This window comes from Saccharothrix sp., from assembly GCF_031180885.1.
Lineage (GTDB): Bacteria > Actinomycetota > Actinomycetes > Mycobacteriales > Pseudonocardiaceae > Actinosynnema.
The window spans coordinates 1-57671 of record NZ_JAPSLK010000029.1; the positions used below are offsets into that span (position 1 = coordinate 1).

A 57671-nucleotide genomic window follows, 5' to 3' on the forward strand; every position below is an offset into this window, starting at 1 on the left:
CAGCACGGACTTGAGCGCGTGGTAGACCTCGGTGCCCCAGCGCAGCGCCTCGCGGAAGGAGTCGGCGCCGATCGGCGCGATCATGAACTCCTGGATGTCCACGTCGGTGTCGGCGTGCGCGCCGCCGTTGAGGATGTTCAGCATCGGCACCGGCAGCACGTGCGCGTTCGGGCCGCCCACGTAGCGGAACAGCTCCAGGCCGCTGGACGCCGCCGCCGCCTTCGCCACCGCGAGCGACACGCCGAGGATGGCGTTCGCGCCCAGGCGGGACTTGTCCGGCGTGCCGTCGAGGTCGACCAGCTTCTGGTCCACCACGCGCTGCTCGACGGCCTCGATGCCGACCAGCTCGGGGCCGATCTCGTCGAGGACCGCGGTGACCGCCTTCTCGACGCCCTTGCCCAGGTAGCGCTTGCTGTCGCCGTCCCTCAGCTCGACCGCCTCGTGCTCACCGGTCGAAGCCCCCGACGGCACCGCGGCGCGCTCCAGCGTGCCGTCGTCCAGCGCCACCTCTACCTCGACGGTGGGGTTGCCTCGCGAGTCCAGGATCTCGCGGGCGCCGACCTGCTCGATGACCGCCACGTGCGCTCCCTAGTCAGACCATGTCTTTACCGATGAGGAGCCTAGTTGGTGACCCACGGGTAGGCGTTTGACCCCGTTCTGGAAGTTCGACCGGAGCCGCGTGGGCTCCCCGGCGGCCTCCAGCACGCCCAGGGGGTCGAGCACGGCGCCGAAAAACGCACGTAGCTGCACGCGGGCCAGGTGCGCGCCGAGGCAGAAGTGGGGGCCGTGCCCGAACGACAAGTGGTCTATGTCACGACGCCTCACGTCGAACCGGTGGGGGTCTGTGAAGACCCCGCTCGTCCCGGTTGGCGGAGGCGAACCAGACCACGACCTTGTCCCCCTCCCCGATGGGCGTGCCGGACAGCTCGATGTCCCGGGTGGCGGTGCGGCGGAAGTGCATGACCGGCGTCCACCAGCGCAACATCTCCTCGACCGCGTTCGGCAGGAGCGTGCGCTCCTTCTTCAGGAGTTCGTACTGGTCGGGGTTGGCCATCAGGGCGATCATGCCGCCGGGGGTGCCGTTGCGGAGCGTCTCGTTGCCGGGTGGGGCACGCCGCGCGTGTAGGTGTCCGGGTCGACGATCACTGTGTTGGATTGCGCCGCCTCCGGCGTCGCGGCGAGGCCGCCTGGAAGTCGGCTTGTCGCGCCGTCTTCGCTCCGATCGAAAACGTGATCGGAGCGGAAGGCGACGCGACAAGCCGACGCGGCCTCGCGCCGTCACTGGCCATGGCACGATTCTCGCGTGATCCACGTGGAGCGCGGCGGTTCCGGACCTCTGCTGGTCCTCCTGCACGGGTTGGGCGCCACCGGTGAGGTGTGGCGCGGCGTGGTCGACCGGTGGAACGGGTCGTGGCTGGTGCCCGACCTGCCGGGGCACGGCCGGTCGGGGCCGCTGGAGCGGTACTCGTTCGGCTCGTTCGCGGCGGCCGTGGCGTCGGTGGTGCCCGCCGGGCCGGTCGCGGTGCTCGGGCACTCGTTGGGCGGTGTGGTGGCGTTGACCCTCGCCAGCGGGTGGTTCGGCGTGGACGTGTCGGCGGTGGCCGGCGTCGGCATCAAGCTGCGCTGGACCGCCGAGGAACTGGAGCGCGCCGCCGGCCTCGCGGCCCGGCCCCCGAAGGTCTTCGAGACGCGCGCCGAGGCGGTCGACCGGGCGTCGAAGCTCGCCGGTGTGCCGCTGGAGCACGGTGTCGTCCCGGACGGTCCCGGGTGGCGTCCCGTGCTCGACATGGCCGCCTTCGGTGTGGGCGCACCGGACGTCGCGGGACTGCTCTCGGCGTCGAAGGCGCCGATCACCCTGGCCGCCGGCGAGCACGACCGGATGTGCCCCGAGGTGGATCTCCACGCCGCCGCGCCGGGTGGAATGGTGCTGGCCGGCGTGGGTCACAACGCCCACGTGGAGCAGCCGGCGTCGCTCGACCCGGTCCTGGCGCGGTTGGGCGGGGCGTAGCACACGTCCTGTCATCCGGTCGGCTGTCGATGAACGGCCGACGCGCGGGTAGCGTTGATCGGACCATGACCGACAGCACCTTCGAGGCGTTCCGCCGAGCCGAGGCGCTGCTCGCGGACCGCCGCCCGTTGGAGGCGCTGCGCGAGCTGGCCGTCGTGCTCGAAGCCGCTCCGGACCAGCCGAGCGTGCAACTGCTGGCCGGTCGGGCGTACCTGGGGTCGGCGCAGCTCAAGCGCGCCGAGGCGGCGTTCCGGAAGGTCCTGGAACTCGACCCGAGCGACTACTACGCCAGGTTCGCGTTAGGGCGGACGTTGCAGCGGCAGAGCCGGTTGCCGGAGGCGTTGGCGCAGCTGCGGATGGCCGCGGCGATGAACCCGACCCCGGAGTACCAGGAAGCCCTGGGCGAGGTCAGCGCGCGGCTGGCCGTCGAACGCGACCGCTGACCCCTCGCGAGGCCGGAGGCGGCGCAATCCAACACGGTCAGCCCAGGCTGGCGCGGGCGTAGGCGTCGGCGCCGCTGAAGACCTTCTGGCCGTACTCCACCGACTGGTTGTAGGCCAGCACCGCCGTCCACCAGCCCTCCCCCGTCGCCAGGTCCCGCCCGCCCGAGCACAGGTACCGCGCCGCCGCCAGGGCCGCGTCGTCGATGTTCTGCGGGTCCGGCGGGTTGCCGTCGCCGTTGGCCCGGGCGGCGTACTTCGCCCACGTCGTCGGGATGAACTGCATCGGGCCGACCGCGCGGTCCCACGTGGTGTCGCCGTCGAGGGTGCCGCCGTCGCTGTCGTTGATCGCCTTCACGCCCGGCCGGCCGTCCAGCGCGATGCCGATGATCGGCTTGGACGGGCGGCCGTCCTCGCCGAGGCGGGCGCCGTTGATCGTGCCGTGGATGGACTCGACCCGGCCGATGCCGGCCAACGTCGCCCACGACACGCGGCAGGCCGGCTGTGCGGCCTGCATGATCAGGTCCGCCACGGCGTACGCGCGCAAAGCCCGGACCGGGATGTCGGTCTTCTGCGACACCGCCACCGCCCACGCGGTCAGCGGTTCCGCGGAGACCGTCTGCTGGCTCGGGGCGGCCTGCGGCGGCAGCTCGCCGGCCACGCCGGGGGCGGCGGACCCCGGTTCGACCTCCTGGAACGGCACCGGGAACGGCGGGTCGGCCAGGTCGTGGGGCTTCGGGCGGTTGAAGACGCTCAGCGCCCACGCGCCGCCCGCCACGAACACGAGCAGCAGGGCGACCAGGGCCAGCCGACCGACCAGGTTGCCTACGCCGCCGCGAGCCGGGGCTCGCGGCGTGGTTTTCTCGGGCGGCGGGACGACCACGCACCCCAGGCTACGTGCTCCGGCCGGCAGCCGGACACGGACGGGTGAAACCGCAGGTCAGGCCATGGTCGTTGGGGTCGTGGTGGTGGCCTGCGGGGTGGTTTCGGTGACCGATGGCGTGGTCGGCTGCAACGTCGGCGGAGTGCTCGTCGACGGGCTCTCGGTCGACGGCGGCGCCGAGGTCGGCGGCGGGGTCGTGGCGGACGACGTGGGCTGGGCGCTCGTCGTCGGGACCACCACCGACGACGACGGGGACGGCACCGTCGGCAACGGCACCTCCGGCACCCACGGCACCTCCGGCAGGCCCGGTGCCGGCGGCACGCCCGGCCCCGGCGGCACCTCCCCGGCCGGCGGCGCCCCCGGTGTGGACGCCTGGCTGCGCTGCACTGTTCGGCGTTCCGGCGGCTCGCCGATCAACGCGGCGGGATCGTCCGGCAGGGGCGCGGTGGTGCGCAGGCTGACCAGGGTCGGCCGGCCCGGCGCGTCCGTGCGCCGACCCTGCTCGACCGGCGGCTCCGACTCCGCCCCGAACGTCAACACCAACGCCAGCACCCCGCCCAGCGCCGCCACCGGCAGCAGGACGACAGCCGAAACACACCCGCGCCCGCTGCGCGGCAACTCACGATGACTCACGAACCGGAACCCCCGACCAGGATCTTGCGTGCTACTCATTGATCGGTTCGGGGGCACCGGTCGCAACCACCGCCGCACCACACGGTCGGGTGAACTCGATCAGGCGAGGGGCGGGAGCTGCGGCGGAACGGCCGCCGGCCGGGTCTCCAGCGCCTCCAGCGCCAGCCGCACCGCCGTGTCCAGCTGCGGGTCCCGCCCGGCCACCCGGTCCTGCGGCGTGATCACCACCTCCACGTCCGGGTCCACGCCGTGGTTCTCCACGCCCCACCCCGCGCCCTCGAACCAGCTCGCGTACCGGGGCTGCGTCACCACCGTGCCGTCCACCAGGTCGTAGCGCATGTCGATGCCGATCACCCCGCCCCACGTCCGGGTGCCGACCACCGGCCCGATGCCCAGCTGCTTGATCGCCACGTTCACGATGTCGCCGTCCGACCCGGCGAACTCGTCCGCGATCGCCACCACCGGCCCGCGCGGCGCGTCCGCCGGGTAGCTGTCCGCCGTGGTGTAGCCGCGCGCCACCGACCAGCCGATGACCTTGCGCGCCAGCTTCTCCACGACCAGCTGCGAGGTGTGGCCGCCGCCGTTCTCCCGCACGTCCAGCACGACCGCCTCGCGCATCAGCTCCACCCGCAGGTCGCGGTGCAGCTGCGCCCAGCCGGCGCCCATCATGTCCGGCACGTGCAGGTACCCGACCCGCCCGCCGGACAGCTCGTGCGTGCGGGCCCGCCGGTCGGCGACCCACGCGTGGTAGCGCAGCGGCTCGTCGTCCTCCAGCGGCACCACGACCACCCGGCGCGGCTCCCCGCCGCCACCCGGCCGCACGGTCAGCTCCACCGGCTTGCCCGCCGTGCCGACCAAGAGCGGCGCCGGACCGGTCAGCGGGTCGACCTGCCGGCCGTCCACGGCCACGATCGCGTCACCCGGCCGCACCGCCACGCCGGGCGCGGCCAGCGGCGACCGGGCCGCCGGGTCGGAGGTCTCGCCCGGGATCACCCGGACCACCCGCCACGCCCCGGACTCGTCGCGCTCCAGGTCCGCCCCGAGCAGCCCCACCGGCCGCCCGCTCGACCCGCCTGACGAGATCACGTACGCGTGCGAGGTGCCCAGTTCGCCCTGCACCTCCCACAGCAGGTCCACCAAGTCCGAGTAGCTGCCCAGCCGGTCCACCAGCGGCCGGTAGCGGTCCAGCACGCCCTGCCAGTCCACGCCGCCCATGTCGGTGCGCCAGAAGTGGTCGCGCATGAGCCGGCCCGCCTCCGCGTAGGCCTGGCGCCACTCGGCGGCCCGGTCCAGCACGACCCGCACCCGGGACAGGTCCACGTCCACCGAGTCCGGGTCGTCGGAGTCGACCTTCCGGTCCGACGGCACGACCCGCAGGTCGCCGCCGTCCAGCACGACCAGGCGCTGCCCGTCGCCGCTGACCGCGTACGAGTCGAGCCCGTCCACCAGCACGTCGGCGCGCGCCTTGGTCAGGTCGAACCGCTCCAGCACCTTGCGCGGCGGCCGGCTCGACGGCGTGGCCAGGTTGTCGCCCAGCACCCCGCGCAACGGGCTGCGCAGCCACAGCAGCCCGCCCTTCGCGGCGGTCAGCGACGAGTACCCGGCCGCCGCGACCGGCAGCGGCACCACCCGGTCGGCCAGGCCGTCCAGGTCGACCACGGTGATCGGGTTCTCGTCCTTGTGGTCCTTGTCCTTGTCGTCCTTGTCGTCGTCGCCGACCGGCCGGCCCAGCCGCAGCGGGTCGAACGGCGAGGGCGTCGTGGCGGCCAGCGGCAGCAGGTAGGGGCGGCAGCCGGTGGGGAAGGACAGGTCGAACACGTGCGCGTCGTACACCGGGTCGAAGCTGCGGATGGACAGGAACGCCAGGTAGCGGCCGTCCTCGGTGAACGCGGGCGAGAAGTCGGCGAACCGCAGCGGGGTCACGTCCACCACGGACAGGTCGGTGGTGTTGGTCATCCGGATGTGGTGCAGCGGGCGCGGACCGGGGTGCGACCAGGCCAGCCAGTTCGAGTCCGGCGAGAACGCCAGGTCGCTGACGTTGGGGTTGGCGTCCCGCAGCACCTCGCGGACCTCGCCGGACTCCACGTCGACCAGCAGCAGCCGCCCGTCGTGGGTGGCCACGGCGACCTTGCGCCCGTCCGGCGCGACCGCCAGCTCCAGCACCCGCCCGAGCCGGCCGACCGCGACCCGCCGCGGCGAGTTGCCCGGCTCGACCCCGCCGACCGGCGCGAACTCCAGCCCCTCCTCGCCGTCCGCGTCGGTCACCCAGACCACGGTGTCGCCCACGACCCGCGGCAACCGGTTGCGCGCCCCGGGCTGCTCGGCCAGCGCCCGCGCCGGCCCGTCCCGGTGGGTCACCCAGTGCACGGTGCCGCGCACCTCGACCACGCTGGCCCGCCCGGTCTTGTCCGGGTGCACGTCCTCCGGCCGGGGCGTGATGTGCCGGGGCCGGGTGGCCGTCCGGGGTCCGCCCAGCAGGATTTCCAGCTTGCGCGGCTGCGCGTCGAGGCTGTCGAGCACCCACAGGTCGCCCGCGCTCTGGTAGACGATCCGCTCGCCGTCGGTCGTCGCGGCCCGCGCGTAGAACTCCTGCTCGGTGTGCCGCCGCAGGTCCGAGCCGTCGGGCAGGCACGAGTACACGCTGCCCACCCCGTCGTGGTCGGACAGGAACGCCAACCGCCCGCCGACCCACATCGGCGCGCTCAGGGTCGAGGTCAGGTCGCTGAGGATGCGGGAGAACTCGCCGTCCCCCTTGAGGTCGACCCACAGCTTGCCCGCCGACCCGCCCCGGTACCGCTTCCACCAGGCCGGGTCGTGCCCGTAGTTGGACGTGATCGCGACGACCCCGTCCGGCCCGTACGCGACATCGCCGACCCAGCCGAACGGCAACCGCCGGGGCGGCCCGCCGTCGACCGGCACCGCGTACGCCCACTTGCGCACGGACGTCGCTTCCCCGGTGGAACTGACCGCCAGCACCTCGCCCTGGGGCGTCCACCCGCGCACCCCGGTGGTCCACGACCCCCAGTGCGTCAGCCGCTTCGCCTCGCCGCCGGTGACCAGCGCGAGGTGCACCTCGGGCGCACCGTCCCGCCGGCTGGACCAGGCGAGGTGCGTGCCGGTCGGGTCGAACCGCGGGTTGCCCACCGGCACCTGGTCCGCGGTCACCCGGAACGCCCGCCCGCCCGCGAGCGGGGCCAGCCAGACATCGTCCTCGGCCACGAAGGTCACGAGGTCGCCGTGCAGGTGGGGATGGCGGAGGTAGGCCTGTTCGCTCACCTGATCGACGTTAGCGCGCCCTCCTGACAACCGCGATCATGTTCGCCTGAACCGGTCCGCACACCACCACCCCCGCACGCAGCGCGCTCCCACGCACGCAGCGCGCTGCTCTTCGGCGCGCAGCGCCGTCGGGCAGTGCCGCCGGGGCACACACCCCAACCCGGGCTTCTTGCTTGTGTCATCCTTGGTGGCTCGCCCGCCGGCGAGGCGCTTTTAATCTTTAGACTCGCGCTTCCCCGCTCAACCCCACGCTTCGCGGGGCTGAACGCAACTCGCTCCCCGCTACTGGAGGAGGAACGCGCTTCGCGCTCTTGAACCGCGCTGACGCGCTCAAGCCGAACGCGCTTCGCGCTCTTGAACCACACTGACGCGCCCTCAAACCCAACGCGCTTCGCGCTCTCAAGATCAAAAGCGGCGCTCGCCGCGCGGCAGGCCCCCCGGGGGAGGCTGATAGCCCATAGGGCGCCTGCGGCGCAAAAGCGGCCGCTACGCGGCGAAAAGCAGCGTCTGCCCCTGTTCGCGTCGGATGTCAGGAAGGCCAGTGGGCGCGCCAGTCCTCGGCGGTCAGCTTCGTGATGCCGGCCGCCCGTGCCGACTTCTCGGCCGCCCGGACCCGCGCCTCGAACCGCCGGGCCACCGCCCGCAGCTCGGTCTCCGGGTCCTCGCCCGCCAGCTTCGCCAACGCCGCCACCGCGAACAACGTGCTGCCGACGTCGTCGCCCTCGGGCAGCAGGTCCACCGGCAACCCGGCCCGCGCGGTCCGCTGCGCCAGCTTGCCCGCCAGCGCCACCGCGGGCTGGCCGGTGGCGACCCCGTCCAGGCTGGACTCCCGCTGCTTCTCGACCTGCTTCAGCTCTTCCCACCGGTGCTGCTGGGTGTGCGCGTCCCGCACCGCCGGGTCGTGGCCCTCGAACACGTGCGGGTGCCGGCCCACCAGCTTGGCCACCAGGTCGCCGGCCACCTCGTCGATGCCGAACGGCTCGACGTCCTCCGCCGCGATCCGCGCGTGGAACAGGACCTGCAGCAGCACGTCGCCCAGTTCCTCGCGCAGCGCCGCCCGGTCGCCGTCCTCGATGGCCTCCAGCAGTTCATAGGTCTCCTCGACCAGGTACTGCCGCAACGACTTGTGGTCCTGCTCGGCGTCCCACGGGCAGCCGCCCGGCGACCGCAGCCGGTCCATGACCAGGGCCGCGTCCACCAGACCGGTGCCCACCGGGCCGCGCACGACGTCGGCGCCGGCGGCGATCAGGTCACGCGCGCGGGGGTCGTCCAACGACCCGGTCAGGTACACCACCGGGCCGGGGACGTCCGCCCACGCCGACACCCCCAGCTCCGCCCACACCTCGGCGTCGAGGTCGGGTGAAGCGAAGACCGCCGCCGCGCCCCGCAGAGCGGGCAGCGCGGCGGCGGGCAGGACGGTCTGGGAACCCAGCAGGACGACGGTGCTCACGACTTCGAACGTACCGCCGCCTGGAAACCGGCGAGCGTGTCCTCGCTCGCGGCGCACGTCATCGCCGACGGGTCCCACACGCCGAAGCGCGGGTTCACCCTGATCTCCGGGTCACCCGCGAGCCGCTGGGCCAGCCGCATCCCGATGGCCTCCAGGGCCCGCGGCGCCAACTGCTCGGTGGACACCTCGCCACGCGGGCGGACGTCGTCCTTGAAGTCCCTCACGTAGGCCACGAACCACTGCGCGTTGCCCTGCTCCGGGGCGAACGCCACGACCGTGCCCGGTCGCACCGCGAACAGGGGGGTCGCGGCGAACCTCGGCACCTCGGCGGAGTGCACCTTCTCGCCGCTCCCGGACAGCTGCTGCCCGTCCGGGCTCGTCGGAGCGGCCTTGACGAACTCGGCCATCTTGGCCGGGTCCTTCTCCACCTGCCTGGCCTTCTCCTTCGCCTCGGTGTCGTCCTTGGCGTAGAAGTAGTCGAACGTGACTTCCATCCGGTCGACGTGCTTGCGCCCCAGCTCGACCGCGAGGAGCTGGGTCTTCGCCCAGTCGCGGTACGTGGTGGCGTCCCAGACGGTCCGCTCGGAGGCGGTCTCCGCGCCGCCGGCGTCGTCCACGGCCTGGGTCACCGCCTCCTCGGACACGGTGACGCCCTCGCGTTCCGCGGCGCGCTTGACCAGCTCCTGCTGGACGTAGGCGCCCATGGCGATCCGCGCGACCTCGTCGAACTTGTGCTGTTCCTGGAGCTTCTGGACCTCCGGCTCCTTCTTCCGGAGCGCGTCCAGCCGCTGCTGGACCTGCTCTAGCGGGATCACGGAGTCGCCGATGATGGCCGCCGCGCCCACCTGGCTCGGGCCGGTGCCGCAGCCCGCCACCAGGAGTGCGACCGCCGCGCCGACCAGGGTGAAGCGCCTCTGCACTGTCCTCACGCCGGCTACCTTCTCACGAACCGGTGACGCCGCTCACCCCGCCCTCCTCGCTAGCGCTCGGAGGGCGGAGCGAGCGGAGCTGCTGTGTTGGATGGCGAGTTCGCAAGCTCACGCGCGCGAGTACCCGCCAACGACTCCAAAAAGTGAGCGCACCAGTCGATCAGTTCCTGGTCGCGGAGCAGGGGTGCGCCCATTCGGCCGCCTGCCGCCCCCTCGGTCGGCCTAGGCACGCTCACCGTGCCCGTAACCTGCTTGTACACCGCCTTCGGGAACAGCCGGCGCATCCGCACCAGCTGCGAGTCCTTCAGCTCCAGCGGGGCGAAGCGGATCGTGTTGCCCTGGGTGGCGACCTCGGTGACGCCGTGCCGGCGGCAGGTCTGCCGGAACCGGGCCACCGCGAGCAGCCGCTCGACCGGCAGCGGCGGGGTGCCGTAGCGGTCCTTCAGCTCGTCCCACACCGCCCGCAGCGCGTCCTCGTCGGCCGCCGCCGCGATCTTGCGGTAGGCCTCCAGCCGAAGCCGCTCGCCGGGGACGTAGTCGTGCGGGATGTGCGCGTCGACCGGCAGGTCCACCCGGACCTCGGCCAGCTCCTCCTCGCCGTCGACCTCCGCGCCCGCGTGCCGGCGGAACGCCTCCACGGCCTCGCCGACCAGCCGCACGTACAGGTCGAACCCGACGCCCGCGATGTGGCCGGACTGCTCGGCGCCCAGGATGTTGCCCGCGCCGCGGATCTCCAGGTCCTTCATGGCCACCGCCATGCCCGCGCCCAGCTCGGTGTTCTGCGCGATGGTCGCGAGCCGGTCGTGCGCGGTCTCGGTCAGCGGGGCCTCCGGCGGGTACAGGAAGTAGGCGTACCCGCGCTCGCGGCCCCGGCCGACCCGGCCGCGCAGCTGGTGCAGCTGGGACAGGCCGAGCATGTCGCCGCGCTCGACGATGAGCGTGTTGGCGTTGGAGATGTCCAGGCCGGTCTCGACGATCGTCGTGCACACCAGCACGTCGTACTCGCGCTCCCAGAACCCCTGGATGATCTTCTCCAGCTTGTCCTCGTTCATCTGGCCGTGCGCGGTGACCACGCGGGCCTCGGGGACCAGGTCGCGGATGCGGCGGGCGGCCTTCTCGATCGACGACACCCGGTTGTGCACGTAGAACACCTGGCCGTCGCGCAGCAGCTCGCGCCGGATCGCCGCGCCGACCTGCTTGTCGTCGTACGGGCCGACGTAGGTCAGGATCGGGTGCCGCTCCTCGGGCGGGGTGAGGATGGTGGACATCTCGCGGATGCCCGCCAGCGACATCTCCAGGGTGCGCGGGATCGGCGTGGCGGACATGGTGAGCACGTCGACGTGCGTGCGCAGCGCCTTGATGTGCTCCTTGTGCTCGACGCCGAACCGCTGCTCCTCGTCCACGATCACCAGACCGAGGTCCTTGTAGCGCAAGCCCTTCTGCAACAGCCGGTGGGTGCCGATGACGACGTCCACCTCGCCGTCGGCCAGTCCCGCGATGGTCAGCTCGGCCTCGGTCGGGTCGGTGAACCGGGACAGGCCCTTGACCTTCACCGGGAACGCCCGCATCCGCTCGGTGAACGTGTTGAGGTGCTGCTGGGCGAGCAGGGTGGTGGGCACCAGGACGACGACCTGCTTGCCGTCCTGCACCGCCTTGAACGCCGCCCGCACCGCGATCTCGGTCTTGCCGTAGCCGACGTCGCCGCAGATCACCCGGTCCATCGGGACCGAGCGCTCCATGTCAGCCTTGACCTCGTCGATCGCGGCCATCTGGTCGACGGTCTCGGTGAACGGGAACGCGTCCTCCAGCTCCCGCTGCCACGGGGTGTCCGCCGCGAACGCGTGGCCGGGCGCGGCCTGGCGGGCGGCGTAGAGCTGCACCAGCTCGGCCGCGATCTGCTTGACCGCCTTGCGCGCCTTGGCCTTGGTGTTCTTCCAGTCGCTGCCGCCGAGCTTGTTCAGCGTGGGCAGCTCGCCGCCGACGTACCGGGACACCTCGTCGAGCTGGTCGGTGGGCACGAACAGCCGGTCGCCGGGCTGGCCGCGCTTGGAGGACGCGTACTCCAGCACCAGGTACTCGCGGGTCGCGCCGGCGACCGTGCGCTGCACCATCTCCACGTACTTGCCGATGCCGTGCTGCTCGTGCACCACGAAGTCGCCGGGCTTGAGCGCCAACGGGTCCACCGCGTTGCGGCGGCGCGACGGCATCCGGCGCATGTCCTTCGTGGACGTCCCGCCGCGCCCGCCGGTCAGGTCGGTCTCGGTGAGCACGACCAGGGCCAGGTCGGGCAGCGCGAAGCCGTCCTCCAGCGCGCCGCGCACGACCGACACCGCCCCGGCCTTCGGTGGCGTGTCGAGGGTTTCCCGGAGCACGGCGGGCACCTCGGCGTCCGCGAGCTGCTCGACCGCGCGCTGGGCGGTGCCCGCGCCGGGGACGACCAGGACGGCCGTGCCGCCGGACGCGGTGTGCGCGCGCAAGTCGGTGAACGCCCGGTCCACGTCGCCCTGGTAGGCCTCGACGTGCTTGAACTCCAGGCGGACGACGTCGCCGCCCTCGGTGGTCAGCTGGCTGAGCGTCCACCACGGCCGGCCCTTCGCGCGGGCCGCGTCGGCGACCTCGCCCAGGCCGCGGTAGGCCGACGCGCCGAGGTCGATCGGGGCCTTGCCGCCGCCCGCCGCCGCCATCCAGGAGGCCTCCAGGAACTCCTGACCGGTGCGGACGAGGTCGTGGGCGCGGGCGCGGATCTTCTCCGGGTCGGCCAGCAGGACGTGCGTGCCGTCCGGGACGACGTCGGTGAGCAGCTGGAGTTCGCCCTCGCACAGGGCGGGGATCAGCGCCTCCATGCCCTCGGACGGGATGCCGTTGGCGATCTTGTCGAGCATCTCGGCGAGCTGGGCGTCGGCCTGGTGCTCGGCGGCCAGCGCGGCGGCGGTCTCCTTGACCCGGTCGGTGAGCAGCAGCTCGCGGCACGGCGGGGCGGTGAACTTCGTGACGCTCTCCGGCAGCGAGCGCTGGTCGGCCACCGAGAACGGCCGGATCTCGCTGACCTCGTCACCCCAGAACTCGACCCGCAGCGGGTGCTCGGCGGTCGGCGGGAACACGTCGAGGATGCCGCCGCGTACCGCGAACTCGCCGCGCTTCTCGACCATGTCGACGCGGGTGTAGGCGAGCTGGGCGAAGTCGTTGAGCAGGTCCTCGAAGTCGTGCTCGACACCGACTTCGAGGTCGACGGGCTTGAGGTCGCCCAGGCCCGGGGCCATCGGCTGGATGAGGCTGCGGACGGTGGCGACGACGACCTTCAGCGGCTCGTCACCGGGGTGCTTGAGCCGGCGCAGGACCTGGAGCCGGGCGCCCACCGTGTCCGCGCGCGGCGACAGGCGCTCGTGGGGCAGCGTCTCCCAGCTGGGGAAGTTCGCCACGGCGTCGCGCCCGATGAGGTCGCGCAGCACCCCGGTCAGCTCGTCGGCCTCGCGGCCGGTGGCGGTGACGGCGAGCACCGGCACCTTGCGGCTCAGCGCGGCCACCACCAGCGGCCGGGCGGCGGGCGCGCCCTCCAGCTCCAGGTCGGGTGCGCCGGTGGAGTCGACCAGCGTGGTGAGCGCCTTGTCGGACAGGACAGCGGTCAACAGGCCGGACAGCGGGCCGGACTGGGGCATTGCGTGGCTCCCTTGGGGGCAGACGAGAACAGACCCCTGCCCGGGACCTTGACGCCGCCGCGAGGGGTGCTCGCCCACCAGCCTACGGGCACCCCACGACACTCCGCCGGTCGATTACCCGGAGGCGGTGCCCGCGCCGAGGAACGCCCGGACCACCGGCAGCACGTCGTCCCGCCGGGCCCAGCCGCCGCCGTGGTCCGCACCGGGCACCGCGAAGAAGTCCGCGCCGACCCGCCCGGCGACCTCGCGCATCGGGTCGTGCCACGGGTCCTCGGTCCCGCAGTACATGAGCAAGGGCACGCGGGTGCCCATGAGCGCGGCGTGGAGCCCGCGGTCGGCGGAGAACGCCGCGAAGTTGGCCCGCAGGGCCTCCGGGTCGGCCGCGTCGATCACCGCCGCCTGGTCGGGGTCCGCGCACGCGCCGTCCCGCAGCAGCGTGAACGGGTCGGTGTCGGCAGGCAGGCCGTACCGGCGCAGCGCGTGCTCCAGCCCCGACCGGAACCCGTCGACCGGGTCCCACGCCCGGCGACCACCCGGGTGCACCGCTCGGGCGCGTGCACCGCCATCCCGAGGACGGTCAGCGCGCCCAGCGAGTACCCCCAGCACGCGGCGGCCTCGATCTTGAGGTCGTCCAGGACGGCGGTCACGTGCGCGACCCGACGCGGCAGGGCGTACGCGGCCGGGTCGTGCGGCCCGTCGCTCGCGCCCAGGCCCAACGGGTCGATCGCGATCACGGTGTGCTCGGCCCGCAGCACGGGCGTGTAGCCGCGGCGCGCCCAGTCCTCGCCGACGCAGAACATACCGGGGTGCAACACCAGCGGCGGGCCGTCCCCGGTGACCTCGTAGTGGACCTTGAGCCCGTCAACGCGCGCACAAGGCATGTCGAAGCCCCTTCGACCTGGAGAGTTACCTCTTGTACCGGGCGATGATCAACCACGATGGACGCCTTCGGAAGGAGGCACTTTCTTGTCCCGACGGCACACAGAGGTGACCGACCAGGTCACGGACGACTGCCCGCTGCGCGACGTCCTCGCGGTGATCGGCGACAAGTGGAGCGCGCAGGTGCTGGTGCGGCTCGGCGACGGCCCGCGCCGGTTCAGCGAGTTGGAGCGGTCCATCGAGGGCGTCAGCCGCCGGATGCTGACGTTGAGCCTGCGCAACCTGGAGCGCAACGGCCTGATCACCCGCACCGTGCACCCGGACGCCCCGCCCCGCGTCGAGTACGCCACCACGCCGTTGGTCGAGGAGATCCGCGGACCGCTGGAAGCCCTGGCCGACTGGGCCGCCCGCCACCGCGCCACGATCACCGAGGCCCGCCGGGAGTACGACCTCGCGCACTGAAATCCCGTTGACCGGCCGATCACGCTGAAGTCGTGGAGTACAAAGAGGTCCGTGCCGACTACGACGATCGGCACATCACGGTGTACCAGGCGTACAACGACGCCACCGGGATCGCCGGGCGGGCTTCGCAGCGGTACGTGGACGAGTGGATCGTGGGCATCACCGACATCACGCCCCCTGGTCCACGAGATCCACGCGCTGGTCCGCGCCGGCCACCTGGACGAGGCCACCGCCCGCCTGCCACACGAACGCCCCTATCCACTGTAGGGCGAATTCACACCGTAGTGGGCATGCTGAGCGGTATGCGCCGGGTTGTCGGAGTTGCCGCCTTACTGCTGGTCGCCGGGTGTTCCACGGCCGAGTCCCCCGGCGGCAGCGCGCCACCCGCCGACCCGCCCAAGGGCATCAAGGTCGAGGTCGTCGCCGACGGTCTCAGCCACCCGTGGGAGGTCGGCTTCCTGCCCGACGGCCGAATGCTCGTCACCGAGCGCCCCGGCCGACTGGTCCTCGTGGACAAGGGGCAGAAGACGCAGATCAAGGCCGATCTGGGAGACGTCGTCGCGCGCGGCGAGGGCGGGCTGATGGGCCTGCTCGTGCACCCCGACTTCGCCACCACCAAGCGCTTCACCGCGTGCTTCAACACGGCGAACGACATCCGCCTGGTCACCTTCGAACTGGACGGCTTCCAGGCGAGCCGGGTGAAGAACCCGCTGCGCGACGGTTTCCCGGCCAACCCCAGCGGACGCCACTCGGGCTGCCGCTTGTCGCTGGACAAGGACGGCTCCCTCCTCGTCGGCACCGGCGACACCGCCCGGGCGTCGATCCCCCAGGACCGCAACAGCCTCGGGGGCAAGGTCCTCAAGCTGAACCTGGAAACCGGCGAGGGCGGCGTCCTGACGTACGGCCACCGCAACGTCCAGGGCGTAGCCGTGCGCAAGGACGGCTTGATCATGGCCGCCGAACACGGCCCGGACGTGGACGACGAGGTGAACGTCATCAAGCCGGGCGCGAACTACGGCTGGGACCCGTCCAAGGGCGGCACCGAGGGCGGGTACGACGAGGACGTGCCCATGACCGACCTGGAGCGCTTCCCCGACGCCGTCCCGGCCGTCTGGTCGTCGGGCCGCCCCACGGAGGCGATCTGCGACGCCGTGTTCCTGGAAGGCGCGGAGTGGGGCGACATGGACGGCGTGCTCGCGGTTACCGCGTTGAAGGGGTCCAAGGTCCTGCTGTTCACGGTCACGGTCGAGGGCGGCGTGCACTCGGTGTCCATCCCGCCTGAACTGGACGACACCCACGGCCGCCTGCGGGGCGCCGAACTCGGCCCGGACAAGGCCCTCTACGTGACGACGTCCAACGGCACCAACGACAAGGTCCTCAAGGTGACCCGAGGCTGACACCCGCTTTCGGCGCGCAGCGCCCTGCACTTCGGCGCGCAGCGCCCTGCACTTCGGCGCGCAGCGCCCTGCACTTCGGCGCGCAGCGCCCTGCACTTCGGCGCGCAGCGCCGTCGGGCAGTGCCGCCGGGGCACACACCCCAACCCGGGCTTCTTGCTTGTGTCATCCCCGTATGGCCCGCCCGAAGGGCTACCACAGATTTCCCGGGTGCAGCCGAAAAGTTTTGCGAGGAACGAGCAAAAGTTTTCAGCGGCACCCGGGAAATCTGTGGTCGGCTTTGCCAGGCCATGCGGTGGGGGAACCGAAGCCCCGCCTGTGGCTGATAGCCAGCCCGCCGCGCGGAGCGCGGCGAAAAGCGAAAAGCAGCCGCTGGGCGGCGAGAAGTGGGGTCAGCGGCCTCGGCGGCGGAGTTCGGCCACCAACAACGGCATCAGTTCGTCCACGAATGCGCAGTCGTAGCCCTGGCCGTTCATCAACGACAGCGCGAACCGGGTCTTCTCCACCTCCGCCGACGACGCGCCGATCATCCCGTCCAGCGCGATCCCGACCTCCTCCAGCACGCGGTCCACCTGCGAGGTCCGGTAACCCCGCCGGTTCGGGCCGGCCATCGGGATCTTGATCATCCGCAACTGCTTCCACGACGTGATCGCCGGCAGCGCGCCCGGCCGGAGCGGCCCGTCCGACAGCTGCTTCTCCACCCGGGCCAGGAACGCGTCGACCTCGGTCTCGTCGTAGCCCCTGCGGCCGAACATCGGGCGGCTGAACTTGGCTTCGCGGATGTCCTGGGCGGTCAGGTCGTCGTTGCCCAGGAGGGTGGCCTCGATGCGGTCCAGGAACTTGTCCACCTGGGACTCGTGGTAGCCGCGGCGGCCGCGCGGGGGTTTGCCGAACTCGACCGTGCGCACGTCCCGCGCGGTCAACGGGCGGGAGCCGACGTTGGGGCGGGGGCGGACGGGCGGCGGCGGCGGGGTCTGTTCGAGGGTCACCACGACGAGGTCCAGGAAGGTGTCCACGTCGTCCTCGTCGTAGCCGATCATCCCGGGCGGGGCCCAGGAGAACTCGTGGTCCTGGACCTCCAGCGCGGTCAGGGTGTCGCGGCCGGCCAGGGTGGCTTCGATGCGGTCCAGGAAGGCGTCGATCTCGCCCTCGTGGTAGCCCCGGTTCCCCGGCCTCGGCTTGTGGAACCGGACGCCGCGGACGTCCTGCGGGGTCAGCCTCGGGGCGGGCCGCATGGCGGTGGACGTGGCGTGCGCGCCTTGCGCCGGGGCCACGGCCTGTCTGCGCTGCGGGGTCGATCTCAGGGTTTCCGCGACCAGTTCGAGGAACGCGTCCACCTCGACCGCGTGGTAGCCGGGCTGCGCGGGGCGGAACCGCATGCGGCGGACGTCCTGCTCGGTCACGTCGTCGCGGCCCAGGAGGGTGGCCTCGATGCGGTCGAGGAAGTCGTCGACCTGGCGCTCCTCGTAGCCCGGCGTCCCGGGCGGCGGGCGGTGGAACGCGACCTGGCGCAGGTCCTGGGCGCTGAGCAGCGGCGCCGGGTGCGCCGGTGCGTGCGGACGCGGTGCCGTGGTCGGACGCGGTGCCGTGGCCGGACGCGTGGCCGTGTGCGGACGCGCTTCGAACCCCACCCTCATCTCCTTCTCTCGTGTACCGGGGAGTATCTCCGGACGGAGGTGAAGTTGTTTCGCCCCTTTGGCTCAATGCGGTGGAGATCGTTCTACTCTGACCCCCATGAGCCGGTTCGTGGACACGATGGTGGCAACCGCTGCGAGTGCCAACGATCGAGGGATGACGACGGGTGAGCCGACCGCTCCGACCCGTCGCACGTGGGCGGAAGTGCACGAGGAGGCCCGGCGGATGGCCGGCGCGCTCGTCGCGGGCGGGGTCGCGCCGGGCGAGGCGGTGGCCGTGCTCGCGGGCGACCCGGCGGAGATCGCGCCCGCCGTGCAGGCGGTGTGGCTGTCCGGCGGCAGCATCACCATGCTGCACCAGCCCACCCCGCGCACCGACCTCGCCGAGTGGGCCACGGACACCCTGCGCGTGCTGGCCATGATCGGCGCCCGACTCGTCCTGCTGGGCAGCCCGTTCGACGCGCTCGCGGGCGTCCTCGACGAGAACGGCGTGTCCTACCGCAGGCTCGACGAGCTGGACGGCGACCCGCTGCCCGCGCCGGTCGAGGTCGACGAATCCGCGACCGCCCTGCTCCAGCTCACCAGCGGCTCCACCGCCGACCCGAAGGCCGTCCGCATCACGCACGGCAACCTGTGGTCCAACGCGAAGGCCATGGAGGAGGCGGCGGAGCTCGACCCGGAGACCGACCGGATGGTGTCGTGGCTGCCGCTGTTCCACGACATGGGGATGGTCGGCTTCCTGACCGTGCCGATGCTGTTCGGCATCGACCTGGTGAAGGTCACCCCGGTCGACTTCCTCGCCCGCCCCACGCTGTGGCCCGACCTGATCAGCCGCTACCGGGGCACCATCACCGCCGCGCCGAACTTCGCCTACGCCATCGCCGCCCGCCGCATGGGCGGCGTGGAGGACGGCACGTGGGACCTGTCCCGGCTGCGGATCGCGCTGAACGGGGCCGAGCCGATCGACCCGACCGCGGTGAAGGCGTTCACCGACGCGGGCGCGCGGTTCGGGATGCCCGCGGAGTGCGTGCTGTGCGCGTACGGCATGGCGGAGACGACGCTGGGCGTGGCGTTCGCGCCCGTGTTCACCGGCATGGCGGTGGACCACGTCGACCCGGACGAGTTGGAGGCGAACCGGCGCGCGGTGCCGGTGGAGCCCGGTCCGGACGCGCGGTCGTTCCCGCTGCTCGGTCCGCCGCTGCCGGGCCTGGAGGTGCAGGTGGTGGACGACTCGGGCGCGGTGCGCGGCGAGCGCGAAGTGGGGCAGTTGCGCGTGCGGGGCGAGGCCGTCACACCGGGCTACCTGACCGTGGACGGCCCGCTGGCCACGCAGGACGCCGAGGGCTGGCTGGACACCGGCGACGAGGGCTACGTGGTGGACGGCCAGGTCGTCGTGTGCGGGCGGCGCAAGGACGTGATCATCATGGGTGGCCGCAACATCTACCCGACCGACATCGAGCGGGCGGCGACGTCCGTGGAGGGCGTGCGGGCGGGCAACGCGGTCGCGGTGCGCCTGGACGCGGGGACGCGGCGGGAGCGGTTCGCCGTGGTCGTGGAGTCCAAGCACGCGGGCGAGGACGACGCGGTGAAGGACCTGACCAAGGAGATCAACGCCCGGGTCGTGGACGCGGTGGGCCTGCGCCCGTTCGCGGTGGTGGTCCTGAAGCCGGGCAGCCTGCCCAAGACCCCGTCCGGCAAGCTCCGCCGCTCCGCCGCGGCGGCCCTGGTGCCGGCCTGAGGACGAAGCCTGCCTAGTGGAACTTGTTCTGGGCGGCTTCCAGGCCCAGTTCGAGCAGGGCCTCGACGGCGTCGGCCGCGCGGTCCAGTTCGAAGGCGAGTTCCTTGCGCTCCACCAGGGAGAAGTCGCGCAGCACGTAGTCCGCCGGGTCCATGCGGCCCGGCGGGCGGTCCACGCCGAAGCGGACGCGGTGGTAGTCCTTGGTGCCCAGGGACTTGGTGATCGAGCGCAGGCCGTTGTGGCCGTTCTCGCCGCCGCCCAGCTTCATCCGGACCGCGGCGAACGGCAGGTCCAGCTCGTCGTGCACGACGACGATGTCGGCGGGCCGCACCTTGTAGAAGCGCGCGGTGCCCGCGACCGGGCCGCCGGAGGTGTTCATGTAGCCGCGCGGCTTGGCCAGCACCACCTTGCGCGAGCCCAGCCGTCCTTCGAGGACCTCGGCGCCGGCCTTGTGCGCCTTGAACTTGCCGCCGATCCGGTCGGCGAGCACGTCGAGGACCATGAACCCCACGTTGTGCCGGTTGCCCTCGTACTTGGGGCCCGGGTTGCCCAGGCCCACCACCAGGGCGATGTCATCGGCCACGGAACCGCAACTCCTGCTCAAGCTCGTCCAACAGGGCGTCCACCGCGCGGGTCTGGTACCCCCGCCGCAGGCCGGACGTGGTGCTGAACCTGGTGTGGCGGACCTCGGTGGCGGTCATCCGGCCGCGCCCGTCCAGGGAGGCGGCGGCGCGCGCCAGGAACGCGTCGACCTCGCCGCGATCGTAGCCGTTGGACGACCGGGGGATCTTCACCGCCAGCAGGTCCGCGCCCGTGCGCAGCCCGGTCGGCGGCACCAGCCCGGCCCGCAGCTGCCACTCCATGCGGGTCAGGAACTCGTCCACGGACCGCTGGTCGTAGCCGCCGGGCACCTCGTGGAAGACGACCCGGCGGACCTCGTCGGGGTGAAGCGCGCTACGCCCGGACAGGGCGTCGGCGATCCGGATCAGGAACGCGTCGACCTGGGCGGGGTCGTAGCCCTTGCCCCGCCGGCCGCGGGGGAAGGACGTCGAGCGCACCTGCGCCGGGCTGAGCGACGCGAACGGCACGCCGCCCCCACCCGGAGGCGGGGGTGACGTGCCGTTCGACCAGCCCGACGTGATGGGCTCAGCTCTCTTCGGAGGCCTCGGTGTCCGCGGCCTCGCCCTCGCCACCGTCCAGCTGGGCGGCGGTCGGGGCGGCGTTCACGGCGAGGACCAGCGCCTCGGCGTCGGTCACCAGGCCGACACCGGAGGGCAGCTTCAGGTCGGACGCGTGGACCTGGGTGCCGGCCTCGGCGCCCTCGATCGACAGCTCGATCTGCTCCGGGATGTGCAGCGCCTCGGCCTCGACCTGGATCGTGGTCAGGTCCTGGGTGACCAGGGTCGCGGCGGCGGGCTCACCGGTGACGACGACGGGCACGTCGACGGTGACCTTCTCGCCCCGCTGCACCAGCAGCAGGTCCACGTGCTCGATGTAGTTCTTGATCGGGTGCGTGGTGACGGTCTTGGTCAGCGCGAGTTCGCTGGTGGAGTCGATGTCCAGCGTCAGAACTGCGTTGTGACCGTGCTCGCGGACGACACGGGCGAACTCGAGCGCCGGCAGGGCCAGGTGCTTCGGGTCGGAGCCGTGGCCGTAGAGCACCGCGGGGATCTTTCCGGCACGACGGGTGCGGCGGGCGGCGCCCTTGCCGAACTCGGTGCGCTCCTCTGCGGCGAGACGGACCTCGGACACGGTGGGGCTCTCCTAACGGTCTGGCCTTGAAACGTCGGGCGGTACTTCGGTGCGCAAAGCGGGGTGCTGGCCTACGACGACGGGCGGCGCGGAGGGTGGACACGCGCGGCATCACCACAACCGCCGCGTCGATCACGACAAGCGTGACGCTCGCCCTCGCCGAGGCAACCCGACCAGTGTAGGCCGGTCTCCGAACTGGTCCTAATCGGGGGTGCCCCGGGATAGGCCCCACCGTCGGATGAACGCGAACACGCCGGGGCACCCCTTTCGGGCACCCCGGCGTGTCGGGTCGGCTCTCTCAGGCGTTGCCGTCGAAAAGGCTCGTGACGGAGCCGTCCTCGAAGACCTCCTGGATCACGCGGGCCAGCAGGGGCGCGATCGGCAGCACGGTCATCGCGTCGAAGCGCTTCTCGGCCGGGATGGGCAGGGTGTCGGTGAAGACGACCTCGCGGGCGCCGCAGTTGCGCAGGCGGTCCACCGCCGGGCCGGAGAGGACCGGGTGGGTGGCGGCGATCACCACGTCGGAGGCGCCCTCGGCCAGCAGCTGCTCCACGGCCTTCACGATGGTGCCGCCGGTGTCGATCATGTCGTCGATCACCACGCACAGCCGGTCCTTGACCTGGCCGACCACGCGGTTGGCGACGACCTCGTTGGGGCGCAGCGGGTCGCGGGTCTTGTGGATGAACGCGATCGGCGCGCCGCCCAGGGTGTCGGCCCACTTCTCGGCCAGCTTGGTGCGGCCGGCGTCCGGGGACACCACGGTCAGCTCCTGGCCCGCGTACTTGTCGCGGATGTGCTCGGCCAGCAGCGGCATGGCCCACAGGTGGTCCACGGGGCCGTCGAAGAAGCCCTGGATCTGGGCGGTGTGCAGGTCGACGGCGACCAGGCGGTCGGCGCCGGCGGTCTTGAACAGGTCGGCGACCAGGCGGGCGGAGATCGGCTCGCGGCCGCGGTGCTTCTTGTCCTGCCGCGCGTACGGGTAGAACGGCATGATCACGGTGATGCGCTTGGCGGAGGCCCGCTTGAGCGCGTCCACCATGATCAGCTGCTCCATCAGCCACTGGTTGATGGGCGCGCAGTGCGACTGGATGACGAACGCGTCGCAGCCGCGCACCGACTCCTCGAAGCGGACGAAGATCTCGCCGTTGGCGAAGTCGTAGGCCGACTGCGGGGTCACCGACACGTTGAGGTGCTTGGCCACCTGCTCGGTCAGCTCGGGGTAGGCGCGACCGCCGAAGAGCATCAGGTTCTTCTTCGGGGTCCCGGGCATGGTGGGGTTCACGGTCAACGCCCTTCCTCGGCGGTTGTCTCGGCATTCTGCGACGCCAGGGCGTCCTGTGCCGCTTGAGCGGCAGGGGTGCCGGGCCTGCGGTTCAGGACCCACCCCTCGAGGTTGCGCTGCGGACCGCCGGACACGGCCAGCGCGCCCGGCGGCACGTCGCGGCGCACGACGGTCCCGGCGCCGGTGTACGCGCCGTCCCCGACGGTGACGGGGGCGACGAACATGTTGTCCGAGCCGGTGCGGGCGTGGGACCCGATGACGGTGCGGTGCTTGTTGACGCCGTCGTAGTTGACGGTGACGCTGGCCGCGCCGATGTTGGAGTGCTCGCCGATGGTGGCGTCGCCGATGTAGCTCAGGTGCGGCACCTTGGAGCCGGTGCCGATCTCGGAGTTCTTGACCTCGACGAACGTGCCGATCTTGCCGTCGGCGCCGAGCCTGGTGCCGGGGCGGAGGTAGGCGAACGGCCCGACCGAGGCGCCCGCGCCGATCTGGGCGCCGGTGCCGTGGGTGCGCACGACGGTCGCGCCCGCGCCGATGGAGCAGCCGCTGAGGGTGGTGTCCGGCCCGACGACCGCGCCTTCGCCGACCACGGTGCCCGCGCGCAGCTGCACGCCGGGCTCGATGGTGGCGTCACGGCCGATCTGCACGTCCACGTCCACCCAGGTGGTGGCCGGGTCGATCACGGTGACCCCGGCCCGCATCCACTGTTCGACGATCCGCCGGTTCAACTCCGCACCCAGCCGAGCGAGCTGGACCCGGTCGTTGACGCCCTCCACCAGCCACGCGTCGTTCGTGATCACCGCGCCGACCCGCTTGCCGTCGCCGCGCGCGATGGACAGGACGTCGGTCAGGTACAGCTCGCCCTGCGCGTTGTCGGTGGACAGCCGGGAGAGCCCGTCGCACAGCACCTCGGCGTCGAAGGCGTAGACACCGGAGTTGATCTCGTTGATGGATTGTTGAACAGGAGTCGCGTCCTTTTGTTCAACAATCCCCTCGACCTCGCCGGCCTCGTTCCGGACGATCCGGCCGTAACCGGTGGGGTCCGGGACGATCGCGGTCAGCACGGTCACGGCGTTGCCGGCGTTCCCGTGTTCGACGAGCAGGTCGTTCAACGTCTGGGCGTCGAGCAGCGGGACGTCGCCGTAGGTGACGACGACCGTGCCGGTCAGGTCGGCGGGCAGTTCGGCCAGGCCGCAGCCGACCGCGTGGCCCGTGCCCTTCTGCTGCTCCTGGACCGCGACGGTGACCTTGCGGTCCAGTGCGGTCGACAGGCTGTCGAGGTGTGCGGTGACCGCGGCCCGGCCGTGCCCGACGACGACGGCCAGGTGGTCGGGATCGGTCCCGGCGGCGGCGCGGACCGCGTGCTCCACGAGGGAGCGGCCGGCGATCCGGTGCAACACCTTGGGGGTGGCTGAGCGCATGCGGGTGCCTTCACCCGCTGCGAGGACGATCGTGCTGACTGGGGTGGAAACACCCTCGAGCATCAGCGCTCTCCCTAGCTGAGTGCGTGCCTGCCAGCGGGAAGGCCTGGCTCCCGCCAGGTGCTGATACTAAGCCTCCGAGCCCCCCTCGCCTTCCACGGCGGCAACCTGGCAGTTACCTGTCGGACCCCACCCCGACACCGTCCGGAGACCCCTTCCGACCGCCGCGAACACCCCGGACCGCCCTCGTCGCCGACCCCTCCGGGACCTGACCCGGACCGGCGGATCGCAAGCCCCCCAGTGCATCTACGCCCCACGCGACGACGAATCCCGCTCGAACGAGTGACCCCCACGCCGGTCTGGACCAGACGACGGGAACGATCACCGGACGCACCGGTGATGTGCCCGCAATCACGCCCCGCGACCAGAACTGTCGTACCCCGATGGGACAATGGAGACGGGGGCCGGAGGCCACACCCCGGACGCGCCGCGCCGATCAGGCCTCGGCCGACGCCTCGCCCTCGACGGCCGCCACCTGGCACCCACCTCGCCGCTTGGCCAGGTACATCGCCGAGTCCGCCCGGGCCAACGCCTGGTGCGCCGACTCCCGGGGCCGCACCGAGATGACCCCCACCGACAACGTCACCCCGCGCGACAAGTCCCCCGGCAACGTCGCCACCGCGTCCACCGCCCGCCCCAAAGCCGCCTCCGCCGCGTGCAAAGGCGCCCCCGGCAGCAGCACGACGAACTCGTCCCCGCCGTACCGCGCCACCAGGTCGTCCCCGCGCAACGCCTGCCGCAGCGTCGAAGCGATCACCCGCAGCACGTCGTCGCCCTCGGCGTGCGAGTGCTTGTCGTTGACGACCTTGAACCCGTCCAAGTCCACCAACGCGATCGCCATCGGATGCGTCTGCGCACTGATCAGCGCACCCAACCGGTCATCCAGAGCCCGCCGGTTCGGCAACCCCGTCAACGGGTCCTGCAAAGCCTGCTGCGCGATCGCGCCATGAGCCCGCGTCAACCGCTCGTGGTCACGCCGGGTCACCAGGGTGGCGGTCCGGGCCTCCTGCATCTGCCACAGCTCCACCTCCAGCGCGTTCGCGTAGAACTGCAACGCCGACGTCGTGTGCTCCCCGTGCGGACCGGACAGCTGCGCGTACTCCCGCACCAGGCACAGCATCAAAGTCGGCTCGGACGTGTCGTGCTCCAGCCGCGTCCGGGCGTCCGACAGCACCTGGAGCGCCTGCTGCGGCAACTCCTCCAGCGCCAGGCACCGGGACAGCGCGATGGACACGATGATCAGCTCGCGCGCGTACATCGACAGCTCGCGCAACCGCCACAGCGGCGCGATGTGCTCGGGCCCCGGCTTGGCCAGGGCGTGCGCGGCGCCGATGATCGGCACTTGCTCGGCCGCGGACCGGTCGCGCCGGCCGGGGTGCAGGGACTCGCGGAACGGCCCCTCCACAGCTTCGGCGATGGCGGACGCGGTGGCGAACTTGGTCGCCGCCTCCTCCAGGTTGTCCACCCGCTCCAGCCGCAGGCCCCAGCCGATGAGCATCCGGGCCCGGTTCATCAGGTGGATGTAGATCAGGTGCGGCCCGGCGCTGTCCCGGATCGCGTTGTGCGCCCGCGCCAGGACCTGGTCGGCCATCTCGTACACGCCGAGTTGGGTCAGCACCAGGCCGGTGCTCTGCAGCGCGTTGGCCAGCAGCCGGTCCCACGTGCGCTTGTCCAGCATCGGGTCCGGGGTGAGGTCCTCCTCCAGCATGGCCAGGCCGCTGGCGACCTCGGTCAGCGCCTTGTCCTCGAACCCGCCCAGCAGGTACCGCCGGCCGCGCAGCGCGTGCGCCTCGGCCTCCAGCACGACCAGGCCGTGCCGGCGCGTGTGCGCGAGCAGCTCGTCCAGCATGGAGTCGGACATGTCCACGAGTCCGGGCGTGACCAGCCGGACCACCGCCGCCGCGCGCAGCAGCTGGCCGACGATCCGCGGCTCGCCGCGGGCCTGCGCCTCGGCCAGGAGCTTGTCGACCTCGTGGGTCGCCTCCAACTGGTCCGAGAGGTGGCTGCTCTGGGCCACGGCGACAAGCTCGCTCGCGCGGCCGACCAGCCACGCGTCGGACATCTCGTGGAGCGCCGGCACCACGTTGCCCTGCTCGTCGACCGCTTCCTCGTGCAGCGACTCACACCCCCATGCACCCGCAGGGTCCACCGCGCCGGACGCCCCGGCTCGGCCGCTATCGCTCCGCCACCAGGATTCGAACCTGGACCATCGGAACCAAAATCCGAGGTGCTGCCTTTACACCATGGCGGAACGGACGAGGAGCCCTCGTCCGCGCGAACACATGTTGTCACGAGTGGTCCCGGTAGGTCAGCACGACCACTCAACTGGCCGCAATCTGTCGGTAACCCGATCATGACCCTGCGTGTTTCCGCAGTTCAGGACGGTGCGTTGAGAGAACCCACGAACTCCGTCAAGGTCCGCTCGTACTCTTCCGGGTCCACGTTCCACGCCGCGGTGTGCTCTGCGGCGGGCACTTCGACGTACCTCATCGGCCACCCGAGCGCGTGCGAAGCCGCCGCCAGGTCGCGCGACGCGCCCACCGGGACGGTCCCGTCGGCACCGCCGTGGAACAGCAGCGTGCGCGGCTTGTGCGCGGGCGGGTGGGAGACCAGGTCGAACCGCTCGAACTCCAGGTCGACCCGCCAGTCCGAGACCAGTTCGGCGACCGGCACCAGCTGCGTCGGCACGCCCCGGTTGCGCGACTGCAGCTCCAGCGTCTTGGTCCAGTTCGTCACCGGCGCGTCCAGCACCGCGGCGACCACCTCGTCGGCCTCCCCGGACCGCCCCAGGAACTGCCCCACGATCGCCCCGCCCATGGACCAGCCGTAGAGGACCACGTCCCGCGCCCCGTGCTCGGTCGCGTACCGCACGGCGGCCTCCACGTCGCGCCACTCGGTGTCCCCGAGGTGGAACAGCCCGTCCGGCGACGCGGGCGCGCCGGCGTCATTCCGGTAGGTCACCGCGAGAACGGGTAACCCAGCTTCATGCAGCGCGGGGACGACCCGCAGTGCCTCGGACCGGGACCCGCCCCGGCCGTGCACCGCGATCACCCAAGTGGACGACGTGCCGGGGACCAGCCAGGCGGGCGCGTCGCCCAGCTCCGTGCGCACGCTCACGTCCCGGTAGTCGAGCCCGTGCGCCGACTTGGGATCGCTGGTCCACACCGAGGTCTCCACCCGGACCTTCGTCCCGACCGGCGGCGCCGAGCCCTCCAACGCCCTGGTCACCGTGCCGTCCGAGCGCCCGGTGACCTTCCCGACCCTCGCCGCGCCGTCCGGCCACACCAGCCCCCACGTGCCCGGCAGGGCGCTCACCCGCGACTCCGCCAGCGAGACGGTCCCGTCACCCACCCCGGTGACGGTGTCCGGGTAGCCGGGCCGCGCCTGGTCCGGCTCCAGCAGCTGGCCGCTGTAGTACCAGCCGACCCCCACCGCACCACCGGTGACCAGCAACAACAGCACCACGAACACGACAGCGGCGATCCGCCACCGACGTCTGCGGCGAACGTTCGACGTCCCCATCACCGAATGATGCGCCTGCCGTGATCGACACGCCCGAGATCCTGAGAACACGCCGTGAGTTTCGTCCCGGGTGTGGCGGGAGCAGGCCGGCCTAACTTACGCTTCCGTAAGTTACGGTGCCGTAGGTAGCCGTGGAATCGCCCCCGAAAACAACGAGGTAGACGTATGACCAGCACCCTGGAGAGCAGGCAGACGCCGCGCGGTCCGGAAGACAAAGGCCCCAAGCCGATGATCGACGGCCGGCGCGGTCACGTGGAGCAGTTCGGCGTCTACGTGTTCGTGGTCGTGCCGTTCCTGGCCCTGATCGCGGCAGTGCCGTTCGCCTGGGGGTGGGGGTTGGGCTGGGTCGACGTCGCGCTATTCGTGGCGTTCTACTACCTGTCCGGCCTCGGCGTGACCATCGGCTACCACCGGTACTTCACGCACGGCTCGTTCAAGGCCAACCGGGCGCTGAAGGTCGGGTTGGCGATCGCGGGCAGCATGGCGTTGCAGGGCCCGGTGATCGTGTGGGTCGCCGACCACCGCCGCCACCACGCCTTCTCCGACCGCGAGGGTGACCCGCACTCGCCGTGGCTGTTCGGCTCCGGCCCGGTCGCCCTGGCCAAGGGCTTCTGGCACGCCCACATGGGTTGGCTGTTCGAGCGGGACAAGACCAACGCGCAGCGGTTCGCGCCGGACCTGCTGGCCGACAAGGACCTCGTGTGGGTCGACAAGTACTTCTGGCTGTGGACCACGATCAGCCTGCTCGCACCGGGGGCCCTGGGCGGTCTGATCACGATGTCCTGGGCCGGCGCGCTGTCCGCGTTCTTCTGGGCGGGCCTGGTGCGCGTGGCGTTCCTGCACCACGTGACGTGGTCGGTGAACTCGATCTGCCACATGGTCGGCGACCGCCCGTTCGCGGCCCGCGACCGCTCCGCCAACGTGTGGGCGCTGGCGATCCTGTCCTTCGGCGAGTCGTGGCACAACCTGCACCACGCCGACCCGACGTGCGCCCGGCACGGCGTGAAGCGCGGCCAGATCGACACCTCCGCGCGGCTCATCTGGCTGTTCGAGAAGTTCGGCTGGGCGCGGGACGTGCGCTGGCCGACCGAGCAGCGCCTCGCCCGGATCAGCGTCAAGAAGTGAACGGTTCACCCGCCCCACGCCGACTTGGTGAGGGGCGGGTGTTTAGGGTGACCGGAGTGGCGGGACGACGGCGAGCAGACGAGACCCCGGTCCCGCGCGTGCGGATGACCGGCAAGGAACGGCGCGAACAACTCCTGGACGTGGCCCGCGCGCTGTTCGCCGAGAAGGGCTTCGAGGTCACGTCCATCGAGGAGATCGCCCACCGGGCGGGCGTGTCCAAGCCGGTGGTGTACGAGCACTTCGGCGGCAAGGAAGGCATCTACGCGGTCGTCGTGGACCGCGAGATGCAGTACCTGATGGACCACATCGTCAACGCCCTGTCCGGCGGCCACCCCCGGGAACTGCTCGAACAGGCCGCGTGCGCCCTCCTGGACTACATCGAGGGCTCGACGGACGGCTTCCGCATCCTGGTCCGCGACTCCCCCGTGGCGTCCTCGACCGGCACGTTCTCCTCGCTGCTCAACGACATCGCCTCGCAGGTCGAGTCGATCCTGGGCCTGCACTTCTCCCGCCAGGGCTACGACCGCAAGCTGGCCGCGCTGTACAGCCAGGCCCTGGTGGGCATGGTCGCGCTGACCGGCCAGTGGTGGCTGGAGGTCCGCAAGCCGAAGAAGGACGAGGTGGCGGCCCACCTGGTCAACCTGGCTTGGAAGGGCCTGTCCCACATGGACCACAAACCCCGCCTGCGCACCCGCCGCTGACCCGCTCGCGCCCAGCCGCTTCCGCGCCGAAGGCGCAACGCCGGGCCGCAGAGCCCACGGAAGGGCCTCGGTCTTCCCCTCCGGGGGCCTGCCGCGCGGCGAGCGCTCTCTTTCCTTCGGGCCGGCGGCCCCCGCCATCAGCCCTCCGCGGTCTCGGCGGCCTCCAGCCACTGCGCCTCGACGTCCTCGGCCTCGGCGAGCACCGACTTCAGCTCGGCGTCCAGCGCCATCAGCCGCTCCGGGTCGGTGGCCGCCTCCGCCAGCTTGGCGTGCAGCTCGGCCTCCTTCTTGTGCAGCTGCTCCAGCCGCCGCTCCAACCGGGCCAACTCCTTGCGCGCCGCGCGCTGGTCGGCCGCCGACGACGGGGCCTTCTGGACCGCCGCGGGAGCCGGCGCCGAAGCGACGGCCGCGTCCCGGCGGCGCAGGTACTCGTCGATCCCGCCCGGCAGGTCGGTCAACCGCCCGTCCCCGAACAGCGCCACCACCTGGTCGCACACCCGCTCCACCAGGTACCGGTCGTGCGAGATCACGACCAGCGTGCCCGGCCACGAGTCGAGCAGGTCCTCCAGTTGCTGCAACGTGTCGATGTCCAGGTCGTTGGTGGGCTCGTCGAGCAGCAGCACGTTCGGCTCGGCCATCAGCAGCCGGCACAGCTGCAACCGCCGCCGCTCGCCGCCCGACAGGTCCCCGACCGGCGTCCACTGCCGCTGCGAGGAGAACCCGAACCGCTCCGCCAGCTGGGACGCCGACATCTCCTGCTTGCCCAGCACGACCCGCCGCGCGACCTCCTCGACCGCCTCCAGGACCCGCATCGACCCGTCGAGGTCGTGCAGTTCCTGCGACAGGTGGGCGAGCTTCACCGTCTGGCCCTGGATGCGGCGGCCGCCGTCCAGCTCGCGCTCACCGGCCAGCGCCCGCAGCAACGTCGTCTTGCCGGACCCGTTCACGCCCACGATGCCGATCCGGTCACCCGGACCGACCCGCCAGGTCAGGTCCCGCACGAGCGTCCGGTCGCCGACGGTCAGCGTGGCGTCCTCCAGCTCCAGCACCGTCCGCCCCAGCCGGCGCTTGGCGAAGGCCAGCAGCTCGACGGTGTCCCGGGGCGGCGGCACGTCGGAGATCAGGGCCTCGGCGGCCTCGATCCGGTACCGGGGCTTCGACGTCCGCGCGGGCGCGCCCCGGCGCAGCCACGCCAGCTCCTTGCGGGCCAGGTTGCGGCGCTTCTCCTCGATCGCGTCGGCCAGCCGGGCGCGCTCGGCGCGGGCGAAGATCCAGTCCGCGTACCCGCCCTCGTACTGCTCGACCCGGCCGCCCACGACCTCCCACGTCCGCGTGCACACCGTGTCCAGGAACCACCGGTCGTGGGTGACGACCACCAGTGCGGTGCGCCGCGCCAGCAGGTGGTCGGCCAGCCACCGGACGCCCTCGACGTCCAGGTGGTTGGTCGGCTCGTCCAGCACGACCAGGTCCAGCTCCCGCACCAGCGCCGCCGCCAGCGCGACCCGCCGCCGCTCGCCACCGGACATGGTGCCCACGACCGAGTCCAGCCCCAGCGCGGTGATGCCCAGGCCGTCCAGGATGTTGCGCACCCGCGCGTCCGCCGCCCACTCGTGCTCGGCGTCGAACCCCAACGGGTCGATCACGGCGTTGCGGACGGTGGACTCCGGCGGCAACTCGGTGCGCTGCGTGACCACCGCCATCCGGACGTCGCGCTGGCGGCTGACCCGCCCGTCGTCCGGTTCGGCGATGCCCGCGAGCACCTCCAGCAGCGTGGTCTTGCCACCGCCGTTGAGGCCCACGACCCCGATCCGGTCGCCGGCACCCACGCCCAACGACACGGAGTCCAGCAGCGGACGCACACCGAACGACTTGGAGACGGTCTCCAAGTTGACCAAGTTGGCCATCAACACAACCTTCAGCTAGTTACGCGTGAACCTCGGGCGGCGTCGGCCGGGGGGTTTCCTCCGCCCCGACGACCCGCGCCCCGTGCACCGGCCCCTGCGCGACCCGCACCGTCCGGCACACCCCGGCCCCGGCCAGCTCCGCCGCCACCCGGACCGCCGAGTCGCCGTCCGTGCACAGGAACGCGCACGTCGGTCCCGAGCCGGACACCATGCCCGCCAGCGCGCCCGCGTTGACCCCGGCGCGCAGCGTGCGGCGCAGGTTGGGGCGCAGGGACACGGCGGCGGCCTGGAGGTCGTTGCCCAGCAGCAGCGCGAGCTGCCGCGGGTCGCCCGACGCCAGCCCCTCCAGCACGGCCTCGGCCGGACCGACCCGGGGCGGGTCGCCGTCGGCGCGCAACCGGTCCAGCTCGTCGAACACCTCGGGCGTGGACAGGCCGCGCCGGTCGAACGCCAGCACCCAGTGGAACGTGTGCCGCGCCAGCACCGGGACGATCTGGTCGCCCCGGTCGGTGCCCAGCGCGGTGCCGCCGTAGAGGGCGAACGGCACGTCCGCGCCGATCTTGGCGGCGAGGCCCGCCAGCTCGTCCCGCCCGATCTCCAGCCGCCACAGCGCGGCCAGGCCGACCAGGGTGGCGGCGGCGTCGGCGCTCCCGCCGGCCATGCCGCCCGCGACCGGGATGGACTTGCGGATCACCACCCGGACCTTGGGGTCGTCGACGTCGCGCCCGACGTGGGCGGCGAGCACGCGGACGGCCCGCCAGGCCAGGTTCGACGGACCGGTGGGGACGGCGTCCGCACCCTCCCCGTGCACCTCGACCCCGGGGTCGTCGGCGACCGCGACCGTCACCTCGTCGGTCAGGGACAGCGCCTGGAAGATGGTGACCAGGTCGTGGTACCCGTCCGCGCGCGTCTCCCCGACGGCCAGGTGCAGGTTGACCTTGGCCGGGACGCGGACGGTGACCGGTGGCGGAACGACGGCGAGCACATAAAGAGCCTACGGGCTCGGTGTTGGATCGCGCCGCCGCCGGCGTCGCGGCAAGGCCGCCTGGTGGTCGGCTCATCGCGTCGGCTTCGCCCGACAATCGACCGCGTGCCGTTCACCGTCTCGCACGTCGCCGCCGTGATCCTTTTCGCACGCCGCCCGCTCGTCCCGTCCGCGCTGGTCGTCGGCTCGATGGCACCCGATCTGCCGTACTTCGCGGCGATCCGGCCGTGGGGCGGTGAGCTGACCCACACGTGGTGGGGCGTCGCGCTGGTGGACGTGCCGATCACCCTGGTCGCCCTGCTCCTGTACCGCGCGGTCTTGCACGAACCGGTGATGGCGCTGGTCCCCGAGCCCGTCCGGGCGAAGGCCGCCGGCCTGCCCGCGCCCCGGTTCGGCCCGGCGCTGCTCGTCTCGGCGTTGATCGGGGCGCTGACCCACGTCCTGTGGGACGGGTTCACCCACTCGGACGGCTGGGCACTGCGTTTCATCCCCCGACTGGGGCACGACGTGATGCCGGGCTTGGGCGCTTACAAAGTCGCGCAGTGGATCAGCGGTCTGCTCGGCGCAGTCCTGCTGATCTGGTGGTGCCGCCGCGAACTCGCCCGCGCCCCCGAACGCCCGGTGCCCGACCACTGCGCCCCACCGGACCGTCCGGCCTTGGCCCGCATCGGTTTGGTGATGTTCGCGCTGGTCTTCACGGCCCTGGTGATCGACGGTCCCGGGCTGGAGGACTACGTGGTCGACGCGGTGATCGCCGTCCTCAGCGGCTTGATCCTTGGTCTGGCGCTCTACAAGGCACTGCGCGCCCTCGGCCGGAGCCGAGAGCGCGCGGGCACTTGAGAGGGGTCAGACCGCGAGGACGGACCCGGAGAACGTCTGCTTGATGTAGTCCTTCACCTGCGGGGACTGGAGCAGCTCCAGCAGGTCCTTGATCCGCTTGTCGTCCTTCAGCTCGACCCGGGTGACCAGGCCGTTCGCGTTCGGGTTGCCCTCGGCCTTCTCCAGCGCCAGGGCGTCGTTGGAGGGCTTGAGACCGGCGTCGATCGCGTAGTTGCCGTTCACCACGGAGGCGTCGGTGTCCTCCAGCGACCGGGGCAGCTGGGCCGCCTCCAGCTCGACGAACTCCAGGTTCTTGGGGTTCTCGGCGATGTCGCGGATGGTCGCGGTCCGCTCCGCGCCCGGCTTGATCTTGATCAGGCCGTTGTCCTGGAGCAGCCGCAGACCGCGGGCCTCGTTGGTGGCGTCGTTGGCGACGGCCACCCGGGCGCCGTTCGGCAGGTCGGACAGCTTCTTGTGCTTCTTGGAGTACACGCCCAGCGGCTCGATGTGGACCGGACCGATCCACTCCAGCTTCGCGCCGCTCTCGGCCTTGAAGGTGTCGAGGTAGGGGACGGTCTGGAAGTAGTTGGCGTCCAGCGAGCCGTCGACCAGCGCGGTGTTCGGCTGGACGTAGTCGGTGAACTCGACGACCTCGATCTTGAGGCCCTTGTCCTTGGCCAGGTTGTCCGCGACGTAACGCAGCACCTGGGCGTGCGGGACGGGGCTGACGCCCACCTTGAGCGCCGCGTTCGGGTCCGAAGCGGCACCGCCGGTCTGGCCGCTCCCGCAGCCGACCGCGGTCAGCAGCACGGCGACGAGGGCAGCACCAATACGCCTACGCATGGAAAATTTTCCTTCAGTCAACTAAGAATTTCAGCTCGGGCAAGGGGTGGGACGACGCGGGTTGGACGACGGGCACGCGACGGCCGGCTCTGACGCGGGTCGGGGCCTTGGCGGTCCGATTCGCCGCCACAGCTGGCGCAGGTGGTTCCGGCCGGTTCGGACCCCGACTCGGAGTTCGGGCTTGGCGGCTCGGGTTCGGGCTCGGGCGGAGGGTTCAGGTACAGACGGGTCAGACGGTGGAAGCGTGGCGGCGGCGGTCGACGGCCCGGGCGACCCGGTTCGAGATCACCTGGATGAGCGTCGCGATGATCGCGAGGACCACCACGGTGCTCCACAGGTAGCGGTCGTCGAAGCGCTGGTAGCCCATCCGCACGGCCACGTCGCCGAGACCGCCGCCGCCCACCACGCCCGCCAGCGCGGAGTAGCCGAGGATGGCGATCGCGGTGACCCCGATGGCGTTGATCATCGCGGGCAGCGACTCGCGCATCAGGACCGAGCGGACGATCTTGAAGGTGGACGCCCCGGTGGTGACCGCGGCCTCCACCACCGAGAAGTGCACCTCCGCCAGCACGTTCTGCACCAGCCTGCCGACGAACGGGATCGCGCCCACCGCGAGCGGCACGATCGCCGCCGTCGGACCGATGGTGTTGCCCAGCAGCAGCCGGGTGAACGACATCAACAGGATCAGCAGGACCAGGAACGGCATCGACCGCCCCAGGTCCACGACGAAGCCGAGCAGGTTGTGCACCACCGGCTTCGGCCGCAGCCCACCGGGGGCGGTGAGCTGCAGCCAGATGCCGACGGGAATGCCGAGCAGCACAGCGATCAGGGTGGAGACGGCCACCATGTACAACGTCTGCCCGGTGGCGACCAGGACGCCGTCGAACACGGTGGACCAGGGTGTTGCAGACCTCACGCAGCTACTCCCTGCGGACCGGTCAGGGTCCGCCGCACTGCCCCACCCGCGTCCGCGATGAATTCGAGCGCCGAGTCGGCGCGTTCTCCGTTCAGGCCGACGCGGAACCGCGCGACCGGGGTTTCGCCGAGCCGGGTCAGGCCGCCGCCCAGCAGGTTCAGCTCGACGCCGAACCGGGACGTGGCTTCCGGCAGCAGCGCGCCGACCGCGGCGAACCCGACCAGCACCACGTCCGCGACGCGGTCGTAGGCCTTCTCGGCGGCCGGGTTCTGGTCGACGGCGGGCAGCAGCGACGAGGCCGTGCGGGAACCGGCGTCGGCGACGAGGTCGAGCACCTTGCCGTGCTCCACCACGCGGCCGTCCTCCAGCACCGCGACGTCGTCGCAGATCTTGCGGACCACGCCCATGTCGTGGGTGACCACGAGGACCGTCACGCCCAGCTCGGCGCGCGCCCGGTCCAGCACGGTCAGCACGGAACCGGTGGTCTCGGGGTCCAGGGCGGAGGTCGGCTCGTCGGCGAGCAGCACCGACGGGCTGGCGGCGAGGGCGCGCGCCACGGCGATGCGCTGGCGCTGGCCGCCGGAGAGCTGGTCGGGGTACGAGCCCGCCTTGTCGGTCAGGCCGACCAGGTCGAGCAGTTCGGCGACGCGGGTGCGGCGCTGGGGGCCGGGGACGCCGGCGGACTCCAGCGGCAGCGCCACGTTGCCCGCGGCGGTGCGCTGGCGCAGCAGCGAATCCCCTTGCGGCACAACGCCGATCTGCCGGCGGGCGTTGCGCAGCGCGGTGCCGCCCAGGGACACCAGGTCGGTGCCGTCGACGCGGATCGCGCCGCTGTCCGGGCGCTCCAGGAGCGCGACGCACCGGGCCAGCGTGGACTTGCCCGCACCGCTGGGGCCGACGACGCCGAGGACGGTGCCCGCGGCGACGTCCAGGTTCACGCCGTCCAGTGCGCGAACCTGTCCCGCACTCCCGGGGAAGGTCTTGGTGAGGTTCTCGACAGTGATCACGTTTTCGCTCCACGACTGCACGCGGCAGCGCACGCTCGTGGCGTGCGCGTCCGGGGACTCAGCTCAGGTAGATGCCCCGCGCGGCGACGCGCAAGGGGCGGCGAGGACTTGAGAGGCGCCTAAGCTTCTAGTAGCTGCGACAGCCCGATACCGTGCGGCGGCCGTGGTCGACGACTCGCCGTCGCGTGAGCATTCGCATCCTGGGCACGTGATCCTCCATCGATCCTGGCTGAAGCACCTGCCCCATGGGGGGTGGTTGCTGCGGCGTCGTAGAGCCAGGTCTCTCGGCCGCTCGGGATGGCAGCACGAGTACACCCGACAGACCGACCCGAACGCAAGCCAGAACGCGGATCGTTCGTCAAATCACACTTTCGGCCGAAAGATCACCGGCTAATTTGATGAGGCAGCTTCGGCTATCCGGACGAAATCTCCGACGTCCAGTTGTTCACCCCGGGCGCCGGGGTCGACACCCGCGCTGATCAGCAGTTGCTCGGCCCGCGCGGCGGAACCGGCCCAGCCCGCGAGCGCACCCCGCAGCACCTTGCGCCGTTGCGCGAAAGCCGCATCCACCAACGAGAACACCGTCTTCTGGTCCACTGTGGACAGCGGCGCGTGGCGCTCGAACGCGACCAGCGCGGAGTCCACGTTCGGCACCGGCCAGAACACCTGGCGCGACACCGGACCCGCCCGGCGGGCGTCGGCGTACCAGGCGAGCTTGACGCTCGGCACGCCGTAGACCTTGCTGCCGGGTCCCGCCGCCATGCGGTCGGCGACCTCCGCCTGGACCATCACCAGTCCGGTGCGCAGCGTCGGCAGTTCGGCCAACAGGTGCAGCACCACGGGGACTGCCACGTTGTAGGGGAGGTTCGCCACAAGTGCGGTCGGCTCCACGGGAAACCGATCCGCTGTGACCCGCATCGCGTCCGCCTCGATCACGGTGAGGCGGGAGGCCAACTCAGGAGCGCGCTCGGCGGCTGTCTGCGGGAGCCGCTGCGCCAACACCGGGTCGATCTCCACGGCCACCGTGGCGCGACAGGAAGGCAGCAGAGCCAGCGTCAGGGAGCCCAGGCCGGGGCCGACCTCCAGGACCACGTCGTCTGGCCTCAGATCGGCCGAAGCGACGATCTTGCGCACGGTGTTGGGGTCGTGGACGAAGTTCTGCCCCAGCTTCTTGGTGGGGCGGATGTCCAGCTCGGCGGCCAGCCGACGAACGTCAGCAGGGCCGAGGAGCGCACTCCCCGGCCCTGCTGACGATGAAGCTTCAGTCACCTGGCCATTCTCTCCCAGCCACGTCCGCGAGGCCGCGTCGGCCTGTCGCGGCGCGTTTCGCTCCGATCACGCTCTTCGATCGGAGCGAAACGCGCCGCGATGGGCCGACCCTCCAGGCGGCCGAGCCGCCGCGACGCCAGTCGCGGCCGTGTTACGGCAGGCCGAGCTTCTGCTGGCAGTGGGGCCACGCGGAGTAGCCGCCGCGGGCGTCGCGGAGCTTGGTGGCGATGGCGATCTGCTGCTCGCGGGTGGCCTGGTGCGGGTACTCGGCGTACTGCTGGCCGCCGTACGCGTCCCACGTGCCCTTGTTGAACTGGAGGCCGCCGTAGTAGCCGTTGCCGGTGTTGATGGCCCAGTTGCCGGTCGCCTCGCAGTAGGCCAGCCGGTCCCAGATCTCGCCGTCCGGCGGGAGCTTGGTGCCGACCTTGACCTTCTTCGGCTTGGCCTCCTTGGTGACCTTCGCGCCCAGCTTCTCGCGGTTGGTCTCCTGGCCATTCTTGATCGTCACGCGGTAGGTGACGATCTGCTCGCCGGCCTCGCCCGGGTCCAGGACCTCCTTCTGGCCCTTCATCATCGTGTCGTCCGGGATCTCCTCGACGGGCGGCGCGATGGCCTCCGTCGCGTTGATCACCGACACGCCCGTGCGGGAGATGTGGACCTCGGCGCCGTTGGTGATCCGCAGGTCGGCCGCGGTCTCCAGCTTGTCGTCCGGGCCCAGGGTGAGGTTGTGGGTCTTGAGCAGCTCGTCGACCGTGACCGCGGTCGTCTGGATCTGCTGCGGCTGGTTGCCGCCGTCGTACAGCGTGATCGTCTTGAGGCTCTTGACCTCCAGCGACAGGCCGGACAGCGGGACGTCCATGCCGCGGTCGTGGGAGAGCCACGCGCCCTCGTCGTTGACCTTGAGCTGGTCCAGCGCCTCGTCGACGGTGACCGAGCGGACCCAGCCCTCGCGCTGCTCGCCGTCGACGGTGAGCTTGACCAGGCGACCGCGGTCCAGCGAGATCTTGCCGCCGTCGGAGACCTTCGCCTGGGGGGACGGGCTGAGCGCGTCGTGCTCGCCGATCGTGATGCCCTCGTCGGCGAGGATCTCGCCGACCGTGGACTCGTAGGTGTGGACGGTCTTCGTCTCGCCGTCGACGTCGACGGTGACGGCCTTGTCCATCGCGACGGCGGTGGCGCCACCGCCGGAGATGCCCACCAGGACGGTGGCGACGGCGGCCTTGAGGAAGCGGCGCTTCCACTTCCCGGCGGCTTCGACCAGGGCGGCGGGCGGTGCGCTGGGCTGTTCGAGAGCCAGGCCGCCGGCAACGCGGTCCTGGGAGACCTCGTCCGGGATGATGATCGGGGGGAGGAGCGTCGTCTCGGCGTTGATGAGCTTGATCAGCTCGTCGACGTCGACGTTCGCGTTGGCCAGCAGTTCGTCCGCGTCGGGTCCGAGGACCTCCAGGACGTCGTCCGGCGTGATGCTGAAGACCGTGGTCTCCCAGTCGGACCAGTCCGGCTCGGGTCTGTCCAGGACGTCGACGCTGGTCGATTTCACGGGCGTAAACCAGTCGGTGTCCTCGTTGAACGAGTTCACGGGGTTCCATACCTCCTGAAGGCGCGAAGCCGTGCTGCGCGCACGTTCGGTGTCGGCGGTCAGCTAGTGATCTCCGGCAACTCCCGTGCGTGTCGACTTCTCGCTTCTGGCTACGTAGACCCGCCCCGACTGCGGGTGCGCCCCATCGGACTTTCAAACATGGGGCACGGTCACGGGACCGTAACGGGTGTCCGGGGGTTGTGCAAACACCCCGTTCGGCGTTGTGAGTTCGCTCACCTCGTCAGAGGAGCAAGGGCGTCCGCCGATCGTCGTAAGCACTACTGCGACTGCACCAAGTCACTGAGCCCGAAGACGCGCTCGGCGTTTCGGGTGACAGTTGACGCAAGTTCCGCTGGTTCGAGATCACGCAGTGTCGCGATGTCGCGGAGCGTGTAGTTGGCGCAGAAGGGCTCGTTCGGGCGACCTCGGAACGGGTGCGGGGTCAGGAAGGGCGCATCCGTCTCCACCAGGAGGTGATCCGCGGGCACCCACCGGGCCGCTTCCCGCAGCGCGTGGGCGTTCTTGAAGGTCACCGTGCCGGCGAAGGACAGCACGAACCCCCGGTCCACACAGGACCGTGCGAAGGCGAGGTCGCCGGAGAAGCAGTGGAAGACCACAGTGGACGGCGCGCCTTCCTCGTCCAAGATCTTCAGGATGTCGTCGTGCGCTTCCCGGTCGTGGATCATCAGCGGCTTTCCGACGCGCTTGGAAAGCTCGATGTGCCAACGGAAAGCGTCGTGCTGGGCGGCCGGCGGGGCGTAGTCCCAGTAGTAGTCCAGACCGGTCTCGCCGACCGCGACCACGCGGGGTCGGGCGGCCAGGCGCTCCAGTTCGGACCGGTCCGCGTCGGTGAACTCCGACGTGCGGGTCGGGTGCAGGGCGACGGCGGCGAAGACCCGGTCGTCCCAGGTGGCGGCCTCGGCGGCCCACCGGGCGGACGCGACCGTGTCCCCGACCGTGATCACCCGGTCGACGCCCGCCGCGTTCGCCCGGTCCACCATTTCCGCCACCTGCTCGGGTGTTCCCGCCCCGCAGGCGTCGAGGTGGGTGTGGGCGTCGACCACCGGCACCGGAAGCGCTTCCGGGACCGGTGGCCGCTCGCCCTTGCGCGGTGTCACGAGGTGATGATCGGGGCCCACTCCGGGCCGGTCTCCGCCAGCTCCGGCGCGAGCTTGGCGAACAGCGGCGCGGGCTTGGCCAGCGGCCGGCCCACCTCGATCGGCGTTGACTCCCACTTGGCCTGCTCGGCCGCGTAGTCACCGGTCAGCACCGGGTACTTGCGGTCGGGCACGTCCAGGTCGGTGACCTCGTTGATCGACGGCTGCGCCGCCCACACGCCGGTGCCGCCCAGCGCCTCGTGCACCTTCTGCGCCGAGTGCGGCAAGAAGGGCGTGAGCAGCGCGTTGGCGTCCTGGACGACCTGGAGCGCGGTGTGCAGGACGGTGTCCCGGCGCGCCGGGTCGTCCTTGAGCTTCCACGGCTCCTGGTCGGACAGGTAGCGGTTGGCCGCGCCGACCACCTTCATCGCCTCGGTCGCGGCCTGCTTGAACCGCGACCGCCGCAGGTTGGCGCCCACCACGTCGAAAGCCTGTTGTGACAGCTTGAGCAGGTCGTGGTCGGCGTCGGTGCGGGTGCCCGGGGTCGGGATGGCGCCGACGTTCTTGTGCGCCATCGAGATCGACCGGTTGACCAGGTTGCCCCACTCGTTGGCCAGCTCGAAGTTGGTGCGGCGGACGAACTCGTCCCAGGTGAAGTCGGTGTCCTGGTTCTCCGGGCCGGCCACGGAGATGAAGTAGCGCAACGCGTCCGGGCCGAACTCGCGCAGGAAGTCCGTCACGTAGATGACGGTGCCCCGCGAGGTGGAGAACTTCGAGCCGCTCATGGTGAGGAACTCGCTGGAGACGACCTCGGTGGGCAGGTTCAGCTCGCCGAACACACCCGGCTGCCCGCCCTTGGTCCCCTGGCCGTTCTGGCCGAGGAGGAGGGAGGGCCAGATGAGGGAGTGGAAGACGATGTTGTCCTTGCCCATGAAGTAGTAGCCCTGGGCGTCGCCGGTCCAGAACTCCTTCCAGGCGTCGTCGTCCCCGGTGCGGCGGGCCCACTCGACGGACGCGCTCAAGTACCCGATCACCGCGTCGAACCACACGTAGAACCGCTTGAGCGGCTGGTCCCGCCACCCGTCCAGCGGGATCGGCACACCCCAGTCGAGGTCGCGGGTGATCGCGCGGGGGCGGAGGTCCTTGATCAGGTTCTGGCTGAACTTGAGCACGTTCGGCCGCCACTCGGTGCGGGTCTGGAGCCACCCGCCGAGCGCGTCGATGAACTGCGGCAGGTCCAGGAACAGGTGCTCGGTCTCGACGAACTTCGGCGTCTCGCCGTTGATCCGGCTGCGCGGGTTCTTCAGGTCGATCGGGTCGAGCTGGTTGCCGCAGTTGTCGCACTGGTCGCCGCGCGCGCCGTCGTACCCGCAGATCGGGCACGTGCCCTCGATGTAGCGGTCGGGCAGGGTCCGGCCGGTGGACGGGCTGATCGCGCCCATCTCGGTCTTCGGGACCACGTAGCCGTTGTTCCAGAGGGCGAGGAAGAGGTCCTGCACCACCTTGTAGTGGTTGCCGGTGGTGGTGCGGGTGAACAGGTCGTAGGACAGGCCCAGCCCGTGCAGGTCCTCGGCGATGACCCGGTTGTACTTGTCGGCCAGCTCGCGCTCGGTGAGCCCCTCCTTCTCCGCCTGGACGGAGATGGGGGTGCCGTGCTCGTCCGTGCCGGACACCATCAGCACCCGGTGCCCCGACATCCTCATGTAGCGCGAGAACACGTCGGAGGGGACACCGAACCCTGATACGTGACCGATGTGACGTGGCCCGTTGGCATACGGCCACGCCACCGCGGTCAACACGGAGGCACTCATGGTCCAAGCCTACGGAGCCCCCGCCACTCCGTTTCGCGCGGCTCGCCGATTCAGCCCCCGCTGACCACGGCGTCGTACAGGGCCTTCTTGCTCACGCCCGCCGCCTGCGCGACCTCGGCCGCCGCCGCCTTCAGCCGCTCGCCGTCCGCGACCCGCTGCTTGACCTCGGCGACCAGGGACTCCATCGACGGGCCTTCGCGCGGTTCGGCCGGCCCCAGGACCACCGTGATCTCGCCCTTCACACCCTCGGCCGCCCATTCCGCCAGCTCACCGAGGCCGCCGCGACGGACTTCCTCATAGGTCTTCGTCAACTCCCGGCACACCGCGGCCCGCCGGTCCTCCCCCAGCACCGAGGCCGCGTCCGCCAGGGTGGCTGCCAGCCGATGGGGTGATTCGAAGAACACGCACGTGCGCGGTTCCGCAGCCAACGCCGCGAACCAGCGCTGCCGCTCCCCCTGCTTGCGCGGCGGGAACCCCTCGAAGCAGAACCGGTCCGACGGCAGACCCGAGACGGCCAGGGCCGTGGTCACCGCCGAAGGACCCGGTAGGCACGTCACGACCACCCCCTCCTCGACGCACGCCGCGACCAGGCGGTACCCCGGATCGGACACGCTGGGCATCCCCGCGTCGGTGACCAGCAGCACGGTCTGCCCCGCGTGCAGCGACTCCAGCAGGCCGGGCAGGCGGCTGGTCTCCACCTGGTCGTAGAAGCTCACCACGCGCCCGCCCACCTCGACGTCCAGCGCCGCCGCCAGGGCGCGCAGCCGCCGGGTGTCCTCGGCCGCGACCACGTCCGCCGTGGCCAGGGCGTCGACCAGGCGCGGCGAAGCGTCTCGGACGTCGCCGAGCGGAGTAGCGGCGAGCACCAAACGGCCTGATCCGGATACAGGTCTCACACCGTTCACCCTACGATCGGCCCCGTGAGCCTGATCGCACCGCAGTCCGCAGACGACGTGGTCGACGTCGGGGACGTCCCCCCGACCAGCCCGCCACCGGGCAACGACCGCGCGACTCGGGCGCAGCAGCTCGAACCCGGACCGCTGAGCAACCCCCTGCGCGGGTGGCTGGTCACGCTGGCCGTCGCGCTGCTCGGCGGCGTGGTGCGGTTCTGGAACCTCGGGTTCCCCACCGACAAGGGGACCCCGATCTTCGACGAGAAGCACTACGTGCCGCAGGGCGCGCAGGTGCTGCGCAACGGCGGTTATGAGGACAACCCCGGCTACGAGCTGATCGTCCACCCGCCGCTGGGCAAGCAGCTCATCGCGATCGGCGAGTGGCTGTTCGGCTACGACGGCGTGGGCTGGCGCTTCGCGTCCGCGCTGGCCGGGACGCTGACCATCCTGCTGGTGGTGCGGATCGCGCGGCGCATGTCGCGGTCGGACCTGATCGGCGCGATCGCCGGTGTGCTGCTCATCGCGGACGGCGTGAGCCACGTCCAGTCCCGGATGGGGATGCTGGACATCTTCCTGGCGTTCTTCGTGGTGGTCGCGTTCGCGTGCCTGGTGGCCGACCGCGACCAGGTGCGGGCGCGGCTGGCCGTGGCGGTGCGCGAGGGCTGGGCGACGCAGTCGGTGTTCGGGCCGGCGCTCGGGTTCCGGTGGTGGCGGTTCGGCGCGGGTGTCGCGCTGGGGCTCGCGTGCGGCGTGAAGTGGTCCGGGCTGTGGTACATCGCGTTCTTCGGCGTGCTGTCCGTGGTCTGGAGCGCGCTGGCCCGGCGGTCGGCCGGGGTCGAACGGCCGTGGGCGGGCGCGTTCGTGCGGGACGTGCTGCCGTCGCTGTTCGGGCTGCTGGTGATCCCGATCCTGGCGTACCTGGCGACGTGGTGGGCGTGGTTCGCCAGCGAGACCGCCATCGACCGGCACGTCGTGGGTGCCAAGCTGCCCGACGACTCGTGGGTCCCCGACCCGCTGCGCGCACTCTGGTACTACAGCAGCAACGTGCTGGACTTCCACACCAAGCTGGTCACGTCGGACACCAACCGGCACCCGTGGGAGTCCAAGCCGTGGACGTGGCCGATGGGCCTGCGCCCGATGCTCTACTACTACGAGGGCGCGGTCACCGGCTGCGGCGCGGCGTCGTGCGTGGGCGCGATCATGCTCATCGGCACGCCCGCGATGTGGTGGCTGGCGTTCCCGGTGCTGGCGTGGGCGCTGTGGAAGTCGATCGCGAAGCTGGACTGGCGGTACGCGGCGGTGCTCGTCGGGTACGGCGCGGGCTTCCTGCCGTGGTTCGTCAACGTCGACCGGCAGATGTACTTCTTCTACGTGACGCCGATGGCGCCGTTCCTGGTGCTGGGCATCGCGCTGGCGTTGGGCGAGGTACTGGGCGCGGCGGCGGCGGGCCAGGAACGGCGCGGCACCGGGTTGCTGGCGGTGGCCCTGTACGTGGGGCTGGTGGTCGCCAACTTCGTGTGGCTGTGGCCGATCTTGAACGGCATCCCGATCACACCGGAGATGTGGGAGGCCCAGCGCTGGCTGCCGTCCTGGCGGTAGCCCGGTCAGCGCGGTCGTCCGGTCAGCGCGGTAGTCCGGTCAGCGCGGTAGTTCGGTGAGGACGGCTTTGCGGGTGCTTTCGAAGATCACCGAGCTGCGGAAGCTCAGGACCTCGCGGCGCTCGCTCAGCCGGTCGATCAGGAACTCGTGCAGGTGCTCCAAGTCCGGCACGGCGACGTGGATGAGGAAGTCGTCGTCGCCCGCGCACACGTAGGTCGCCAGCACCTCCGGCAGCGCGTTCAGGGCCGCCTTGAAGTTGTCGATCACCGCTCGGCTCAGCGGGCGGATGCGGCAGGCCACGAACGCCTCGACGCCGCGGTTCAGCGCGGCCAGGTCGATGTCCGCGTGGTAGCCCTTGATCACGCCGCGCTCGCGCAGCAGCCTGACCCGTTCCAGAGCGGTGGACGGGGCCACGCCCAGTCGTCTGGCCAGTTCTCGGTTGGTCAGCCGGGCATCTGTCTGGAGATGGGCGATGATCGCCGAATCAAGTTCGTCCACGGGCCGATCATGCCATCAACTGCCGAATAGGGTTCGGCGACTAGGCCGTGAAGCACGGCAAGTGGCTAGCTTCAGAGGCATTCCACCGATCGTATGAACGGGATACTGCTGTGCTGCCAACCAGGATCGTGCTCGTCCTCCGCGCCGACCTCCCTCGAAACCTCGCCGCCAACGCCGCCGTCGTCCTCGGCCTGAGCCTGGGCGCCCGCCTGCCCGAGACCATCGGTGACGACGGCAAGGACGCCGACGGCACCACCCACCTCGGCATCACCGGCCACCCCGTCCCCGTCCTCACCGCCGACGCCGCGACGATCAAGGCCCTGCACGCCGCCGAAGGGGTCACGGCCATCGGGTTCACCGAGGTCGCCCGCCGCGCCCGCGCCTACGACGCCTACCTCGAGGACCTGGCCCGGACGCACGACCCCGAGTTCGTCGCGGTCGCGTTGTTCGGGCCGCGTGAGGTGGTCACCAAGTTGACCCGCAAGCTGCCGTTGATGTCATGAGGCTCACCGCGATGTACCTGGGGGCGGTGCTCGGGCCTGGGGTGCTCGTGCTGCCCGCGCTGGCGACCGGGAAAGCGGGACCGGCGTCCATCCTGGCCTGGGTGTTGCTGCTGGCGTTGAGCGTCCCGGTGGCCATGTCGTTCGCCGAGCTGGGCACCCGTTATCCCGGCGGGCACGGCGTGGCGGGGTTCGTGGGCCAGGCGTTCGGGCCGCGGGCGCAGCGGACCGTCGCCTGGTGGTTCTGCGCGGTGGGCGTGCCGGTCGGGGTGTTGGGTGGCGCGCTGGTCGGCGGGCAGTACGTGGCGCACGCGGCGGGCGGTCCTCCGCTGGTCTGGGGGACCTTGATCCTGGTTGCCGCGTTCGCCGCGAACCACGCCGGGCTCAGGGTGTCCGCCACCGTCCAAGTCCTGCTGGTCGGCCTGCTCACCGCGCTCGTGGCCACGGCCATCGCCTTCCAAGCGCCGCACGTCACCGCCGACGACTTCCGGCCGTTCGCGCCGCACGGCTGGCTCGCGGTCGGCACCGCGGCGACCGTGCTGTTCTTCGCCTTCGCGGGCTGGGAGGCGGCGAGCCACCTGTCCGGCGAGTTCCCCGACCCGAAGCGGGCGACGCGGCGGACGTTGGGCGTGGTCGCCGTCCTCTACCTGGGGCTGGCGGTGACGACCGTGGCCGTGCCGGGGGACGTGCCGCTCGCCGTGCCGCTGGAACGGGCGTTCGGACCGTCCGCGCGGGTGGTCACGGCGGTCGCGGCGGTGTTGCTGAGCTTCGGCGCGGTCAACACCTACGTGGCGGGCGCGGTTCAGCTCGGCACGGCGATGGGCGTCAAGCGGTCCCTCGCCGTGCAGGCCGGGTGGTGCGCGGTGCTGCTCGTGGTGACCGCTGTGTGGCAGATCGACCTGGACACGCTCATGGGTGTCACCGCGACGACGCTGGCGGCGGTGACGGCGGCAGGCATGGCGGCGGCGGTCAAGCTGCTGCCGCGCAAGGCCCCGCCCGCCGTCGCGCTCGCGTTCACGCTGGTGGTGCTGGGGTTCTCCGGCTGGTGGCTGCTGGTGCCGGTTTTGGTCAGCGCACTGGCCTGGTCGGTGGCTCCGGCCGGTCGATCAGCCGCGTCACCGGGCCCTCCTTGCTGACGCCCGCCTGGGACAGCCACGACCCCAGCTCGGCCCGGATGGACGACAGGCTCGGCCGCTTGGCCGGGTCAGCGTCCAGCGCGTTGGCCAGCAGCCGGGAGTGGGCGCTGTGCTGGGGCAGCTTCACGCACGGCTCGCCCTGCGCCGCCGCCATCAGCGACGAGATCGGGTTCTCCCGCGACCCGCGCGGCGGGTGGCCGGTCAGCGCGTAGCTGACGGTCGCGGCCAGCTGCCAGGCGTCCGACGCCGGGCTGGCCGCCTCGCCGCGCGCGGTCTCGGGAGCCAGGAAGTCCGGCGTGCCGACCATCATGCCGGTGGCGGTCAGCGTGCTGTCGCCCTTGGAGCGGGCGATGCCGAAGTCGATCAGGTGCGCGGTGCCGCTGCCGTCCACGATCACGTTCGACGGCTTCACGTCCCGGTGCAGGACGCCCTGCTCGTGGGCGGCGGCCAGCGCGTCGGCCATGTTGACCCACAGGCGGGCGGCGAGGGTGTCCTGGAGCAGGCCGTTCTTCAGGACCACGTCGGACAGCGGCTGGCCGTCGATGTACTCCATCACGATGGCCAGGCCGTCCGGGTCCTGCACGATGTCGAACACCCGCACGCAGTTCGGGTGCCGCACCGCCGCGAGCGCGCGGGCCTCGCGCAGCATCCGCTGCTCGGTGTCGTTGTCCGGGGCGTGCGCGAGCTTCACCGCGACCGTGCGGTCGAGCTGGGTGTCCACCGCGAGCCACACCGTGCCGAACCCGCCCCGGCCGAGCTGGCGGACGCGGCGGAACCGGCCGCCCGCCGGGTTCCACACCTTCCCGGAGTCCGGGGTCGGGGTGGGCGGCGCCGACGACGCGCCCGGGCCGAAGGGCAGCGGACCCGGCGTGTCGGCCAACTGGGCGGGCTGCTGGGCGGGCTGCTGCTCCACGCGCGTCGGGCGCGGCGGCTCCGCACCCGGCACCGGCGGCACCTCGGCGACCCGCGTCGGCGGGTACTGGCGCGGCTGGACGGGCTGCCCGACCGGCTTCTGCACCGGCGGCGTCGGGTTGTACGGCGGGATCGGCCGGTACGGCGGCACCTGCGCGGGCTGGTAGGGCGGCGGCTTGCCGGCCGGCTGGTACGGCGGCGGGTTCTGCGGGTTGTGGCCCTGAGGTGTGCCCTGCCGCGCGGACGAGGCCGACTGCTGCGGGGCGGGGCGCGCCGGCGTGGCGCCCGACTGCGGCGTGGCCGGAGTACCGCGGTCCCGGCCGGGGCGGTTGAGCATGGCGGTAGTCAACCCGAAAATCCGCACGACGAGTGAGCCGATCAGCGCAATCGGGAAGAACCCGAGCAACAGGTGTCCCACCAGCGTCACGGGCAGTGCCGAGGTGGCCACCAAGAGCACCAGGAAGGGTGGCCAGAACACCCGACGGGGCCAGTTGGGCCCGAGCCGGAACGCCGACCCGGCCTGCATCATCACGAACACCAGGCACAGCAGCGCCAGCGCGGCGGTGACGCCCGCGGCGATCAGGAACACCGTCCCGGACCGGCCGGTGATCGCCGTGACGATCGACGGCCCGTCCACCAGGTACCGCTGCTGGGTGAACGCCAGGCACGGCGACTCGGCCAGCGACCTCATGTCGTAGAGCGCGCCGCGTTGCAGCGCCTGGGCGGTGCCGGAGAACAGCACCCACGGCACCACCAGCGTGCTCGTCACGCCCAGCACGGCGAACATCGCCCCGGTGACCGGCCCGTAGGAGTTGCCGACGACCCGGCGGATGGTGATCGACAGCAGCGCGGCGACGGTCGGCAGCACGCCGATCAGCGCGCCGAGCGCGGTCGTGGTCCACGCCCAGTCGCCCGGGCACAGGGGGACACCGGCAAAGCCGTGCAGCCAGTCCAGTAGCGACTTGGCCAGCTCCACGCCCTCCACCACCCCTTCTCGTCGCCTCTCAGGGTACGGGTGAGGGCCACGCCGACATGGCAACCTCCGCAACATGGTGGAGTTCTTCGCGCGTCGCGCCGTCGCGGGCTAGGTCCGACATGCCGCGCACGACGGCCGCTACGTACACGGCCAGGGCGTGCGGATCGGTTCGGGCGGGGAGTTCGCCGGTGTCGACGTCGTGGCGGATCTTGTCTTCGAGGGCGGCGATCGCGGCTTTGCGCAGGTGTCCGAGTTCGGGGGCGCTGAGGATCAGGCAGCCGCGCGGCCGGTCCTCGGCGATGTACTCGACGGCGGCTTCGCGCAGGACCCGTTCGACGGCCAGGCGAGCGGTGGGCTCTTCGTCGACGGCCCGGGTGGTGAACGCCCCGTAGGTCCGCCGGTACCGCTCGACGACCTCGTTGAACAGGGCTTTCTTGTCACCGAAGGCGGCGTAGAGGCTCGGCGGGTTGACGCCGGTGAGCTTGGTGAGGTCGGCGACGGAGGTCGCGTCGTACCCCGAGCGCCAGAAGGCGCGCGTCACCTGGTCGAGCACTTCCTCCCGGTCGAACCCACGCCTGCGCCCCGCCACGCGGCCATTTTATAACGACCGCTACAGTGTCTTTTGTAACGAACACTACAGATTTGGTATCAGGTGAAGACGGCCCTGGTGACGGGGCGAGCCGGGGCATCGGCAGGGCGATCGAGCTGCGCCTGGCGGCTGACGGCCTTCGGGTCGTCGTGCACTACTCGCGGGACGAGGCGGCGGCGCGGTCGGTCGTGGAGCACGCCGGGGTGGGGCGCGGGGCGGGCTTGCCGGGGGCGGGCTTGCCGGGGGGCTTGCCGGGGGCGGGCTTGCCGGGCGGCGCGGAGCGTGGCCTTTTTGCGCCGAAGGCGCTCGCGCGTCAGCGCGTCGCGCGCAGCGCGGGATTGTTGGCTTTTGCGGCTTTTGGGGCTTTTGCGCCGGAGGCGCTCGCGCGTCAGCGCGTCGCGCGGAGCGCGGGGCTTTTGGGGCTTTTGCGGGGACGGCCTGGGTGGGGGTGGGTGGGTGGAACGCTCACGTGCACACAGCCACCTGGGCTGCGGGGTAACCCGCTCAAAGGAGCTGTGTCACTTGAACCTCCACCCGCCCACCCCCTCCCAGGCCACCCAGCAAAAGCCCCAAAAGCCCCCGGCTCCGCCGGACCGGCTGCGCCGGAAAAGCTCCCGGCTACGCCGGAAAGCCCAGCTCCGCCGAAAGCCCCGGCTCCGCCGGAAAGGCCCGACTGCGCCGGAAAGCCCGGCTCCGCCGTAAAGGCCCGGCTCCGCCGAAAGCCCCGGCTACGCCGGAAAGCCCGGCTCCGCCGGGAAGTCCGCAGTCCCCCGACCTCCGTGGACAAGTGGGGGCGGGGCGTCTCCGCAAACGCCCCGCCACCCGGTGGTGGGACCGGGGCGCCTCCGCAAACGCCCGCTCGGTCCCGGTGGGGGGAGGCGTCTCCGCAGCCGCCTCGCGCCCCCGGTGCGGCGCGGGAAGGGGGGTCCGACGCCGGGCGCCGGACCCCTCCCCCGCGCATGTGGCTCGCCGCTAGCCCACGCGCTCCCACAGGGCGGGCACGTTGGGCGGTTCCCAACCGGTTTGGGCTGTGTGCCCCTGCAAGCACCGGTACCCGACGCCGCTGTACGTCACGAGGGAGCCGATCGCGTACGTGGCGCCCGGCTGCCAGGTCGTCTGGCCCGGGTTGCTGGTCGTGGTGGTCGGCGACGTCGGTGTCGTCGGCGTACCGCCGCTGGTGACCAGCTGGAGGCCGTAGGCCTGGAGGATCTCGTTCACCGGCTGGAAGTACGTGGTCCCGCCGGACGAACAGTTCCCGGATCCGCCGGAGGTGACGCCCTGGGCCTGGTCACCGGAGAGCCACGAGCCGCCCGAGTCGCCGGGTTCGGCGCAGGCGCTGGTGCGGACCACTCCGGAGACGGTGCCCTGGGGGTAGGTGACGGAGGTGTTGCGCTGCTGGATGGTGCCGCAGCGCCACTGCGTGGTGGAGCCCGAGCGGCACACCGAGGCGCCCACCGGCGCGTCGGTCGAACCGGCCACCGGCACGGTGCCGGGGTAGCGGTTCACCAGGCCGCGCATGGTGTTGCCCGCGCCGACGCGAACCCACCCGTAGTCGTTGCCGGGGAAGCTGGACCCGGCGAAGGTCCCGGTCGGCTGGGTGGTGCCCTGGCCGGTCCTCCCGCAGTGGCCCGCGGTGACGAAGCCGCCGTTGACCGAGAAGCCGATCGAGCAGCGCCCGCCGCCGTTCATGTAGTAGGCGTTGCCGCCGATCACGTCGATCAGCGGGCGCGGGTCCTCGTTCGACGCCTCGATCCGGACGTCCGCCTCGTCCAGGCCGCTGGCCTTGGCGAACGCCTTGGCGTTGCCCAGGTCGCGGGCCAGTACGACCACGGAGTTCGTGGTCACGTCGACGTACCAGGCCGGCACGCCGGCCGGGACGTCCTTGTTGGCGTCGAGCTTGGCCTTGAGCGCGTCGAGCTGGATCTGGCTGCGCTTGACGACCTTGGGCGTGGCGCCCGCGTCCTTCACCGCCTGGATCTGCGCTTCGCTGGTGACGGCGACGGTCAGCGTGGTGGCGTCCTTGTCCAGCCAGGAGCCCGCGTAGCTCGTGCCGAGGTGGTTCTTGAGGTCGTGGTCGGTGCGCGCCGCCTTGGCTTCGCGGACGAGGCGCGACTTGACCTGGTCAGGGGTCAGGCCGAGGTCGCGGGAGAGAGCGGCCACGAGGTCGCTCTCCGGTGGTGGTGGGCCGGCGGTCGCACTGCTGGTCAGGACCGCTGCGACACCGGCAGCGCCCAGGACCGTCACGGCGACGGCGGCGGCGATGCGTCGAGTCATCCGCTGTCTCCTTGCAGGGGTGGTGACACGGGATGCGGGGCCGTGGTCTCGACGCTAGCCGGCCGCGGGGCTCGGCGGATATTCCAGTTGTGTCATAACGTGGCGTTATGGTCCATACCACTTGTGATCTTCGTCCGGGTGGTCAGAACAGGCTGACCTGCGTCCCCTTCCGCCGCCGCTTCGGCTGCTCGTCCCCGATCCGCCGGAACTCGCCCAGGTCGTTCAGGAACGGCGAGCGCGGCCGGGCCGCGGTGTGGCTGAGGAACAGGTGCCGCTGGGCGCGGGTCATGCCGACGAACAGCAGGCGGCGCTCCTCGTCGGTGTCGTCCTCCTGCCCGGGCCAGCGGAGGGGCAGCAGCCCGTCCTCGCAGCCCACGATGAACACGACCGGGAACTCCAGCCCTTTGGACGCGTGCAGGGTCAGCAGCGAGATCCGGTCCGCCCGCGGGTCCAGGGTGTCCACTTCGACGCCCAACGCGAGTGTGGTGTGAAACCGCTCGAAGTCCGTGCCGCACTCCACCGCCAACGGCTTGAGCAACTCGTAGGCCGCGTGGTCCTCCCCCGCCACCGCCCGCACTCTGTCCACAATGGACTCACCAGCCGTGAACCCCAGCTCACGCACGATCCGCGCCACACCCGGCCGATCCGACAACCGGTCGTGCGACCGCTTCTGGAACGGCAACCCGGACTGCGTCAACGCCTCCACCAGCGCCTTGGACTGCCGATCCGTCCGGTAGAGCACGGCGAAGTCGGAGAACCCGAGCCCGTGCGCCCCGTCGGACGTCACCCGCCCGCTGTCGAAGGAGTGGAACGACGCCCCGCCCAACACCTGCTCGATCGTCCGCGCCACGAACGCCGCCTCGGCCTGCTCCGACGCCGCGTGGTGCACGGCGATCAGGGCGTCACCGTGGTCCCCCAACGCGTTCAGCTCGCGCCCGGGCACCAGCGTCGCCGGCGAGATCACCTCCAACGCACCCCGCACCACCGCTTCGCTGGACCGGTAGTTGCGCGTCAGGTGCACGACCCGCGCTTTCGGGAAATCCTCCTGGAACCGCAGGAAGAACCCGACGTCCGCGCCGCGGAACCGGTAGATCGCCTGGTCCGGGTCACCGATCGCGGTGATGTTGCCGTCGGCCGGCGCGAGCAGCTTGAGCAGCCGATATTGGCGCTCGTCGACATCCTGGTACTCGTCCACCGAGATCCACCGATACCGACCACGATAGGCGTCGACCAGTTGTGAGTCCCCCTCCAACAACTCCAACGGCAGCGCAACGAGATCGTCGAAGTCGACAAGATCCTGCGCCCGCAAGGCTTTCTTGTAGACCTCGGCCCCTTCGGCCACCAGCCGCCGAGCCTCTTTCTCATCCCCGCACACCGACCGAGCGACCTCGACCTGCCGCTCCGGGTCCGCGATCCCGAAGTCGGCGGACAACCCCACTGTCGCGTGGTGCTCCCGCAAGATCCGCACACCAAGGGAGTGGAACGTGGCCACCGCCACCCGAACACCCAACGCTTCCAGCCGCTCAGCCATCTCCTCGGCCGCACGCCGCGTGAACGTGATCGCCAGACACTCCTCAGCCGGCACCCCGCGCTCGGCGACAAGATGCGCGATCCGATGCGTCAACGTCCGAGTCTTACCGGTCCCCGGCCCCGCAATGATCAACAGCGGTCCACCACCACCGCCGGCCGCCACCCGCTGGTCCGGATCAAGCCCACCCAACAGCGAGGACCCCGCATCCACGGTCGCCACGGGCTGTGTGCTGACGGGCTTTGGATCAACGGCCGGCGAGTCCGCTCGTTCCCGACGAACGACCCGAGCCGGCTCAGCAGCCGCAGGCGCGAACTCGAACAGCGACAACGCCGACCCCCGCCGCTCCAACTCCCCCGGCTCGAACAGCCGGATCACCCCGTACTCCCCGTCGTACCCGGCGTCCCGCACCACCTCCCCCCGCCGCAACCGCTCCACCGCCTCACCCAACAGGGTGGAATGCGCCGCCAAATCCCCCACCGGCACGTCCTGCAAGATCTCCAGTTCCGGCCCGAACGCCGCCACGAGCCGGTCGACCTCCCCCAGCACCTTCTTGCTCTTCGGCCCGGCCCCGACGATCTCGCTCATGATCTCCGGCAGCGGCACCAGGTTCACAAAGCCCGCGACCCCCGCGGGCCGAGCCCCCGCGGGACGATCGGCCAACTCCTCGACCCGGCTCAACACCCCCACCGTCAACGGCTTCCGACACACCGGACAGACACCGTCCACCGCCAACGTCTCCGCGGGCTCCATCCGGACCCCGCACTTCCGGTGCCCGTCGACGTGGTACTTGCCCTCCTCCGGGAAGAACTCGATCGACCCCGCGTGCCCGACACCGGTCTCCAGCGCGGCCCGCACCGAGTGGTAGTCCAGGGACGTGTCGAACACCGTCGCCTCACGCCCCAGCGCCGGCGGCGAGTGGGCGTCGGAGTTGCTGACCAGGCGGTAGCGGTCCAGGGACGAGACGCGCCAGTTCATCTCCGGGTCGCTGGACAGGCCCGTCTCCACCGCGAAGACGTGGTCCGCGAGGTCGGCGTAGCAGTCGGCGACGGCGTCGAAGCCGGATTTCGAGCCCAGCACGGCGAACCACGGCGTCCACACGTGCGCGGGCACCAGGTAGCCGCCGCACTCCAGCGTGATCTCCAGCAGGTCCCGCGAGTCCAGGCCGAGGATGGGCCGCCCGTCCGAGGCGATGTTGCCGATGCGCGCCAACCGCCGGTTGAACTCCGCCGCCGACGTGAGGTCCGGCATGTAGACCAGGTGGTGGACCTTCCTGGTGCGGCCGTCGCGCTTGTAGATCGTCGAGATCTCCACCGACAGCATGAACCGCGCGGTCCTTGAACGCACCGACGGCGGCAGGGTCCGGTCGATCTCGCGGTCGAGGTCGTCGCGCAGCCGGAACAGGCCGGGTTCGGCGGGGACGAGGGTGTCGCGCAGGTGGTCGTGCCAGGCGGGGTGGGTGAAGTCGCCGGTGCCGACCAGCGTGATCCCCTTGCGGCGCGCCCACCAGGTCAGGTGTTCGAGGTCGCAGTCCCGGCTGCACGCCCGCGAGTACTTGGAGTGGATGTGGAGATCGGCCACGAATCGCACCGCGCAGATGGTAGCGGCACGACTACCCGGTGAAGTCCGGCGGCGGGGTCCACGGGTCGCCCACCTCGAACACGCGCTGCCGGTACTGGCGGCCCATCAGGTTGTCCCAGGCGCCGGGCCCGAGCATCGGGTCGTGCGGCCGGTAGGCGTGCCACACGGCGGTCTTCTCGTCCCGCCAGTACCCCCACCAGTTCTCCGGCCGCTGCCGGATCACGTACCCGTCGTACTCGTCGCGCCGCACCCACGTCCGCCCGGCGCCGTCGAGGTCGGCCAGGGAGGCCAGGATCGCGCCCGCCACGTGGTCGACGTGGTCCCGGTCGGTCTCGCGGTGCCCGACGGTGCTCAGCGTCCGCACGTAGTCCGGCCGCGCCGTCGCGAGGACGTCGTGCAGCATCCCGACGAACGACGACCGCGTGTACGGGGCGCGGCCGTCGATGGGGTGCGCCACGAAGTTCTCGTCCAGCACCATGCGCGCGAGGTCCCCGGTCTGGTCGCTGCCGCCGGCGGCGTGGACGAACGTGAACAGCAGCCGCACCCGCGTTCCGTCGAGCGTGTTGGTGGCGACCTCGTGTCCACCCAACCCCAACGCCTCGAACGTCCAGTTGTTGGCCGCGTGCGCCGCCCGCGCGTACGCCGCCCGCGCCCCGTGGATGCGCATGTCGGCGTATTCCATGCCGCAGGCCGGAAAACCTTCGCCGCAGGGGAGGTCCCCGGCGGTCAGGTACACCACCCAGACGTCGTAACCGGCCTGCACGTCGGACAGGACGTCCGGGTTCATGAAGAGCAAGTCGTCGTCCGGATGGGCCACAAAGCTCACCGTGGTCGTCATCGAATCCCTCCCCTGTTGGGGAAGAGTCCGCTGCAGCCCACGGGATACCGGGCCGTCGGCCTATTCGACGACGCGGGCGTCGTAATCCGGACCGGTGTCGTCCGGCGTGAGCTGCGGATGCGGTTGGCCTTCGGCGTAGGGCAGACAGCGGTCGGCCAACTCCGGCGGGGTCGCGTTGCGCTCGCTCAACCACCGGGTCCAGTCGGGCAGCAGGGCCACCAACTGTTCGGCGACATCATCGAAGTAGTAGCCCCGCACGTGCGGCACGAACAAGGCGACCCGGTGCGGGGAGCACGCGGTGAACAGCGCCTCGATGTCGTGGAGGCACCAGGACTCGGCCAGTTCGCGGGCCAGTTCGTCCAGGTCCGCAGGCAGACCACCCCGGCCCGTGGCACGAAGCCACGCGGCGAACTCGGCCGCCGCCGTCGCGGCGTCCAGACCACCACCTGGTGGACGTCCCCGGTGCCGCACCGCCCGCGTGACGGCTTGGGCCAAGCGCTTGGTCCGGAAGAACTCGGCGGACAGCGCGCCGCTCACCTCGGCGGAGCCGAACATGTCCCGGTCGTTCGGCATGAGTTCGGCAAGCAGCCAAGGGTCGTCGACCGGAGCGAGCACCGTGCCCGCCGCGGCGATCCCGCCGACCCCCGCCTGCCACTCCGCCAACGCCGCCTCCGACGTGTGGTGGAAGCCGCTGTGCACGACGAACACCGCATGGCCGCAGGCATCGAGGTCCCACAGGTACCAGCGCTGCGGCTGGTCGCCGGCGGTGACCGGTGCGACGACACCGAACCGGCTGCCGTACCGGTCCCGGGTCCACAGCACCGGACCGGTGATCTTCGGACCCGGCGGCGCGGCCGGGAGCACCCGCCGGCCCACCGTTCTCCGCAACCGGTTGATCTCGGCGACCGCGGCCTCGCCGTGCGGGTTCGGCAGCACGCCGGCCACCGCGGTGAGCACCCGCCACGGAGCGGACCACCTGTCCCCGATGGTCTCCTCCACCGCGACCGCGGCCGCCTTCACCACGGCTTCGGCGAGGTGGCGCGGACCGACCACCTCGTCCACCGGCAGCCCCGCCGCCTCGTCCAACAACGCTCCCAGCCGCACGCACAACGCGTCTTCCACGACCACGTCCGGCTGATCGGCCACCACCCGCACGAGATCCGTGACCAGGCCCGTCGCCCTCGATGCGGCCCACGCCGCCCGCTGCCGGTCGTCCTGTTCCCGGTTGGCGGCGAACTCCCCCAGAACAGCCGCGAAGTCGCGGTGGTCCGGCCCGCCGGGATCGAGCCCGTACGTCCCCTGATCGATCCGAGCCGATCCCGTTGACCGAAAGGACTTGCCGGACTTCTTCTTCCGCTTCCGCGACACAGGCACGGCGACAGGCTAGTGAACACCCGTCAGCCGGTGGCCTGGAGCCGGTGCGCGTGCCGCAGGATCCGGTTCAGCGCCGCGCGTTTGCCGGGGTGCAGCATGACCAGCGAACGGACCGCCCGCGTCCGGGCGAGCCACGTCTGCTTGGGCGCGAGGTGCCGGGTCAGCGCCCGCAGCCGCTTCTCCGACGCCGGTTTCACCCTGGCCTCGCCGACCAGGTCCTCCAGGCACTCGAAGGCCAGGTCGCTGGTCTCCGGGTCGGTCAGCGCGCGCACCGCCAACGTCGTGAGCTGCTCCGGGTGCGCGGTGAACAACTCCTCCGAGCGGAAGTACGGGTAGTAGCCGGTGATCCACATCGCGAGCGGCAACGCGACGCGGGCGAGCTTGCGGTCACCCGTCCAGCGCAGGACGGTGTTCAGCACCACCTCCCGGTGCTCCTCCGCGTCCAGCAACGAAAGGACCACGGCCACCACCGTGTTCTGCGGGGTCAAGCGCGGTGAGCGGGCGATGACTTCCAAGCGCCGCAACGACTCGTCGAGCGGTCGGGTGGCGGACAGGGTGAGGCTGAACCACGCCGCGGTGGCCTGCCGGTAGGCGGTGCCGTCCACCCACGCGTCGACCGTTCGCGAGACGAGCTTGCCGTACCGCTCGTCCAGGCGCGCCGCCACGGCCGCGGCGAGCGTCTGGTGGGTCAGGGCGTTGCTGTTGGCCAGCCGGTCGAGCAGGTGCAGGGGTTCGTGCGCCGGGATCTCGGTGACGATCGTGATCAGCGCGCGCTGCACGGCCTCGCGGAAGCGGCGGGTCACCGACGGCGAGCACATCCACCGCCACAACTCGCCCTGCGCCAACGGGTACTCCCGCGACAACCGGCGCAGCACGGCCCCCGCCCAGCCCTGGCGCGCGAAGTGGACCGTCTCCTCCCGCAGGCCGTGGTGCACGGGGTGGTCGCGCACGGTCGTGGTGGCGGAGACCGCGGCCAGCAGCCGGTTCTTCGACGTCGAGAACGGCGGGTGCGCGCGGAACTCGTCCTCCGGCACGTGCGTCTTGCGCAGCGCCTCGTCCAGTTCGACGGCGCACGCCACGACCTCGTCGTAGGGCTGGTGCTCCAGCACGGCGATCGCGAAGGACAGCGCCAACTCCAGGTCCGACAACCCGCCGAGGTGCCGTTCGACCGCCTGCTCCAGGTCCTCCCGCAACTCGGCGAGCGCCGCGTCCAGCGCCAACTCCCCGGCGCAGACCCGGATCGCGAGGTCCGCGGCGCGCACCGCCTTCTCCGGTGGCGCACCGGGTTCCAGCGCCAGGTCGTCCTTGAGCAGGACCAGCGGGCCGGCCGGGTCGTCTAGCCGGCGGCGGCCGATCTCGACGCGCGCCACGTCCTCGGCGGGCGGCGCGACCAGCCGGGCGACGTGGTTGCGGGCGGCGTCGGGCACCTGCGCCTCGGTGTCCACCACGATCACCAGGTGGCAGTTGTCGGTGGCCCGCACGAGCCGCGCGGTCTGC

Annotated in this window: 45 protein-coding genes, 1 tRNA gene, 2 pseudogenes and 1 riboswitch (1 of these 49 running past the window's edge); of the genes and pseudogenes, 11 read left to right on the forward strand and 37 right to left on the reverse strand. The window is 71.6% G+C overall.

Annotated features, from left to right (window positions below; translation table 11 throughout):
• Together eno and RIN75_RS27165 are read right to left on the reverse strand one after the other, a co-directional pair.
• A pseudogene (gene eno, locus RIN75_RS27160) lies at positions 1-579 on the reverse strand (phosphopyruvate hydratase); the annotation flags it as partial.
• Between the two features lie 9 nt (positions 580-588).
• A pseudogene (locus RIN75_RS27165) lies at positions 589-1102 on the reverse strand (cytochrome P450); the annotation flags it as partial.
• 201 nt (positions 1103-1303) lie between these two features.
• Between RIN75_RS27165 and RIN75_RS27170 the strand changes: the two are divergent.
• Both RIN75_RS27170 and RIN75_RS27175 read left to right on the forward strand, forming a co-directional pair.
• The gene (locus RIN75_RS27170) at positions 1304-2008 is read left to right on the forward strand and encodes an alpha/beta fold hydrolase (RefSeq protein WP_309114866.1); all 705 of its coding nucleotides are present in this window, start codon (positions 1304-1306) and stop codon (positions 2006-2008) included.
• Positions 2009-2073: 65 nt separating this feature from the next.
• The gene (locus RIN75_RS27175; protein WP_309114867.1) at positions 2074-2451 is read left to right on the forward strand and encodes a tetratricopeptide repeat protein; all 378 of its coding nucleotides are present in this window, start codon (positions 2074-2076) and stop codon (positions 2449-2451) included.
• A 37-nt stretch (positions 2452-2488) separates the two neighbouring features.
• Here the strand turns inward: RIN75_RS27175 and RIN75_RS27180 are convergent, their stop codons facing one another.
• From RIN75_RS27180 to RIN75_RS27215, 8 genes are all read right to left on the reverse strand, one after another.
• Positions 2489-3331, reverse strand: a complete 843-nt coding sequence (locus RIN75_RS27180; RefSeq protein WP_309114868.1) for a lytic murein transglycosylase — start codon at positions 3329-3331, stop codon at positions 2489-2491.
• A gap of 57 nt (positions 3332-3388) precedes the next feature.
• Positions 3389-3964, reverse strand: coding sequence for a hypothetical protein (locus RIN75_RS27185; protein WP_309114869.1), 576 nt, complete (start codon positions 3962-3964; stop codon positions 3389-3391).
• Positions 3965-4063: 99 nt separating this feature from the next.
• The gene (locus RIN75_RS27190; protein WP_309114870.1) at positions 4064-7240 is read right to left on the reverse strand and encodes a PDZ domain-containing protein; all 3177 of its coding nucleotides are present in this window, start codon (positions 7238-7240) and stop codon (positions 4064-4066) included.
• Positions 7241-7769: 529 nt separating this feature from the next.
• Positions 7770-8690, reverse strand: coding sequence for a MazG family protein (locus tag RIN75_RS27195; protein ID WP_309114871.1), 921 nt, complete (start codon positions 8688-8690; stop codon positions 7770-7772).
• On the reverse strand, positions 8687-9619 hold the full coding sequence (locus tag RIN75_RS27200) for a SurA N-terminal domain-containing protein (protein ID WP_309114872.1): 933 nt from the start codon (positions 9617-9619) through the stop codon (positions 8687-8689). Before RIN75_RS27200 ends, RIN75_RS27195 begins: the two co-directional genes overlap by 4 nt.
• Positions 9620-9669: 50 nt before the next feature.
• Positions 9670-13275, reverse strand: coding sequence for a transcription-repair coupling factor (gene mfd / locus RIN75_RS27205; RefSeq protein WP_309114873.1), 3606 nt, complete (start codon positions 13273-13275; stop codon positions 9670-9672).
• A 114-nt stretch (positions 13276-13389) separates the two neighbouring features.
• Entirely contained in the window at positions 13390-13668 is a 279-nt protein-coding gene (locus RIN75_RS27210) for a hypothetical protein (RefSeq protein WP_309114874.1), read from the reverse strand.
• Positions 13665-14156, reverse strand: coding sequence for an alpha/beta fold hydrolase (locus tag RIN75_RS27215; RefSeq protein WP_309114875.1), 492 nt, complete (start codon positions 14154-14156; stop codon positions 13665-13667). Before RIN75_RS27215 ends, RIN75_RS27210 begins: the two co-directional genes overlap by 4 nt.
• An 85-nt stretch (positions 14157-14241) precedes the next feature.
• Here RIN75_RS27215 and RIN75_RS27220 point away from each other — a divergent pair, with 85 nt between their 5' ends.
• Together RIN75_RS27220 and RIN75_RS27225 are read left to right on the forward strand one after the other, a co-directional pair.
• Positions 14242-14616, forward strand: a complete 375-nt coding sequence (locus tag RIN75_RS27220) for a helix-turn-helix domain-containing protein (protein WP_309114876.1) — start codon at positions 14242-14244, stop codon at positions 14614-14616.
• Between the two features lie 302 nt (positions 14617-14918).
• Complete coding sequence (locus RIN75_RS27225) at positions 14919-16013, forward strand: PQQ-dependent sugar dehydrogenase (RefSeq protein WP_309114951.1); 1095 nt, start codon at positions 14919-14921, stop codon at positions 16011-16013.
• Between the two features lie 390 nt (positions 16014-16403).
• Here the strand turns inward: RIN75_RS27225 and RIN75_RS27230 are convergent, their stop codons facing one another.
• Positions 16404-17642 carry a DivIVA domain-containing protein gene (locus tag RIN75_RS27230; protein WP_309114877.1) on the reverse strand — a complete coding sequence of 413 codons (1239 nt, stop codon included), beginning with the start codon at positions 17640-17642 and terminating at the stop codon, positions 16404-16406.
• Between the two features lie 103 nt (positions 17643-17745).
• Here RIN75_RS27230 and RIN75_RS27235 point away from each other — a divergent pair, with 103 nt between their 5' ends.
• Positions 17746-19383, forward strand: a complete 1638-nt coding sequence (locus tag RIN75_RS27235; protein ID WP_309114878.1) for a fatty acyl-AMP ligase — start codon at positions 17746-17748, stop codon at positions 19381-19383.
• 13 nt (positions 19384-19396) lie between these two features.
• Here RIN75_RS27235 and pth read toward each other — a convergent pair whose 3' ends face one another.
• From pth to RIN75_RS27275, 8 genes are all read right to left on the reverse strand, one after another.
• Entirely contained in the window at positions 19397-19966 is a 570-nt protein-coding gene (gene pth, locus RIN75_RS27240; protein WP_309114879.1) for an aminoacyl-tRNA hydrolase, read from the reverse strand.
• Positions 19956-20471, reverse strand: coding sequence for a DivIVA domain-containing protein (locus RIN75_RS27245; protein WP_309114880.1), 516 nt, complete (start codon positions 20469-20471; stop codon positions 19956-19958). The genes pth and RIN75_RS27245 overlap by 11 nt, the downstream gene beginning before the upstream one ends.
• Before the next feature lie 58 nt (positions 20472-20529).
• The gene (locus tag RIN75_RS27250) at positions 20530-21135 is read right to left on the reverse strand and encodes a 50S ribosomal protein L25/general stress protein Ctc (RefSeq protein ID WP_309114881.1); all 606 of its coding nucleotides are present in this window, start codon (positions 21133-21135) and stop codon (positions 20530-20532) included.
• 298 nt (positions 21136-21433) lie between these two features.
• Complete coding sequence (locus tag RIN75_RS27255) at positions 21434-22405, reverse strand: ribose-phosphate diphosphokinase (RefSeq protein WP_309114952.1); 972 nt, start codon at positions 22403-22405, stop codon at positions 21434-21436.
• A 14-nt stretch (positions 22406-22419) separates the two neighbouring features.
• Positions 22420-23901 carry a bifunctional UDP-N-acetylglucosamine diphosphorylase/glucosamine-1-phosphate N-acetyltransferase GlmU gene (gene glmU / locus RIN75_RS27260; RefSeq protein ID WP_309114882.1) on the reverse strand — a complete coding sequence of 494 codons (1482 nt, stop codon included), beginning with the start codon at positions 23899-23901 and terminating at the stop codon, positions 22420-22422.
• Positions 23902-24334: 433 nt separating this feature from the next.
• A complete protein-coding gene (locus RIN75_RS27265; protein ID WP_309114883.1) occupies positions 24335-26047 on the reverse strand; it encodes a GGDEF domain-containing protein in 1713 nt (570 codons plus the stop codon).
• A 31-nt stretch (positions 26048-26078) separates the two neighbouring features.
• Positions 26079-26149 (reverse strand) — tRNA-Gln (locus RIN75_RS27270).
• Between the two features lie 125 nt (positions 26150-26274).
• Positions 26275-27420, reverse strand: coding sequence for an alpha/beta fold hydrolase (locus RIN75_RS27275; protein WP_309114884.1), 1146 nt, complete (start codon positions 27418-27420; stop codon positions 26275-26277).
• Between the two features lie 165 nt (positions 27421-27585).
• On the opposite strand from RIN75_RS27275, the gene RIN75_RS27280 reads away from it, so the two are divergent.
• Both RIN75_RS27280 and RIN75_RS27285 read left to right on the forward strand, forming a co-directional pair.
• Positions 27586-28545, forward strand: a complete 960-nt coding sequence (locus RIN75_RS27280) for an acyl-CoA desaturase (RefSeq protein ID WP_309114885.1) — start codon at positions 27586-27588, stop codon at positions 28543-28545.
• Between the two features lie 104 nt (positions 28546-28649).
• Complete coding sequence (locus RIN75_RS27285) at positions 28650-29246, forward strand: TetR/AcrR family transcriptional regulator (RefSeq protein ID WP_121223234.1); 597 nt, start codon at positions 28650-28652, stop codon at positions 29244-29246.
• Positions 29247-29383: 137 nt separating this feature from the next.
• Here RIN75_RS27285 and RIN75_RS27290 read toward each other — a convergent pair whose 3' ends face one another.
• Together RIN75_RS27290 and RIN75_RS27295 are read right to left on the reverse strand one after the other, a co-directional pair.
• Positions 29384-31150 (reverse strand): ABC-F family ATP-binding cassette domain-containing protein, encoded by a 1767-nt coding sequence (locus tag RIN75_RS27290; protein WP_309114886.1) that lies wholly within the window; start codon positions 31148-31150, stop codon positions 29384-29386.
• A gap of 19 nt (positions 31151-31169) precedes the next feature.
• Positions 31170-32135, reverse strand: coding sequence for a 4-(cytidine 5'-diphospho)-2-C-methyl-D-erythritol kinase (locus RIN75_RS27295; RefSeq protein WP_309114887.1), 966 nt, complete (start codon positions 32133-32135; stop codon positions 31170-31172).
• Positions 32136-32240: 105 nt separating this feature from the next.
• On the opposite strand from RIN75_RS27295, the gene RIN75_RS27300 reads away from it, so the two are divergent.
• Entirely contained in the window at positions 32241-32975 is a 735-nt protein-coding gene (locus tag RIN75_RS27300) for a DUF4184 family protein (protein WP_309114888.1), read from the forward strand.
• A 6-nt stretch (positions 32976-32981) separates the two neighbouring features.
• On the opposite strand, the gene RIN75_RS27305 is transcribed toward RIN75_RS27300, so the two are convergent.
• The 8 genes from RIN75_RS27305 to rsmI all read right to left on the reverse strand — a co-directional run bounded on the left by RIN75_RS27305 (position 32982) and on the right by rsmI (position 42381).
• Positions 32982-33797, reverse strand: coding sequence for a MetQ/NlpA family ABC transporter substrate-binding protein (locus RIN75_RS27305; protein ID WP_309114889.1), 816 nt, complete (start codon positions 33795-33797; stop codon positions 32982-32984).
• Positions 33798-34026: 229 nt separating this feature from the next.
• Positions 34027-34713, reverse strand: a complete 687-nt coding sequence (locus RIN75_RS27310; RefSeq protein ID WP_309114890.1) for a methionine ABC transporter permease — start codon at positions 34711-34713, stop codon at positions 34027-34029.
• A complete protein-coding gene (locus tag RIN75_RS27315) occupies positions 34710-35720 on the reverse strand; it encodes an ATP-binding cassette domain-containing protein (RefSeq protein WP_309114891.1) in 1011 nt (336 codons plus the stop codon). Before RIN75_RS27315 ends, RIN75_RS27310 begins: the two co-directional genes overlap by 4 nt.
• Positions 35721-35933: 213 nt before the next feature.
• A riboswitch (SAM riboswitch) is annotated at positions 35934-36024 on the reverse strand.
• An 86-nt stretch (positions 36025-36110) separates the two neighbouring features.
• The gene (gene rsmA, locus RIN75_RS27320; protein ID WP_309114892.1) at positions 36111-36989 is read right to left on the reverse strand and encodes a 16S rRNA (adenine(1518)-N(6)/adenine(1519)-N(6))-dimethyltransferase RsmA; all 879 of its coding nucleotides are present in this window, start codon (positions 36987-36989) and stop codon (positions 36111-36113) included.
• Between the two features lie 151 nt (positions 36990-37140).
• Entirely contained in the window at positions 37141-38529 is a 1389-nt protein-coding gene (locus RIN75_RS27325) for a transglycosylase family protein (RefSeq protein WP_375296030.1), read from the reverse strand.
• A 317-nt stretch (positions 38530-38846) separates the two neighbouring features.
• Positions 38847-39686, reverse strand: coding sequence for a TatD family hydrolase (locus RIN75_RS27330; RefSeq protein WP_309114894.1), 840 nt, complete (start codon positions 39684-39686; stop codon positions 38847-38849).
• Positions 39683-41476: a methionine--tRNA ligase gene (gene metG / locus RIN75_RS27335; protein WP_309114895.1), complete on the reverse strand. Its 1794-nt coding sequence runs from the start codon at positions 41474-41476 to the stop codon at positions 39683-39685. Before metG ends, RIN75_RS27330 begins: the two co-directional genes overlap by 4 nt.
• 50 nt (positions 41477-41526) lie before the next feature.
• A complete protein-coding gene (rsmI, locus tag RIN75_RS27340) occupies positions 41527-42381 on the reverse strand; it encodes a 16S rRNA (cytidine(1402)-2'-O)-methyltransferase (RefSeq protein ID WP_375296031.1) in 855 nt (284 codons plus the stop codon).
• Between the two features lie 15 nt (positions 42382-42396).
• Here rsmI and RIN75_RS27345 point away from each other — a divergent pair, with 15 nt between their 5' ends.
• On the forward strand, positions 42397-43968 hold the full coding sequence (locus RIN75_RS27345) for a dolichyl-phosphate-mannose--protein mannosyltransferase (RefSeq protein ID WP_375296032.1): 1572 nt from the start codon (positions 42397-42399) through the stop codon (positions 43966-43968).
• Between the two features lie 39 nt (positions 43969-44007).
• On the opposite strand, the gene RIN75_RS27350 is transcribed toward RIN75_RS27345, so the two are convergent.
• A complete protein-coding gene (locus RIN75_RS27350) occupies positions 44008-44466 on the reverse strand; it encodes an Lrp/AsnC family transcriptional regulator (protein WP_309114897.1) in 459 nt (152 codons plus the stop codon).
• Positions 44467-44576: 110 nt separating this feature from the next.
• On the opposite strand from RIN75_RS27350, the gene RIN75_RS27355 reads away from it, so the two are divergent.
• Together RIN75_RS27355 and RIN75_RS27360 are read left to right on the forward strand one after the other, a co-directional pair.
• Entirely contained in the window at positions 44577-44969 is a 393-nt protein-coding gene (locus tag RIN75_RS27355) for a DUF2000 domain-containing protein (RefSeq protein WP_309114898.1), read from the forward strand.
• Positions 44966-46102 carry an amino acid permease gene (locus RIN75_RS27360; RefSeq protein ID WP_309114899.1) on the forward strand — a complete coding sequence of 379 codons (1137 nt, stop codon included), beginning with the start codon at positions 44966-44968 and terminating at the stop codon, positions 46100-46102. Before RIN75_RS27355 ends, RIN75_RS27360 begins: the two co-directional genes overlap by 4 nt.
• On the opposite strand, the gene RIN75_RS27365 is transcribed toward RIN75_RS27360, so the two are convergent.
• The 7 genes from RIN75_RS27365 to RIN75_RS27395 all read right to left on the reverse strand — a co-directional run.
• Complete coding sequence (locus tag RIN75_RS27365) at positions 46035-48002, reverse strand: protein kinase (RefSeq protein ID WP_309114900.1); 1968 nt, start codon at positions 48000-48002, stop codon at positions 46035-46037. The genes RIN75_RS27360 and RIN75_RS27365 overlap by 68 nt on opposite strands.
• Positions 48003-48018: 16 nt before the next feature.
• Positions 48019-48579 (reverse strand): TetR/AcrR family transcriptional regulator, encoded by a 561-nt coding sequence (locus RIN75_RS27370; RefSeq protein ID WP_309114901.1) that lies wholly within the window; start codon positions 48577-48579, stop codon positions 48019-48021.
• A gap of 972 nt (positions 48580-49551) precedes the next feature.
• Positions 49552-50853, reverse strand: a complete 1302-nt coding sequence (locus RIN75_RS27375; protein ID WP_309114902.1) for a carbohydrate-binding protein — start codon at positions 50851-50853, stop codon at positions 49552-49554.
• Positions 50854-50995: 142 nt separating this feature from the next.
• Entirely contained in the window at positions 50996-53971 is a 2976-nt protein-coding gene (locus tag RIN75_RS27380) for a UvrD-helicase domain-containing protein (protein ID WP_309114903.1), read from the reverse strand.
• Positions 53972-53993: 22 nt separating this feature from the next.
• Entirely contained in the window at positions 53994-54800 is an 807-nt protein-coding gene (locus RIN75_RS27385; RefSeq protein WP_309114904.1) for a PIG-L family deacetylase, read from the reverse strand.
• A gap of 60 nt (positions 54801-54860) precedes the next feature.
• Positions 54861-56174, reverse strand: coding sequence for a hypothetical protein (locus RIN75_RS27390; protein ID WP_309114905.1), 1314 nt, complete (start codon positions 56172-56174; stop codon positions 54861-54863).
• Positions 56175-56197: 23 nt separating this feature from the next.
• Positions 56198-57671: the 3' portion of a hypothetical protein gene (locus RIN75_RS27395; RefSeq protein WP_309114906.1), read on the reverse strand. 440 nt of this gene lie beyond the right edge of the window; the window shows 1474 of its 1914 coding nt (coding positions 441-1914); its start codon lies beyond the right edge, outside the window; it ends in the stop codon at positions 56198-56200.

Coding starts and splice junctions, on each gene's coding strand:
- RIN75_RS27375 (WP_309114902.1), bottom strand. CDS start 50,853: ATGACTCGACGCATCGCCGCCGCCGTCGCCGTGACGGTCCTGGGCGCT.
- glmU (WP_309114882.1), bottom strand. CDS start 23,901: ATGCTCGAGGGTGTTTCCACCCCAGTCAGCACGATCGTCCTCGCAGCG.
- RIN75_RS27255 (WP_309114952.1), bottom strand. CDS start 22,405: ATGCCCGGGACCCCGAAGAAGAACCTGATGCTCTTCGGCGGTCGCGCC.
- RIN75_RS27290 (WP_309114886.1), bottom strand. CDS start 31,150: ATGGCCAACTTGGTCAACTTGGAGACCGTCTCCAAGTCGTTCGGTGTG.
- RIN75_RS27215 (WP_309114875.1), bottom strand. CDS start 14,156: ATGCCTTGTGCGCGCGTTGACGGGCTCAAGGTCCACTACGAGGTCACC.
- RIN75_RS27360 (WP_309114899.1), top strand. CDS start 44,966: ATGAGGCTCACCGCGATGTACCTGGGGGCGGTGCTCGGGCCTGGGGTG.
- RIN75_RS27280 (WP_309114885.1), top strand. CDS start 27,586: ATGACCAGCACCCTGGAGAGCAGGCAGACGCCGCGCGGTCCGGAAGAC.
- RIN75_RS27385 (WP_309114904.1), bottom strand. CDS start 54,800: ATGACGACCACGGTGAGCTTTGTGGCCCATCCGGACGACGACTTGCTC.
- RIN75_RS27175 (WP_309114867.1), top strand. CDS start 2,074: ATGACCGACAGCACCTTCGAGGCGTTCCGCCGAGCCGAGGCGCTGCTC.
- mfd (WP_309114873.1), bottom strand. CDS start 13,275: ATGCCCCAGTCCGGCCCGCTGTCCGGCCTGTTGACCGCTGTCCTGTCC.
- RIN75_RS27305 (WP_309114889.1), bottom strand. CDS start 33,797: ATGCGTAGGCGTATTGGTGCTGCCCTCGTCGCCGTGCTGCTGACCGCG.
- RIN75_RS27285 (WP_121223234.1), top strand. CDS start 28,650: ATGACCGGCAAGGAACGGCGCGAACAACTCCTGGACGTGGCCCGCGCG.
- metG (WP_309114895.1), bottom strand. CDS start 41,476: ATGAGTGCCTCCGTGTTGACCGCGGTGGCGTGGCCGTATGCCAACGGG.
- RIN75_RS27275 (WP_309114884.1), bottom strand. CDS start 27,420: ATGGGGACGTCGAACGTTCGCCGCAGACGTCGGTGGCGGATCGCCGCT.
- RIN75_RS27235 (WP_309114878.1), top strand. CDS start 17,746: ATGAGCCGGTTCGTGGACACGATGGTGGCAACCGCTGCGAGTGCCAAC.
- RIN75_RS27225 (WP_309114951.1), top strand. CDS start 14,919: ATGCGCCGGGTTGTCGGAGTTGCCGCCTTACTGCTGGTCGCCGGGTGT.